The sequence below is a fragment of the Rhizobium sp. YS-1r genome, assembly GCF_000757525.1.
Lineage (GTDB): Bacteria > Pseudomonadota > Alphaproteobacteria > Rhizobiales > Rhizobiaceae > Neorhizobium > Neorhizobium petrolearium.
Genome location: NZ_JPYQ01000055.1, coordinates 524,803 through 571,590, shown reverse-complemented (window position 1 = coordinate 571,590; position 46,788 = coordinate 524,803). Strand labels below are relative to the sequence as shown.

At 62.4% G+C, this 46,788-nt stretch carries 41 protein-coding genes and 1 pseudogene (1 of these 42 only partly in view); 20 read left to right on the top strand and 22 right to left on the bottom strand.

All coding sequences use genetic code 11. The features are described from left to right. Positions 1 to 403: 403 nt before the first annotated feature. Positions 404 to 2,344, top strand: a complete 1,941-nt coding sequence (locus tag JL39_RS25500) for a M23 family metallopeptidase (RefSeq protein ID WP_037157193.1) — start codon at positions 404 to 406, stop codon at positions 2,342 to 2,344. Between the two features lie 6 nt (positions 2,345 to 2,350). On the opposite strand, the gene JL39_RS25495 is transcribed toward JL39_RS25500, so the two are convergent. Together JL39_RS25495 and clpB are read right to left on the bottom strand one after the other, a co-directional pair. Next, positions 2,351 to 3,259, bottom strand: a complete 909-nt coding sequence (locus JL39_RS25495) for an LD-carboxypeptidase (RefSeq protein ID WP_037157190.1) — start codon at positions 3,257 to 3,259, stop codon at positions 2,351 to 2,353. Between the two features lie 61 nt (positions 3,260 to 3,320). Next, the gene (gene clpB / locus JL39_RS25490; protein ID WP_037157188.1) at positions 3,321 to 5,921 is read right to left on the bottom strand and encodes an ATP-dependent chaperone ClpB; all 2,601 of its coding nucleotides are present in this window, start codon (positions 5,919 to 5,921) and stop codon (positions 3,321 to 3,323) included. A gap of 274 nt (positions 5,922 to 6,195) precedes the next feature. Here clpB and JL39_RS32015 point away from each other — a divergent pair, with 274 nt between their 5' ends. Both JL39_RS32015 and JL39_RS25480 read left to right on the top strand, forming a co-directional pair. Beyond that, entirely contained in the window at positions 6,196 to 6,366 is a 171-nt protein-coding gene (locus JL39_RS32015; protein WP_161784801.1) for a hypothetical protein, read from the top strand. Positions 6,367 to 6,465: 99 nt separating this feature from the next. Beyond that, positions 6,466 to 6,924, top strand: a complete 459-nt coding sequence (locus tag JL39_RS25480) for a DUF1772 domain-containing protein (RefSeq protein ID WP_037157184.1) — start codon at positions 6,466 to 6,468, stop codon at positions 6,922 to 6,924. 150 nt (positions 6,925 to 7,074) lie between these two features. On the opposite strand, the gene JL39_RS31300 is transcribed toward JL39_RS25480, so the two are convergent. From JL39_RS31300 to JL39_RS25445, 7 genes are all read right to left on the bottom strand, one after another. Then, entirely contained in the window at positions 7,075 to 7,860 is a 786-nt protein-coding gene (locus JL39_RS31300) for a DUF4167 domain-containing protein (protein WP_081952984.1), read from the bottom strand. A 302-nt stretch (positions 7,861 to 8,162) separates the two neighbouring features. Then, entirely contained in the window at positions 8,163 to 9,026 is an 864-nt protein-coding gene (prmC, locus tag JL39_RS25470) for a peptide chain release factor N(5)-glutamine methyltransferase (RefSeq protein WP_037157180.1), read from the bottom strand. Beyond that, on the bottom strand, positions 9,023 to 10,105 hold the full coding sequence (gene prfA, locus JL39_RS25465) for a peptide chain release factor 1 (RefSeq protein ID WP_037157179.1): 1,083 nt from the start codon (positions 10,103 to 10,105) through the stop codon (positions 9,023 to 9,025). Before prfA ends, prmC begins: the two co-directional genes overlap by 4 nt. Positions 10,106 to 10,380: 275 nt before the next feature. After that, entirely contained in the window at positions 10,381 to 12,648 is a 2,268-nt protein-coding gene (ptsP, locus tag JL39_RS25460; protein WP_037157364.1) for a phosphoenolpyruvate--protein phosphotransferase, read from the bottom strand. A gap of 83 nt (positions 12,649 to 12,731) precedes the next feature. Further along, positions 12,732 to 14,006 (bottom strand): aspartate kinase, encoded by a 1,275-nt coding sequence (locus JL39_RS25455; protein WP_037157177.1) that lies wholly within the window; start codon positions 14,004 to 14,006, stop codon positions 12,732 to 12,734. Between the two features lie 228 nt (positions 14,007 to 14,234). Continuing rightward, complete coding sequence (locus tag JL39_RS25450; protein WP_052183104.1) at positions 14,235 to 15,026, bottom strand: SH3 domain-containing protein; 792 nt, start codon at positions 15,024 to 15,026, stop codon at positions 14,235 to 14,237. Between the two features lie 145 nt (positions 15,027 to 15,171). Beyond that, positions 15,172 to 16,224, bottom strand: coding sequence for a LacI family DNA-binding transcriptional regulator (locus JL39_RS25445; protein ID WP_037157175.1), 1,053 nt, complete (start codon positions 16,222 to 16,224; stop codon positions 15,172 to 15,174). A gap of 149 nt (positions 16,225 to 16,373) precedes the next feature. Between JL39_RS25445 and JL39_RS25440 the strand changes: the two genes are divergently transcribed. From JL39_RS25440 to JL39_RS25405, 8 genes are all read left to right on the top strand, one after another. Then, positions 16,374 to 17,474 (top strand): glycoside hydrolase family 88 protein, encoded by a 1,101-nt coding sequence (locus JL39_RS25440; protein ID WP_037157174.1) that lies wholly within the window; start codon positions 16,374 to 16,376, stop codon positions 17,472 to 17,474. Next, positions 17,471 to 18,307 carry a 5-dehydro-4-deoxy-D-glucuronate isomerase gene (kduI, locus tag JL39_RS25435; RefSeq protein ID WP_081952982.1) on the top strand — a complete coding sequence of 279 codons (837 nt, stop codon included), beginning with the start codon at positions 17,471 to 17,473 and terminating at the stop codon, positions 18,305 to 18,307. The genes JL39_RS25440 and kduI overlap by 4 nt, the downstream gene beginning before the upstream one ends. A gap of 13 nt (positions 18,308 to 18,320) precedes the next feature. Next, a complete protein-coding gene (locus JL39_RS25430) occupies positions 18,321 to 20,822 on the top strand; it encodes a hypothetical protein (RefSeq protein ID WP_037157172.1) in 2,502 nt (833 codons plus the stop codon). Between the two features lie 48 nt (positions 20,823 to 20,870). After that, positions 20,871 to 22,139 carry an ABC transporter substrate-binding protein gene (locus JL39_RS25425; RefSeq protein ID WP_037157359.1) on the top strand — a complete coding sequence of 423 codons (1,269 nt, stop codon included), beginning with the start codon at positions 20,871 to 20,873 and terminating at the stop codon, positions 22,137 to 22,139. A gap of 334 nt (positions 22,140 to 22,473) precedes the next feature. After that, positions 22,474 to 23,493 carry a sugar ABC transporter permease gene (locus JL39_RS25420; protein ID WP_037157170.1) on the top strand — a complete coding sequence of 340 codons (1,020 nt, stop codon included), beginning with the start codon at positions 22,474 to 22,476 and terminating at the stop codon, positions 23,491 to 23,493. Beyond that, on the top strand, positions 23,493 to 24,545 hold the full coding sequence (locus JL39_RS25415; protein WP_037157168.1) for a carbohydrate ABC transporter permease: 1,053 nt from the start codon (positions 23,493 to 23,495) through the stop codon (positions 24,543 to 24,545). The genes JL39_RS25420 and JL39_RS25415 overlap by 1 nt, the downstream gene beginning before the upstream one ends. A gap of 9 nt (positions 24,546 to 24,554) precedes the next feature. Further along, positions 24,555 to 25,652: a sn-glycerol-3-phosphate ABC transporter ATP-binding protein UgpC gene (gene ugpC, locus JL39_RS25410; RefSeq protein ID WP_037157166.1), complete on the top strand. Its 1,098-nt coding sequence runs from the start codon at positions 24,555 to 24,557 to the stop codon at positions 25,650 to 25,652. Between the two features lie 103 nt (positions 25,653 to 25,755). Then, entirely contained in the window at positions 25,756 to 26,001 is a 246-nt protein-coding gene (locus JL39_RS25405) for a DUF6719 family protein (RefSeq protein WP_037157165.1), read from the top strand. A 14-nt stretch (positions 26,002 to 26,015) separates the two neighbouring features. Here the strand turns inward: JL39_RS25405 and JL39_RS25400 are convergent, their stop codons facing one another. Next, entirely contained in the window at positions 26,016 to 26,909 is an 894-nt protein-coding gene (locus JL39_RS25400) for a dienelactone hydrolase family protein (RefSeq protein ID WP_037157163.1), read from the bottom strand. A gap of 645 nt (positions 26,910 to 27,554) precedes the next feature. Here JL39_RS25400 and JL39_RS25395 point away from each other — a divergent pair. The 4 genes from JL39_RS25395 (at position 27,555) to JL39_RS32670 (ending at position 29,362) form a co-directional block, all read left to right on the top strand. Then, positions 27,555 to 27,941 carry a hypothetical protein gene (locus JL39_RS25395; RefSeq protein ID WP_037157161.1) on the top strand — a complete coding sequence of 129 codons (387 nt, stop codon included), beginning with the start codon at positions 27,555 to 27,557 and terminating at the stop codon, positions 27,939 to 27,941. A gap of 52 nt (positions 27,942 to 27,993) precedes the next feature. Then, positions 27,994 to 28,740: a bifunctional 2-polyprenyl-6-hydroxyphenol methylase/3-demethylubiquinol 3-O-methyltransferase UbiG gene (gene ubiG / locus JL39_RS25390; RefSeq protein WP_037157357.1), complete on the top strand. Its 747-nt coding sequence runs from the start codon at positions 27,994 to 27,996 to the stop codon at positions 28,738 to 28,740. A 63-nt stretch (positions 28,741 to 28,803) separates the two neighbouring features. After that, complete coding sequence (locus JL39_RS25385) at positions 28,804 to 29,067, top strand: hypothetical protein (RefSeq protein WP_037157160.1); 264 nt, start codon at positions 28,804 to 28,806, stop codon at positions 29,065 to 29,067. A 127-nt stretch (positions 29,068 to 29,194) separates the two neighbouring features. Continuing rightward, complete coding sequence (locus JL39_RS32670; protein WP_244446962.1) at positions 29,195 to 29,362, top strand: type II toxin-antitoxin system RelE/ParE family toxin; 168 nt, start codon at positions 29,195 to 29,197, stop codon at positions 29,360 to 29,362. 141 nt (positions 29,363 to 29,503) lie between these two features. On the opposite strand, the gene JL39_RS25375 is transcribed toward JL39_RS32670, so the two are convergent. From JL39_RS25375 to JL39_RS25360, 4 genes and pseudogenes are all read right to left on the bottom strand, one after another. Continuing rightward, a complete protein-coding gene (locus JL39_RS25375) occupies positions 29,504 to 29,932 on the bottom strand; it encodes a DUF1178 family protein (protein ID WP_037157158.1) in 429 nt (142 codons plus the stop codon). Further along, the gene (locus JL39_RS25370; RefSeq protein ID WP_037157156.1) at positions 29,929 to 30,783 is read right to left on the bottom strand and encodes a carbon-nitrogen hydrolase family protein; all 855 of its coding nucleotides are present in this window, start codon (positions 30,781 to 30,783) and stop codon (positions 29,929 to 29,931) included. Before JL39_RS25370 ends, JL39_RS25375 begins: the two co-directional genes overlap by 4 nt. Positions 30,784 to 30,793: 10 nt before the next feature. Beyond that, positions 30,794 to 31,051: a glutaredoxin 3 gene (gene grxC, locus JL39_RS25365; protein ID WP_037157154.1), complete on the bottom strand. Its 258-nt coding sequence runs from the start codon at positions 31,049 to 31,051 to the stop codon at positions 30,794 to 30,796. 68 nt (positions 31,052 to 31,119) lie between these two features. Beyond that, a pseudogene (locus JL39_RS25360) lies at positions 31,120 to 31,894 on the bottom strand (ComF family protein). A 58-nt stretch (positions 31,895 to 31,952) separates the two neighbouring features. On the opposite strand from JL39_RS25360, the gene JL39_RS25355 reads away from it, so the two are divergent. After that, entirely contained in the window at positions 31,953 to 32,825 is an 873-nt protein-coding gene (locus JL39_RS25355) for a methyltransferase domain-containing protein (protein ID WP_037157356.1), read from the top strand. A gap of 6 nt (positions 32,826 to 32,831) precedes the next feature. On the opposite strand, the gene JL39_RS31295 is transcribed toward JL39_RS25355, so the two are convergent. The 6 genes from JL39_RS31295 to JL39_RS25330 all read right to left on the bottom strand — a co-directional run bounded on the left by JL39_RS31295 (position 32,832) and on the right by JL39_RS25330 (position 37,116). After that, positions 32,832 to 33,005, bottom strand: coding sequence for a Flp family type IVb pilin (locus JL39_RS31295; protein WP_081952981.1), 174 nt, complete (start codon positions 33,003 to 33,005; stop codon positions 32,832 to 32,834). Positions 33,006 to 33,062: 57 nt separating this feature from the next. Then, positions 33,063 to 33,383, bottom strand: a complete 321-nt coding sequence (locus tag JL39_RS25350) for a hypothetical protein (protein ID WP_037157152.1) — start codon at positions 33,381 to 33,383, stop codon at positions 33,063 to 33,065. 231 nt (positions 33,384 to 33,614) lie between these two features. Continuing rightward, positions 33,615 to 34,031, bottom strand: coding sequence for an 8-oxo-dGTP diphosphatase MutT (mutT, locus tag JL39_RS25345; RefSeq protein WP_037157150.1), 417 nt, complete (start codon positions 34,029 to 34,031; stop codon positions 33,615 to 33,617). Beyond that, the gene (locus JL39_RS25340) at positions 34,028 to 34,807 is read right to left on the bottom strand and encodes a GNAT family N-acetyltransferase (protein WP_037157148.1); all 780 of its coding nucleotides are present in this window, start codon (positions 34,805 to 34,807) and stop codon (positions 34,028 to 34,030) included. Before JL39_RS25340 ends, mutT begins: the two co-directional genes overlap by 4 nt. Positions 34,808 to 34,814: 7 nt before the next feature. Further along, complete coding sequence (argJ, locus tag JL39_RS25335; protein ID WP_037157146.1) at positions 34,815 to 36,056, bottom strand: bifunctional glutamate N-acetyltransferase/amino-acid acetyltransferase ArgJ; 1,242 nt, start codon at positions 36,054 to 36,056, stop codon at positions 34,815 to 34,817. Positions 36,057 to 36,240: 184 nt separating this feature from the next. After that, a complete protein-coding gene (locus JL39_RS25330; RefSeq protein ID WP_037157144.1) occupies positions 36,241 to 37,116 on the bottom strand; it encodes a peptidylprolyl isomerase in 876 nt (291 codons plus the stop codon). A 250-nt stretch (positions 37,117 to 37,366) separates the two neighbouring features. Between JL39_RS25330 and secA the strand changes: the two genes are divergently transcribed. Beyond that, positions 37,367 to 40,078 (top strand): preprotein translocase subunit SecA, encoded by a 2,712-nt coding sequence (gene secA / locus JL39_RS25325; RefSeq protein WP_037157142.1) that lies wholly within the window; start codon positions 37,367 to 37,369, stop codon positions 40,076 to 40,078. Positions 40,079 to 40,082: 4 nt separating this feature from the next. On the opposite strand, the gene JL39_RS25320 is transcribed toward secA, so the two are convergent. Further along, positions 40,083 to 41,000: a LysR family transcriptional regulator gene (locus tag JL39_RS25320; protein ID WP_037157140.1), complete on the bottom strand. Its 918-nt coding sequence runs from the start codon at positions 40,998 to 41,000 to the stop codon at positions 40,083 to 40,085. 143 nt (positions 41,001 to 41,143) lie between these two features. Here JL39_RS25320 and JL39_RS25315 point away from each other — a divergent pair, with 143 nt between their 5' ends. The 3 genes from JL39_RS25315 (at position 41,144) to JL39_RS25305 (ending at position 45,404) form a co-directional block, all read left to right on the top strand. Continuing rightward, the gene (locus tag JL39_RS25315) at positions 41,144 to 42,616 is read left to right on the top strand and encodes an MFS transporter (RefSeq protein WP_052183102.1); all 1,473 of its coding nucleotides are present in this window, start codon (positions 41,144 to 41,146) and stop codon (positions 42,614 to 42,616) included. Between the two features lie 95 nt (positions 42,617 to 42,711). Next, positions 42,712 to 44,124: a lipopolysaccharide biosynthesis protein gene (locus tag JL39_RS25310; protein ID WP_037157138.1), complete on the top strand. Its 1,413-nt coding sequence runs from the start codon at positions 42,712 to 42,714 to the stop codon at positions 44,122 to 44,124. Between the two features lie 2 nt (positions 44,125 to 44,126). Further along, on the top strand, positions 44,127 to 45,404 hold the full coding sequence (locus JL39_RS25305; RefSeq protein WP_037157352.1) for a GNAT family N-acetyltransferase: 1,278 nt from the start codon (positions 44,127 to 44,129) through the stop codon (positions 45,402 to 45,404). Between the two features lie 10 nt (positions 45,405 to 45,414). On the opposite strand, the gene JL39_RS25300 is transcribed toward JL39_RS25305, so the two are convergent. After that, positions 45,415 to 46,788 carry the 3' portion of an AMP-binding protein gene (locus tag JL39_RS25300; RefSeq protein WP_037157136.1) on the bottom strand. Its footprint extends 261 nt past the window's final position, so only the last 1,374 of its 1,635 coding nucleotides appear in the window; the start codon falls outside the window, past its right edge; it ends in the stop codon at positions 45,415 to 45,417.

Sequence of the window (46,788 nt, the reverse complement as noted above, 5' to 3'; positions counted from 1 at the left end):
GCCGCCCTCGTCAGTGACACGGCTTATAGAAGCTCACCCAAGATGAAGTCAACACATCAATTCTGGAATTTCCAAGAAAAACGACATGCATTTGATTTACAACGATAATTTCCGCATTTCCTCGGAAAGCCAGCTTCCCTGGCGACCTCGGGACCCGTTTCGAGGCCGGAAAACACCGGGCTTCGGCACCGTGCCCCAAAACTGCCCCGACAAATTCACAATCTCATGGTTAGCAAAGCTTAGATGGGGATTCGAAGGGCGAATTCAAGGTTGCACGCGTTTGCAACCAGGCCGATTTGACTCTCCAGGCTGAAACGGGCACATGTTTGGCCCAAGGTTCCACGGGCAGATTGAACCCTGTCCGCGGTTACAACGAGTATCAGGGGAACTGGCTTAGACTGGCATGATGACGGCCCGCAGCACGATCCGCTCGCTCGGCAACGAACCGCCGATCCTCGCCGACGGCCGTCGCGCTCCCGATCGCCGTGAGATTTCCCTCCGTTGGCTTTCCGGCACCTTTCTGACCGGCATCACGTCCTCGATCCTGATGGGTGTCGCGCTGTTTGCGGCGTTGGATGGACGCCAGCAGCTCGCCATTCCGGCCGAAGCTTCCGCCTCCGTCCCGAACGATGATTCCGACACCGCGTCGCGCGGCAAGCGCCTGCTCGGCGGCAACATCGTCGCCATGCCGACGGACCGGAAGATCATGGAGGTTTCCACCGTCGTCAATGAAGGCAGCAAGGAAGTCGTCCGCCGCAGGCCTTTTGCGTATGTGAAGATGAACCTTGCCGCAAATCACGTGGCGCAGGAGGATTATCCGGCCTTCGACCCGCTGACGATTTTTTCGTCCAGCGAGGCGCTGCCGCCGCCGGCCGCACGTGCCGGCACCATCTACGGTTCCAACGTGGAGTCGGAAGTCAGCCTGCAGACGATCCCTTTCCCTAGCAGCGGCAGCACCTATGCCTACGCGCCGGCGATGACGCTGGAGGAAGTGGAGGAGAACGTCCGTTCCAACGGTTCGGTACTGACAGACGGCGATAGCCAGCTTTCGGCTCTCTACTACGTCGATCCTCAGCGCTTCTCATCCAAGGACGACAACAGCGACCTCGACATCACCGCCGGTCTCTCGGCGCGCATCGTCGAAGAGAATATCTCGGTTTCGGCGCCGGAGCCGATCACCTCGCACACGCGCGAATATGCCGATGACATCATCCCGATCCGCAAGGCGGAGACCGTCGCCCAGGCCATGATGGAAGTCGGCTATCCGGAGGGCAAGGCGCGGGAGATTTCCGGTTACCTTCAGTCACAGACCGGAGAAGCAGATCTTGGCCCTGGCGATGTGCTGCGCATCGGCGTGATCCAGGAAGGCGACATGGTTCTGGTCGTCCGCGCGAGCGTTTACCGTCGCAGTAAGCATCAGGTTACGGTTGCCATCGACGATCATGGCCGTTTCGTCGCCGGCGAGGAGCCGCCGATGCTGGATGCCGTCGCCTCCGCCTTCAGCGAACAGCCGCCACAGATCGCCACCAGCCGCGAACTGCCGCGCGTCTATGACGGTATCTATCGTGCCGCTCTCTCTTACGGCATGAGCAAGGAAATGACGGGGCTGCTTGTGAAACTGCTCGCAAGCAATGCCGACCTCCAGGCCCAGTTGAAGCCGTCGGACAACATCGAAGCGTTCTTCTCCGTCACAGATGAAAAGGGCCAGGCGGACAAGAATTCCGAATTGCTCTATGTGAGCGCTCACTTCGGCGACACGACGACCCGCTTCTATCGTTTTCAGAATGCCGACGACGGCTCGATCGACTATTTTGACGAAAACGGCAAGAGCATCCGGCAGTTCCTGCTGCGCAACCCGGTCCCGAACGGCCGCATGACGTCGGGCTTCGGCATGCGCGGCCACCCGATCCTTGGGCGAGCCCTTATGCATACCGGCACCGACTGGGCCGCGCCGCGCGGCACCCCGATCATCGCGACCGGCAACGGCGTCGTCGAAAAGGCCGGCTGGGATTCCGGCGGATACGGCAACCAGACGATCATCCGCCATGCCAACGGTTACGAATCCTCCTACAATCACCAGAGCGCGATCGCTTCGGGAGTTCGCGAAGGCGCAAAGATAACGCAGGGCCAGGTGATCGGTTATGTCGGCTCGACCGGCCAGTCCACCGGTTCCCACCTTCACTATGAGCTGATCGTCAACGGCACGAAGGTCGACCCGATGAAGGTGCGGCTACCGGGCGGCAGTTCGCTTAAGGACAAGGCACTCGCCCGTTTCGAGGAAGAGCGCAAGCGCATCGACGCATTGCTCGACATCCAGCCATCCGATGAACTCGCCAGCCGGTGAGTTCGCTCAATAATCGACAGTAAGCGTGCGGGCATCAGCGTCCAGGACCGCCATGCCGCCGATAGGAGTGGTCAGCGCTCCTTTACCGTGACCGAACGGAAGCCCCCCTAATACGGGAATGCCGAGCGCGCGGATATGTTCGTCGATGATGGCGATGATCGCCTCGCCCTTCTCGCGGTTCGACAGCGTGAATTGCCCGGCGGCTATGCCCGCGATTCCGTCCAGGGCTCCCGATTTCATCAGCAGGGTCAACATACGATCCGTAAGCCCGGGCATGCAATCCACGGCTTCGATCAGCAGGATCGCGCCGTCGAACGAAGGAAGTCCCCAGCCGATCATCGTCGCCAATGTCTCGAGATTGCCACCGATCAACCGACCCTGCGCCCGGCCTGACGTCGTCGTCTTCGCGCTGACTTCATCGTCGCGGGCCGTGAAAACGATCGTGCCTGCCTCCATCAGGAAGCGCATCAGGATATCGGTATTGGAGGGACCCTGCCCGCCGTCATCGCCATAAAGCGTGCCATGCAGACCGATGAGACCGCAGCGCCGCATCAGCATCATGTGGATGGCCGTGATATCGCTGAACCCCAGAAGGGGTTTCGGGTCGCGCCGGACCGCATCGAAATCGAGACTGCCTGCTATTCTGTATGAGCCACGGCCGCCACGTGTCGCAAAAACCGCCCTTACCTGCGGATCGGACAGGGCCTGATTGAGGTCGGATAGACGCTGCTCATGCGTGCCGGCATAAAGACCGTGCTCGGCAAAGGCATAGGTGCCGAAATCGACATCGAAGCCCATGCCCCTCAGGCGCTCTGCCCGCTTCAGGATGAGGTCGCGATCCGGCGTACTTGCCGGCGATACGAACCTGATCTTGTCGCCCGGTTTGATTTTCGATGGAAAAAGCGGCTCGGACATGTCGCATCCCCCTATCCCCAAATGAAAAAGGCCGCCCCGAAGAGCGGCCTTGGGAAAGCGGTTACGCCGCCTCGCTGACTTCCCGCTTGACGCGGAAGAGCAGCCGGTCGGATCCGGAGCTGACCGCGACGGTCGAGCCGTCCGGGACTGAGCCGCCCAGGATCTGCTCGGCGAGCGGATCCTGCACGTATTTCTGGATCACCCGCTTCAGCGGCCGGGCGCCATACACAGGATCATAACCCTTGTCGGCCAGCCATTCGCGGGCATCCTCGCCGAGCTCGATCGTGATCTTGCGTTCCGCCAGAAGCGCGACAAGCCGCTTCATCTGGATGTCGACGATCGCCCCCATCTCGCTGCGGGCCAGGCGATGGAACAGGATGATCTCGTCGACGCGGTTCAGGAATTCCGGACGGAACGAGGCCTTGACCACATCCATCACCTGGTCGCGGACGCTGTCCACATCCTCGCCCTCGCGCAGATTGGTAAGGTATTCCGCGCCGAGGTTCGAGGTCATGATGATGATCGTGTTCTTGAAGTCGACCGTGCGGCCCTGCCCGTCCGTCAGACGCCCGTCGTCAAGCACCTGCAGGAGGACGTTGAACACGTCCGGATGCGCCTTCTCGATCTCGTCGAACAGCACCACCTGATAGGGTTTGCGGCGGACAGCCTCCGTCAGCGCGCCCCCTTCGTCATAGCCGACATAACCGGGAGGCGCACCGATCAGCCGGGCGACCGAGTGCTTCTCCATGTATTCCGACATGTCCATGCGGATCATCGCCGTCTCGTCGTCGAACAGGAAGCGGGCGAGTGACTTCGTCAGCTCTGTCTTACCGACACCGGTTGGGCCCAGGAAGATGAACGAGCCGATCGGCCGGTTCGGGTCCTGCAGGCCGGCGCGCGAACGGCGAACCGCACGCGAGACCGCCTGCACGGCATCGCCCTGGCCGACGACGGACTTCGCCAGTTCGTCTTCCATCCTGAGCAGCTTCTCGCGCTCGCCTTCCAGCATCTTGTCGACCGGAATGCCCGTCCAGCGGGAAACCACATGGGCGATTGCATCCGGGGTGACGACTTCCTGCACCATGGCATTGGTCGAGCCGTCCTTGGCTTCGGCGTCCACGAGACGCTTTTCCAGATCGGGGATCACGCCATAGGTCAGCTCGCCCGCGCGCTGGTATTCACCCTTGCGCTGGGCAGTCGCCAGTTCGTTGCGGGCCTCGTCGAGCTGCTTCTTGAGGTCGGCAGCAAGACCGAGCTTCTGCTTTTCCGCCTGCCAGCGGGCCGTCAGCGCATCCGCCTGCTCCTCGAGCGAGGTGACTTCGCTTTCGAGACGCGACAACCGGTCGGCCGAAGCGCTGTCGGTTTCCTTCTTCAGAGCCTCGCGCTCGATCTTCAGCTGCATGATGCGCCGATCGAGTTCGTCGAGCTCTTCGGGCTTCGAATCCACCTGCATGCGAAGTCGCGAAGCGGCTTCGTCCATCAGGTCGATCGCCTTGTCCGGCAGGAATCTGTCGGTAATGTAGCGGTTGGAAAGCGTCGCAGCCGCCACCAGGGCCGAATCCGAGATGCGGACCTTGTGATGCTGTTCGTATTTCTCCTTGAGACCACGCAGGATCGAGATCGTGTCCTCGACCGTCGGCTCGTCGACCATGACCGGCTGGAAGCGGCGGGCAAGTGCGGCGTCCTTTTCCACATGCTTGCGGTATTCGTCGAGCGTGGTCGCCCCGACGCAATGCAGCTCACCGCGGGCAAGTGCCGGCTTCAAAAGGTTGGAGGCATCCATCGCGCCTTCGGACTTGCCGGCGCCGACCAGCGTGTGCATCTCGTCGATGAACAGGATGATCTCGCCGTTTTCCGATTGGACTTCGTTCAGCACGCTCTTCAGGCGTTCCTCGAATTCGCCGCGATATTTCGCGCCGGCGATGAGCGCGCCCATGTCGAGCGCCATCAGCTTCTTGTCCTTGAGGCTCTCGGGAACGTCGCCGTTGACGATCCTGAGCGCAAGGCCTTCCGCGATCGCCGTCTTGCCGACGCCGGGCTCGCCGATCAGCACAGGATTATTCTTGGTGCGGCGGGAAAGGACCTGGATCGTGCGGCGGATCTCGTCGTCGCGGCCGATCACCGGATCGAGCTTGCCGTCGCGGGCCTCCGCGGTGAGATCGCGCGCATATTTCTTCAGCGCCTCGAAGCCCTGTTCCGCATTGGCGCTATCGGCTGTGCGGCCCTTGCGGATATCATTGATGACCTGGTTGAGACCCTGCGCGGTAACGCCTGCCTTCTTCAAGGTCGCGGACGTCGAAGCCGAGCTCTCGATGGCAAGCGCGAGCAGCAGGCGTTCGACGGTGACGAAACTGTCGCCGGCTTTCTTGGCGGCGTCTTCGGCCGTTGCAAAAACCTTGGCAAGGGGCTGGGAAAGATAGATTTCACCGCCGCCGCCGGAAACTTTCGGAAGCTTTGCAAGCGCGGCATCATTGGCGATGCGGGCTTCCTTGGCGCTGCCGCCGGCGCGCTCGATGAGCGAAGACGCCATGCCCTGGTCATCGTCGAGCAGGACCTTCAGCACGTGCTCGGGCGCGAACTGCTGATTACCGGCAGCAAGCGCCTGCGTCTGCGCCGACTGCAGGAAGCCGCGGACTCGCTCGGAATATTTTTCGATGTTCATTCTCTGACCTCCAGTGATCGACCTGCCCTACTTTAAGGCACAAGCCGATGATTGAGATTGAGCTCCCTCAAAGGCGAGCCCGGCCGGCGGCAACCGGCTTCGGATTGAGATATGGTAAGCGATTTTGCGGATTTAAAGGACCTGCCGGGAGCTTTTGATCCAGCCTGAAGGCACGCCTGGAATGGCCGGCGGCAGGTCCGGGCCGAAATGGAAAGCCACCTCGGAACGATCCGGCATTCCTGCCATTGATCCAGAGCAGCAGAAGGAGGCATTGATGGCGAGCAAGCTCGTGTGGGGAATACTTGGCGGTACGGTGCTCGGAGCGGCGTTCGGTCAAATCGGCGGAAACACCGGCATTGGAATCGCAATATGCATCGCGGTCGGCGCTGTTGCAGCCGGAGTTTGGCACTATCTTGAGACACGGCAAGGGCATCGCAACCTTTAGCCCGTTTCTCGGGTGGAAGTTTCCCTTCGCAGTCTCACCCCTGTGGGAACGGACCGCCCCTGAATAGCGTGGACTTCTGGCCAGAAGGAGGGAAGATCGATGGCGATCAGGATCGTCCAGTTTCTCGCGATTATCATTTCCGCACTGGCACTTATTCCGTCGGGCGCGCATTTGGCCGCCTTGCCGAACAAGATCGCGCTGGCTCAAGCCGAATATTTTTCCATCCAGGGCATCTACTACGGGTGGGCGTTTCTCGGAACGCTTTGGCCGGCTGCCATGATTGCAAATGGAGTGCTGGCCTTCATGGTCCGCTCGCAGCAGCGGCCATTCTGGTTTGCGCTACTTGCCGCACTTTGTTTCGTGGCCATGCTGGCAATTTTCCTTCTTTGGACATTGCCGGCCAATCAGGCGACCGAGAACTGGACAACAGCGCCGGAAAATTGGCAGGTGCTGAGGCAGCAGTGGGAGTATTCCCATGCGGTCAATGCGTTGATCGTGTTCGTAGCCCTCTGCCTCTCGTCCCTCTCGGTGGTTTCGTGGCGGCCGGGCGCTTCATAGGACGTACGATAGCCACTTCGGCCGGCGGTGAACCTGGCCGCTGAACATGGCAAGCACTCCGTCCCCTCGCCTGACTGAGCCCTCCAAAACGCAAAAAACTCCGGCTTGCGGCCGGAGTTTTTCGATAATGCGCAATTCTGCAGCCGAAGCTTACTCGCCGGCAGCTTCTGCAAGTGCCGGCTGGGTGTCGTCGTTGGCGGTTTCACCATCCTCGGCGCTCTTGCGCGGCTGGCGACGCGGACGGCTCGCTGCCCGGCGGCGCGGAGCCCGTTCCGCCGGGGCTGCGGCATCTACCTGTTCGGCCTGTTCGACCACGACTTCCGCTGGAGTGCCTTCGATGACGGGTTGCGGACCGGAACCGTCAACGACGGTCGGCTGCTGCTCGGCCACGGCGGGCTGCTGCTCCCGGCGTTCCTGCCGATCCTGCCGGCGATCGCGGCGCTGGTCGCGGTCGCGCCGGTTCTCGCGCGGCTGCTGGTCCTGGGCCTGGTCGCGCTGTTCGCGGCGCGGCTGCTGTTGCTGCGGTGCCGGAGCTTCGTCGACGACCGGCTGCTGGCCGAAACCGAGTTCATCCGTATCGCCGGCTTCCAGATCATCCTGATCCAGCATGCTGCCGTCACGGTCCTGATCGCCGCGATCGTCGCGATGAAAGCGATCCTGCATCTGCGCCTGAGCGGCGGCTATGATGCGGTTATAATGTTCTGCGTGCTGCAGGTAGTTCTCGGCCATGACCCGGTCGCCGGCGCTCTGCGCATCGCGGGCAAGCGCTGAATATTTCTCAGCGATATGCTGGGCGGTGCCGCGGATTTTCACGTCCGGGCCGGAACTGTCATAGCTCCTGCTGAGAGGATTGCCGCCCTTGTTACGGTTGAAGTTGCCGCCGCCATTGTTACTGCCGCGCCCTCGACCGCGTTTGTTCTGCTGTCCTGGCCTCATCTATCGTTCACCAATTCTCTGTCTTCGCTGATAAGGGGCCACGCGGCCATACCGGACCATGCCGGAACAAGACTTCGCGTGCCGCGCACAGGGCGAACAAAGCGTCCTGCCGCTTGTGAAAGTTAAATTAACTGAATCACGCACCGGGAATTGCTCAACCTTCGCAACTCTTCGAAAAGAGCAGGATCAAGGGTTGACCTATAACCCGAACGAATCGCTGTTCATTCCCAGCCGTCCCAGTGCGTAGCTCGCAAGCTATCCCGCTTCCTTCGGAAATCCAAGCCTTTTCTTCACTATGCAAATCAGGCCTCTTTCACGGTGAATACGAGAACACGATCATTGTCACCGTAGTCACATTTTGCCTGCGCCAGCTTGAAGCCGGCCGAGCGAAAAATCGCGGCCACAGTTTCCTTCTGATCGAACCCGATTTCGACGCCGATAACGCCGTCCTTTTCGAGAAAATTCCCAGCATCCGTGGCGATCGCGCGATAGGCAGCGAGCCCGTCCGGCCCTCCGTCCAACGCCGCCGAAGGATCGAAATCCCTTACTTCCGGTTCCAGTACGGGGATAACATCACTCCGTATATAGGGCGGATTTGACACGATTATGTCGAAACGCCCGGAAATGTTCTCGAACCAGTCGCTTCGGATTGCCTCAAATCTCTCCGACAATCCCAGTCGCGCTGCGTTTTCAGCCGCTGTTTTCAACGCATCTTCCGAAATATCGCTGCCGATTCCTTGCGTCTCCGGACTTTCCTTCAACAACGCCAGAATGATCGCGCCTGTGCCGGTGCCGAGATCCAGGAGGCGTGCCGCGCCCTTGGCTGCGACAATCTGCCTCAGATAGGGAAGCACCGAATCCACCAGGATTTCGGTGTCCGGGCGTGGCTCCAGCGTTTCTTTCGAAATCAGCAGATCCACCCCGTGGAATTCCCGTGAACCTAATATGCGATGCACGGGCTCCCGTTTCAAGCGCCGTTCGACAGCATTTGATATCCGGGCGAGTTCATCCTCCGTCAGCACCCGGTCGCCGCCGGTGAAGACTTCTGTGCTCGTGAGCTTGAGCAGGCCGCCGATGAGAAGCCTTGCCTCGATCGCCGCATCCGGCAGGCCGGCTTCCGAAAACCGGTTTCTCGCCTCCGTGACCGCCGCGGACAGCGTCGTCATCCCTGTTGTTCCCCGATCTGTGCGAGCTGGCCGGCCTGGTAATCGGCGATCAGCGCATCGACCACCTCGTCGATCTCGCCCTCCATCATCCGGTCGAGCTTGTAGAGCGTCAGGTTGATGCGGTGGTCCGTCACCCGGCCCTGCGGAAAATTATAGGTGCGGATACGCTCCGAACGGTCGCCGGACCCCACCTGGCTCTTGCGGTCGGCGGAGCGTTCGCTGTCGGCCTTTTGCCGCTCCATGTCATAAAGCCGGGAACGCAGTACCTGCATCGCCTTGGCGCGGTTCTGGTGCTGCGATTTTTCCGAGCTGGTGACGACGATGCCCGTCGGCAGATGCGTAATGCGCACCGCCGAATCCGTTGTGTTGACGTGCTGGCCGCCGGCGCCCGAAGAGCGCATCGTGTCGATACGGATATCTTCCGGACGGATTTCGACATCGATATCCTCCGCCTCCGGCAGAACCGCCACCGTCGCCGCGGACGTGTGGATGCGGCCGCTTGCCTCGGTGTCGGGCACACGCTGCACCCGGTGCACGCCGGATTCGAACTTCAGCTTGGAAAACACGCCGCGGCCGGTGATCGTCGCGATGATTTCCTTGTAGCCGCCGGCCTCGCCTTCACTTGCCGAAAGCACCTCCACCTTCCAGCCATGCGTACTGGCATAGCGCTCGTACATGCGGAAGAGGTCGCCGGCGAAAAGCGCCGCCTCGTTGCCGCCGGTGCCGGCACGGATTTCCAGAATGGCGCTCTTCTCGTCCGCCGCATCCTTTGGCAGGAGCAGGATCTGCATGTCCTTTTCAAGCGCCTCGATCCGCTCTTCGGCCTCCGGCAGCTCCGCTTCCGCCAGCTCGCGCATCTCCCGGTCCGTCGCCTTGTCGGCCAGCATGGTTCGAAGATCGGCAACTTCCGCGACCGTCTTTTCATATTCGCGGATCTTGCGCACGACCGGCTGCAGTTCGGAATATTCCGACGCCAGCTTCACATAGACATCGGCAGCCGGACCTTCCGACATGCGCGCCTCGATCTCGCCGAAACGGCGCTCCAGTTCGCGCATCTTTTCAACAGGAAGCTTCGCCACCCTTTGAACTCCATTTTTTCATTCTGCTTGCTAGAGCATCAACACCAAAAGTGAAAGCCGGTTTCCATGTCGTTTCCCCTCACTTGCGATTTCTAACACTTAGCTAAAGCTAAGATGTTGAAATCGCTTTCTCTCCCATGAGGGGAGAGATACCGATGCCGCAAACTCGGCGCCCTACCTCTCCCTTGGTGGGAGAGGTAGAAAAATCAGCATCTTAGCTGAAAGCTAAGTGCTGGATTTTTCAGGTGACGGGGAAGGCCGCCCATGAAACCATTTCAAACCGGAATATTGTGAGCCTCGGCGAACCGGACAAGCAGTTCGCGGATAGGCTCCGACGATCTGGTGTCATCGAGCGCAGCGTTCAGCTCGGCCGCCAACTGATCTGCGTCGAGTGCCAGAAGCATGGCCTTGACAGGACCGATCGAGGTCGCCGCCATCGAGACAGAACGGTAACCGAGCCCGACCAGTGCCATGGCCGAAAGCGGCTTGCCCGCCATTTCGCCACACAGCGTCACAGACGTCTGGTTGCGCTCACCGGCCCGCGCAATATCGCGAAGGATGCGCAAGAACGGCTTTCCAAGCAGATCGAACCGATCGGAAACCCTTGCATTGCCGCGGTCGGCCGCCATCGCGAACTGAAAGAGGTCGTTCGATCCGACCGAAACGAAATCCACTTCCGCCATCAGTTCGTCGAGCTGCCACATCAGCGCCGGCACTTCGAGCATGGCGCCGAACTGCAGCTTTCGCGGCAGGCTATAGCCGAATTTCGAAAGGTGCTGCACTTCCTTCTGCAGCAGGTCGCGCACCGCATGAAGCTCCGAGACTTCGGTCACCATCGGCACCATCATCCTGAGCTCGCCGCCGGTGGAAGCCCTGAGGAGCGCACGAAGCTGGGTGCGCAAAAGCCCGGGCCGGTCCAGGGCAAGGCGGATCGCCCGCCAGCCGAGCGCCGGGTTTTCCTCTTCATGGCTGCGAAAATAGGAAACGACCTTGTCGCCGCCGATATCGAGCGTGCGGAAGGTAACGGGACGCCCGCCAGCCTGCCGCATCACGTTGCGATAGAAGTTTTCCTGCTCTTCCAGCTTCGGCATGGTGGAAGCGATCATGAACTGCAGCTCGGTGCGGAAGAGGCCGATGCCGTCCGCCCCCGATTCCGCCAGCTGCGGCAGATCGACCATCAGGCCGGCATTCATCTGCAGACTGATGCGCTTGCCGTCCTTTGTGAACGGTTCGACCGACCGCAGCGCCCGGAACTGCTCCTGCCGGCGGGCTCTCAGCCGTACCTTTTCCTCGTACGCCTTCTGCAGGTCCGACATCGGCCTGAGATGAATCTGGCCGTCGTCACCGTCGATGATGATCGGATCACCGTTTTCGGCAAGCGCCACGACGCCCGCCGCCTGCCCCACGACCGGAATGCCCATGGCGCGCGCCACGATCACCACATGGCTTGTGACCGCCCCGTCTTCGAGCACGAGGCCGCGCATCCGCTCGCGCGGGTAGTCCAGAAGCTCCGCCGCCCCCATGGCCCGCGCCAGGATGATCGCGTCGACCGGAAAGCCTTCTTCGGTGAGACGACCGGAAAAGCCAGTCAGTTGCCTGAGCAACCGGTTGGCGAGATCGTCGAAATCGTGCATCCGCTCGCGCAGATAGGGATCGGTGAGGCGCATCATCCGCGCCTTGGTATCGCTCTGCACCTTCTCGACGGCCGCTTCCGCCGTCAGTCCGTTGTGGATCGCCTCTTCCATGCGGCGGACCCAGCCCTGGTCATGGGCGAACATGCGATAGGTTTCGAGCACCTCGCGATGCTCGCCCTCCTGCGACACTTCACGGCGCGACAGCATGTCGTCGATCGAGATGCGCAGCGAACCGAGCGCCTCGGCCAAGCGCTGGATTTCCTTGTCCGCGTCCTCGTTCAAGAGGTTGGTCACGACGATGCGCGGCTCATGCAGCACCACGTGGCCAAGCCCGATGCCTTCGTTGTAGCCGTCGGCTTCGATCGTCACGGCGCGGGTGAGGTCGAGTTCGAGCCCCGGTCGGGTGATCTTTTTCAGTTCTCCCGTCGCGATCATCTCGGCAATCACCATGGCGGTGGTTTCCATCGCTTCGACTTCGTCTTCGCGATAGTTTCGGCTTGCCTTGTTCTGGACGACGAGAACGCCCAAAGTGCGACCGGCGCGCAGGATCGGCACGCCGAGGAAGGAATGGTAGATCTCCTCGCCCGTTTCCGGCAGATATCGGAAGGCGGGATGCGACTGGGCATCGGAGAGGTTGAGCGGTTGGGCGGAGGCGGCGATGGTGCCGACCAGGCCCTGGCCCATCTTCAATTGCGAAAGGTGGACGGCCTCCTTCTTCAGGCCTTCGGTCGCGTAGAGTTCGAGCACGCCGTCGGAGCGGAGCACATAGACCGAGCAGACCTCGGCGACCATGTTGCTGGCGATCTGCCGGACGATGCGGTCAAGGCGCTCCTGTGGATCGAGCGGCTCCGCCATCAATTCGCGCAGCCGCTTCAGAAGAACGCGCGGACCCGCCGACAGGTCTCTCATCGGCATCAGTGCTCCCGAACCCAGTCATTAAATCCGGAAGACGGCGCGCCGAACTCTGGCCGGCGCGCCGAACCGGCTCACCATCAACTCTTATCGAGACCGTAGGCGGAATGCAAAGTCCGAACTGCGAGTTCGGAATAAGCACCGTCGATCAGGATGGAAATCTTGATTTCGGAGGTCGTAATGGCCTTGATGTTGATGCCTTTTTCGGCAAGTGCCTTGAAAGCGAGCGCGGCCACGCCCGCATGACTGCGCATGCCGATGCCGATGACCGACACCTTGGCGAGACCTGATTCGCTCTGGGCGACGTCGAAGCCGATCGTTGCCTTGTTTTCATCGAGCACCTTCAGCGCCTTCTGCACGTCTCCGGAAGGTACCGTGAAGGTCATGTCCGTCTTGGAACCGTCTTCCGACGTGTTCTGCACGATCATGTCGACATTGATATGCGCTTCGGCGAGCGGACCGAAGATCGCGGCCGAGACACCCGGCCGGTCGGCGAGCCGCCGGAGCGAAATCTGCGCTTCATCCTTGGCATAGGCGATGCCGGTGACGACTTCCTGTTCCACGATTTCTTCCTCGTCGCAAATCAAAGTGCCGGGCGGGTTCAGAAGGTCGCCCATGCCCGGCGCATCGGGATCCTCGAAACTGGAGCGCACGAAGGTGCGGACCTTGAACACCATGGCGAGCTCGACCGAACGCACCTGCAGGACCTTCGAGCCGAGGGAGGCCATTTCCAGCATTTCCTCGAAGGAGACCTTCTTCATGCGGCGCGCCTTCGGCTCGATGCGCGGGTCCGTCGTGTAGACGCCGTCAACATCCGTATAGATGTCGCAGCGGTCGGCCTTGACGGCGGCCGCGATCGCAACCGCGCTCGTGTCGGAACCGCCGCGGCCGAGCGTGGCGATCCGGTTGTCAGGCCCGAGTCCCTGGAAACCGGCGACGACGGCGACCTGCCCCTCGCCCATCCGCTTGATGATCTCGGAACCGTCGATCTCCAGGATGCGCGCCGCGCCATGGGCATTGTCGGTGCGGATCGGGATCTGCCAGCCCTGCCAGGAGCGGGCGTTGATGCCCATGGACTGCAGCGCGATCGCCAGCAGTCCGGACGTCACCTGCTCGCCGGAGGCGACAACCGCGTCATATTCGCGGGCGTCGTAGAAGGGCGAGTTGGCGCCGGTCACTTTCGGCGCGTCCTGCACCCAGCCGACCAGCTCGTTTGTCTTGCCGGACATGGCCGAGACGACGACCGCCACCTCGTGGCCGGCCTCGACCTCCCGTTTCACATGGCGCGCGACGTTGTGAATGCGTTCGAGATTGGCGACGGAGGTGCCGCCGAACTTCATGACGATGCGAGCCATACGACCAAAACCACTGTCTCACCCGGGCCTTCGAGCGCCAGGGCGTCTGCTTTCGAACCACGTTAAATCCCGCCTTCCATGACAGGATTGTCAAGTTGGGCGGTCTATTATCGAAAAGGGGGGAAAGGCGCAATGGGCAGGATATATATGGCCGTCAGTCGGAACGGCCGCCCGCAAATGAAAACCGCGCGGCCATCGGTCACGCGGTTTTGATAGAATGACGGATCGTCAAGGCCTCAATTGGCAGCCGATACCGGATTGGTCGCACTTGCTGTTGGAACGCTCTCGTCTGTCACGATCGCGGCTGGAGTCGCGCTCAAAGCGTTGTCTGTCGCCATCACGCGAAACACGCTCGCTCTCTCTTTCCCGCACTCGCTCGACCTGCTCGCGGTTTCGTTCCTGCTCGCGTTCAATACGGGCCCGTTCTCTATCGCGATCGCGGTCCCTATCGCGCCACTCTTCGCGCGCTCTGTCGCGATCCCAACTGGGCGGACGGATATCGCTCCTTTCCCGCTCCCAGCGGGGCGGCCTTGGCGGCGAAGGCGGATCCCAACGGTCGCGGTCGCGTTCCCAACGCGGCGGCGGGGGCGGAGGCGGATTGCGGCTCGGCTCCCACGTATAGCGACGCCAGCGGTCGCGGTCGCGGTAGAAGTCGCGGTCGCGATAATAGCGGCCCCAATAGGTGTTGATGTCGAAGGTGATGATCGGAATGCCGAGCGGGCGATAATATTGCGGCCCGACATAGACCCGGTCGGATCGGTAGCTGGCCTGCACATAATTGCCCGACACCCAGCCGCGTCCGCCATAGAACGAGACGTCGCACCAGTTGACGCTGTTCATGCAGCCGTTGATGGTGACGGGCGTGCCGACCGGGATGACGGTAACAGCGGGATAGCCGGTGCTCGGCCCCGACCGCATATTGACATTGGCCGTCGCGAAACCACGCACGGCCGCTTCCGCCAGCGACGGCGCCACGAACAGAGCGCAAAAGGCCGCAACGGACATCAGAATCTTCTTCACGGGGGCTTCCTCCTGAGAAACCGTAGTTGTCCGAACTGACATTATCGATCTGCCGTGCGATTGCTTTGCGGCTTATCAATGTTCGAGACGCGCCCATTGTTCCAGTACACCTCTGAACGGCGCATGAATGTCCCGTTGGCTGGCGTTAAGGCTTCCTCGCGGGTCCTGTAGATTGCCGTTCGGCAATATGGCAGGCGAGTTCTATCCGCCGCGTCGGCGTGGCGAAGCCGGACATGGCGTCGCGGAGCAGGTCGAGCGCCACCGCGCCGAGCTCGCGCATCGGGATATGCATCGTCGTCAGCGGCGGATTGAGGAAGGCCGCCTGCGGCAGGTCGTCCATGCCCATGACGGAGACATCTCCCGGAACGGTGTGGCCCATCTGCTGCACGCCCATCATCGCGCCGACGGCTAGACTGTCACCTGCTGCCAGTACCGCCGTGAAATCGAGACCCTTCCTGCGCAACCTCTCGCCGATCGCCTGGGCCGCCAGCTCCGGCAGCCAGTCGTCCACCGGCAGGACCAGATCGGCCGGACACGGCAGGCCATGGTGGAGAAACGCGTCCTGCCATCCTTCGCGCCGCCGGTCGATGGTGCTTCGCCCGGGACGCATGAGGAAGAGGATGCGCTGATGGCCGAGCCGGATCAGATAATCCGCCGCAAGCCGCGCCGCCGAGCGATTGCAGGGCGTCACGCTCGAAAGCCGCATGTAGGGATCGTCGCCGTTGATGAGGACAACCGGCTTGCCAAAACCGCGGGTGGCGGCCAGCATGCCTTCGTCGTCGACGGTCAGGAACAAAAGCCCTGCCACATCCGGGTCGGCGCGCGCCTCTTCCAGCACGAGCTTCTCTTCCGCCTCGTCGGCGACGGCGCGCGTGACGATTTCGAGCCCGAGCGCCTGCGCCCGGTCCCTCAAGCCTTCGAGCACGTAGAGCGTGAACTGGTTGCGCACGTAGTCGATCATGGCGGCACTCGAAGCGGCGAGCACCACCTTCTTGCCGGCAACGGGTGTCGGCACGGTGTAGTTGATGTCCTTCGCCGCCTCCAGGATGCGCTGGCGGATATCGGCGCGCACCCCCTTCTCGCCGGCGAGCGCCCGCGAGACGGTGCTCAGCGAAACACCGACCTTTTCCGCGATGTCTTCCAGCCGAACCCGACGGCTCTTCTTGCCGCGTTTGCCCGGAGTGATTGAGGTTGCCATGCCATCCTCCCCGTAAATTGGACACCAGACTGCAAAAAATTTTCATATTGCGCAATCAATTTTCAGATGTTTTCATGAGGCTACCGTTCGGGAGAGACGGATCGACAATGCTGCGCCCACATGGCTGCAGCGAAGGGAGGAGTTGCATAATGGGCCTTTCAGCCCGGGATATCCGTGAAAAGCTTGACCGCCTGGTGGCCGGTATGACCGGCCTTCGCCACGATGGCCGCTTCCACGAACCCAATCTCGACGGCACCGCCGGCGACTATATCTCCTTCGATAGCTGGGAATGGCCGCAGGGCGTCGGCCTCTATGGCCTGATCCGCCTCTGGCTGTTCACCGGCCGCGACGATTTGAAGGCCCTCATCGAAAATTGGTATGCGGCCCGCATAGAAGCCGGCCTCCCCTCGCTCAACGTCAACACCACCGCTCCTATGCTGGGCTTGTCCGTGCTCTGGCGGGAGACGCGTGATCCGCGCTGGCAGCCGGTTCTCGATGCCTGGGCGACCCACGTCATGGCCGGAATGGGCCGCACCGAGGAAGGCGCCTTCGAGCACCACGTTTCCGACAAGGTCAACGACGGCGAACTCTGGGACGACACGCTTTATATGGTCGCCCTCTTCCTCGCCTCCTACGGCCAGGCGAGCGGCCGCACCGAACTGGTCGACGAAGCCGCGAGGCAGTTCCTCGTCCACACCCGCTATCTCGCCGACAAGAAGACCGGGCTCTGGTTCCACGGCTGGACGTTCCGGGGCCGGCACAATTTCGCCGAGGCCCGCTGGGCCCGCGGCAATGCCTGGATCACCGCCGGCATGCTGGATCTCTTCGACCTCGCGGAAATGCCGAACCCGGTGAAGGACTACCTCCTTGGCGTGCTGGTGGCACAGGTGAACGCGCTGCTGCCGCTGCAGACCGCCTCTGGCGCCTGGCGCACCCTCATCGACGATCCCTCCTCCTACGAGGAGATCTCCGCCACCGCCGGCTTCGGTTACGGCCTGCTGAAGGGTTATCGCCTCGGCCTCGGCACGCACGAATGGCGCGCCGCCGGCCTCAAGGCCGTCGAGGCAGTGCTCGCCAATATCGATGACACCGGCACCGTGCTGAATGTCTCCTACGGCACGCGCATGGGCCACGACCTGCAATTCTATCGGGACATTCCGATCCAGCCGACCGGCTACGGACAGGCGCTTTCCATTCTCTGCCTGTCCGAAGCGCTTCGGCACGTGGACGCGGGAGAAAAAACGGCATGACGATGAAAGTGCTTTACGGGGCAGGCCCCGACGACATCAAGACCTATGACACGGCCAGGCTGCGCGCCGAGTTCCTGATGGAAGACCTGTTCCAGGCCGACAGGGTGAGCTTCACCTATACCCATGTCGATCGCCTGATCCTCGGCGGAGCCGTCCCGGTTTCCACCACGCTGACTTTCGGCTCGGGCGAGGAGATCGGCACCCCCTTCCTGCTTTCCGCCCGCGAGATGGGCATCGCCAACCTCGGCGGCGCCGGAACCATCACCGTCGACGGTAAGAGCTTTACGCTGGAAAACCGCGACGTGCTTTATGTCGGCCGCGGCGCGCAGGAAATCTCGGCCGCCAGCGCATCTGCTGAAAAGCCCGCCCGCTTCTACATGAATTCCGTGCCGGCCGGCGCCGATATCCCGCATCGCCTCATCAAGCGGGCGGAATCGAAGCCGCTCACGTTCGGCGAGGCCAGGCGTGCCAACCTGCGGAATCTTCGGATGTACATCCATCCGGAAGTGGCGCCATCCTGCCTGCTTCTGCTTGGCATCACCGATCTCGCCGAAGGCAGCATCTGGAACACCATGCCGCCGCACCTGCATGAGCGCCGCATGGAAGCCTATTGCTATTTCGACCTGCCCGACGAAGAGCGGGTCATCCACTTGATGGGCCGCCCGGAAGAGACGCGCCATCTCGTCGTGAAGAACCTCGACGCCGTGCTCTCGCCAGCCTGGTCGATCCATATGGGCGCTGGCACGGCGCAATACGCCTTCGTCTGGGGCATGACCGGCGAAAACCAGGAATATAACGACGTGGCCCCCGTGGCCCTCAGCGAACTGAAATAAGTGCGGACCTGACATGAACCCTGAAGCAAACTGGATGCGGAAGACCTTGAAGCCGGGCGAAGCGGTCCGGTACTGGCAGCTCGGCCGCACGGCGCAGGAACGGTTCGACGTGCCGGACGCGCCGATGAAAGGCGAAATGGACCCGTTCTTCTTCCTGACCAAGGTGAAGAACTTCATCCCGCACGAATATCCCTGCCGCACCATCTTTGCCGAGACCTATCGGGGAAAAAGGCCCGACGTGCGCGGCGAGTTCGAGGCCGCCCGCTGGTGGCTGCCCTTCGGTTCGCCGCGTCTCGATCTTTCCGGCTTCTGGTTCCGCCCGACGCGGCTCGCCACCTTTACCCGCACCTATATCGAAGCCGAGGCCGCCGGCACTGCAAAAATCCGCCTCGGCACCTGCGGCGGCGCAGTCCTCTGGCTGAATGGCACCGAGATCGGCTGGATGGCGCCCTATAGCCGTAACCTCGAAGCCAAGCAGGAATTCGACCTTCCGCTGACCGCGGGCCTCAATGAAATCGTCCTCTTCTTCGACGATCTCGCCGAGCGCGATGCGCGCTATTTCTACCAGTTCGACTATCTCTCCGGACCGACCGTCAATGTCGCCATCCCCGTCCCGGTCGCGGGCCACGTCGCCGAAAGCCTCGAAACGGCGCTCGACGGCATGCATCTCGACCGCCAGCATTATTTCGGCGGCGATATCACCGTTCTCTTCGCCGAGCCGCTGCCGATCGAGGTCGAAGTCAACGTCGCGATCGAAGGCGACTTCATGTCGCGCGAGCGCTTCGATTTCGATTTCACGCTGCCGGCCGGTGCCAAAAGCCTCAACATCGGCGCATCCGAGAAGGCGCCTGCCGATTTCCGCCACCTGCGTGTGACGTTGAATGCCGGCGGCTTCATCGCTTCCCGCTCGGTCGGCGTCGAAATCTGCCATGCCGCCCGCCAGGGTGAGGCCCCCGCCTCCCTGTCTGATCGCATCGCCGAAACGCTGGATGAAGTCTCCGAATATTCCGAGCGCGATACCGTCCGCGCCTTCGCCCGTCTCGCCAGCGGCCGCGCCGGCGCCGACACGGATGCGATGATCGAGGAAATCCTGCCGACGATCGAGGACTGCCACGACTGCGCGGATTTCTCGCTCGTGCCGCTCATCTGGTCGCGCACCGTATGGGGCAAGGATATCAACCAAAAGACCCGTGCCCGCATCGATGACGCCATCCTCAGTTATCGCTACTGGATGGACGAGCCGGGAAATGACGTTCAATGGTATTTCTCGGAAAATCACGCCCTTCTCTTCCATACGTCGGCCTATCTCGCCGGCCACCTCCTCCCGGAAGCCACCTTCGCCCGTTCCGGCCGTAAAGGTTCGGAGCAGGCGAAGGTTGGCGCGGAGCGCGTCCGGGCCTGGCTCGACCATTTCGAGAAGTGGGAAATGGCGGAGTTCAACTCCGCCCCCTATTTTCCGATCGACCTCAAGGGCCTCACTGCGCTCGCCGCCCTTTCGCCGGACAGGGATATCGCCGACCGGGCCAAGGCCGGTATCGTCCGTCTGTGCGAAATCATCGCCCGCTCCGCCCATCATGGCATGGTGACCGCAGCCCAGGGCCGCTCCTACGAGCACACGCTCTGCGCCGGCCGCTCGCTGGAGCTTTCCGCCGTCGCCCGTCTTCTCTGGGGCAAGGGTTTTTACGGCCGCCGCGTCCATTGCCTGCCGCAGATGGCCGTCTGCCTGCGCGACCACGGCCTCGAAATCCCCGCCTCCTTTGCGGCAATCGCCGATCATCGCGACGCAAGACATCAGGAATGGCGCTTCGCCCAGGGCGAGAACTCCTTCGCCGCGCTTTATCATTATAAGGGCGAACATTTCGCCATGGGTTCGACGGTCCATTACCGTTGGGACGAATGGGGTTACCAGGAAACCGTCCTGCATCTGCGCCTCGGCGACAAGCCGGAAGCGGCGATCTGGATCAACCATCCGGGCGAGACCATCCAGTTCGGCTATGGCCGGCCCTCCTATTGGGGCGGCTGCGGCACCATTCCGCGTGCGCAGCAATACCGCGGCCTCGCGATCCTCGAATTCACCACCTACGAGGAACAGCCGGATTTCACCCATGCCTGGTTCCCGAAGGCGGAATTCGACGAAACCCGCGTGTCCGGCAGCCTCGCGCTCGCCCGCTCGGGCGATGGCGCCGTTCTCTTGCGCGCCGGCTCCGACCTCATTCCCATCACTGAAGGTCCGTCGGCCGGCGCGGAACTGCGCCAATATGGCCAGAAGACCCGCTGGATCGTCCGCGTCTGCGAGGCCGACGATCTGGCCTCTGTCGAGAGCCGCTTCGGCGGCCTTGCAGCAAGGCAGGAAGCCGGCGGCGCATTCCTTGTTGAAGACCCGGAATATGGTACCGTCCGCTTCAAGGCCGACGGCACGATAGAAGCGGAAGGCCGCGTGATCACACGCGCCGATTATACCGTGAAGGGCGAGGCGAAAATGCTGGTCCCGCCTGATCGGCGCATGCAGGTTTAAAAAGCAAGGACGGGAGGAGGCCCCGTCCATAAAGAGGAGGAAATGAACATGAAAATGAAATCCATCCTGGCAGGCGCAGCGCTTGCCCTCATGAGCACGACGGCGGCCTTCGCCGGCGACGTGCGCATCATGTGGTATTCGGACGGCGTCGAAGGCGAGGTCATGAAGGACCTCGTCGGCCGCTTCATGAAGGAAAATCCGGGCATCAACGTCATCCTCGATAACGTCGCCTACAGCGTCATCAAGGAACAGCTCCCCGTCCAGCTCGAAGCCGGCAACGGCCCGGATATCGCCCGCGTCACCGCGATCAAGGACAACGCCAAGCACTGGCTCGACCTGCGTCCGCTGGTCAAGGATGCCAAGTATTGGGACGACAATTTCGGCGCCCAGGCGGACTGGATGCGTCCTGACGGCTCCAACCAGATCTCCGGCTTCATGACGCAGATTACCCTGACCGGCGGCTTCGCCAACAAGACGCTGTTCGAACAGGCCGGCGTCGAAATTCCGGGGCCGAAAGCCACTTGGGATGACTGGGCCGCTGCGGCCAAGAAAGTCAAGGAGAGCCAGCAGATCCCGTTCGCCATGGCGATCGACCGCTCCGGCCACCGCATCACCGCCCCGATGCTCTCCTACGGCGCGAACTACATCGGCACGGACGGCAAGCCCGCCCCGCTGGATCAGGGCGCCAGGGATTTCCTCACCAAGTTCGTCAACTGGACAGGCGAAGGCACGTTCGCCAAGGACGTCTGGGTCTCGGCCGCCGGCTCCACCTATCGCGCTGCTGCCGACGATTTCATCAACGGTCAGCTCGCCTTCTATTATTCCGGTTCCTGGCAGGTAGCGAATCTCGCGACCAAGATCGGCAACAATTTCGATTGGGTCGCGGTCGGCAGCCCCTGCGGTTCGGCAGCCTGCACCGGCATGCCCGGCGGCGCGGCCCTCGTCGCGGTCAAATACACCAAGAACCCGAAAGACGTCGCCACCGTCATGGACTGGTTTGCCCGGGAAGACATCGTCAAGGAATTCTCCGAACGCACCCTCTTCCTGCCCGGCCACAAGGGCGTAGTGGACAAGGGCGGTCTCGACTTCAAGACCGACAATGCCCAGGCCAAGGCTGCCTTGACCACGTTTGTCGAAGCGACCAAGACGACGTCGGAAACCGCTCTGAAACTGCCCGGCTGGCGCTGGTCCGACACGGTTTATGCCGCCGTCGTCACCCGCATCGGCCAGACGCTCGCCGGCGAACTGAAGCTCGACGACGCCTTCACGCGCATCGACGCCGATATCGCTCAGAAGGTCAAGGACGCCGGCCAGTGATGACAGGCCGGCCAAATTGCCCCGCCCGCACCGCGGGGCATCTCGGCCTTCTCTTCATGGGAAGGACGGTTGTGGTTGAAGGTACGAAGCGGCCCGGCAAGCTCCCTCTGATCTCCCCCCTTGAGGGGGAGATGTCATCGAAGATGACAGAGGGGGGTGGCTCCCGCGCAGCAGAATCGACGGTAAGCGAAGTGTCGAAACGATACCTCCCTCTGCCCTGCCCGGCATCTCCCCCTCGAGGGGGGAGATCGGCCGGCCGCGCCGTCCTTTTTTCACACATACCGATCCTGTCAGGTAGAAACTGGAATCAAGCCCCGGGAAGGAGTTCGATCCAATGAGCACAGCTTCTTCACCTTCCCGCCTCGGCGCTCTCCTCATGACGCCCGTCAACTTCGTCATGCGCCTCATCGACGTACCTTTGCGCGGTCTGCAGAAATCGACCGGCATCAGCGGCATGGCGGCCTTCTTCCTGGCGCCGAACATGCTGATCTTCGGCATCTTCGTGCTCCTGCCGCTCGTCATCAACTTCGTCTATTCGATGACCGGCGGCACTGCCTTCTTCCTCGCCGAGCGCAATTTCGTCGGCGCCGATCAGTACGCGCGCCTCTTCACCTGCGCCGACTATCTCGACCCGATGTCCTGTCAGGAGGATGCCTTCTGGACGGCCGTCGGCAACACGTTCTGGTTCGTGATCCTGCAGGTCGCTCTGATGATCCTGACGGCGCTCATCACGGCGCTGATCCTCAATCGCGATCTTGCTGCCCGCTCCTTCTGGCGTGCCGTCTTCTTCTTCCCCGTCCTGTTATCGCCCGTCGTCGTCGGGCTGATCTGGAAATGGATCCTGCAGCGCCAGGGCCTGTTGAACTTCATCCTCTTCCAGTTCGGCGACACCGAGCCCTATACTTGGCTCACCGACCGCACCTGGACCTTCGCCGCCACGATCGGCGTGTCGATCTGGGCGCATATGGGCTTCTATGCGCTGATCCTGCTCGCCGGCCTGCAGGCGATCCCCAAGGATCTCTATGAAGCGGCCGAGATGGATGGCACAAAGCCTGCGCGTGTCTTCTGGCGCATCACCCTGCCGCTGCTCGCCCCCAATCTCCTGGTCGTGGTGGTGCTGGCGCTGATCCGCGCAGTCCAGATCTTCGACGAGGTCTATGTGCTGACCGGCGGCGGTCCGGGCACCAGCACGCTCTATCTTACGCAGTATATCTATGAAACGGGCTTTGCCTCGGCGCTCCGCAATCCTGGCCTCGCGGCCGCCGCCTCGATCCTGATGGGGGGCGTACTCGTGGTCCTCACGTTGATCCAGCTCGGCATCGGCCGGAAGAACGAGAACAAGGGGAAACGCTGATGGGTGCGGCTGCGCGTTTCATTCTGCGTCGCAAGGGCGGCAAGGGCTGGCACTGGACGGACATCGTCACCTGGGTCTGGCTGATCGGCGGGCTGATCATCATGTTCGGCCCGGCCGTCTGGCTTGCCTTTTCCTCTTTCAAGACCCCGGCGGCACTTGCCGAATTCCCGCCGTCGATCCTGCCCTATGTCACCAGCCAGGCGACGGTCGAGGGCTACGACAAGCCGCTGCAGCTCTTTAATGCGAAGATGCCGGACGGCTCGACCCGCGTGCTGGCGGAAGTGCGTCGCATCGGCATCATGTCCCAGATGGTCGATCCGAAGACGCCGGGCGAGATCATCCGCGTCAACATCAACGACCGCCAGCCGGTGCGTACCCTCTCCTTCGCGACGTCGAACTATACGGAACCTTTCGTGCATTTCGACTTCCTGCGCTACCTCTGGAATTCCGTCTTCGTGACGGTCACCGCGACGCTGATCACCCTCATCGTCAATTCCATGGCCGCCTTCGCCCTGTCGAAATACGAGTTCCGCGGCCGCTCCGCCGCCATGCTGATCATCCTTGCGACGCTCATGGTGCCGCTTTCGGTCATCATGGTGCCGCTCTATTCGATCATTTCGTCGCTCGGACTGTTCAACAGCCTCTGGGGCGTCATCCTGCCGACTGTCGCCACCCCCACCGGCGTCTTCATCCTGCGCCAGTACATGCTGACCATCCCCGACGAGCTGATCGACGCGGCGCGCATGGACAAGGCGTCCGAATGGCAGATCTACTGGCGCATCGTGCTGCCGCTGACGGCGCCGGCGCTCGCCGTGCTCGCGATCTTTTCGGTCGTCTGGCGCTGGAACGACTTCCTCTGGCCGCTGATCGTCTTGTCGCGCCGCGAGCTCTATACCCTGCAGGTGGGGCTCAGCATCTATTCCGGCGAACTGAACGTCCAGTGGCACTTCATCCTGGCCATGACCGTCGTGACGATGATCCCGGTCGTGCTGGTCTTCATCTTTCTGCAGCGTTTCATCACCACCGGCATTGCCGGCACCGGACTTAAATAAGGAACACCGATGGGCGAGATCAAACTCACCGATGTCAAGAAATCCTACGGCGCCGTCGACGTCCTGAAAGACATCAACCTGCATATCAACGATGGTGAGTTCGTCGTCTTCGTCGGCCCCTCCGGCTGCGGCAAGTCCACGCTGCTGCGCACCATCGCCGGCCTTGAGAAGGTCACCGGCGGAGAGATCGAGATCGACGGCAAGCGGGTGAACGAGGTGACCGCCGCCGACCGCGGGCTTGCCATGGTCTTCCAGTCCTATGCACTCTATCCGCATATGAGCGTGCGCCAGAACCTCGCCTTCGGGCTGGAAAACTCCAACATGCCGAAGCCGGAGATCGCCGAGCGCATCCAGGAAGCCGCCCGCATGCTGGAGATCGAGCCCTATCTCGAGCGCCGTCCCGGCCAGCTTTCCGGCGGCCAGCGCCAGCGCGTCGCGATCGGCCGCGCCATCGTCCGCCGTCCGACGGCCTTCCTGCTCGACGAGCCATTGTCGAACCTCGATGCGGAATTGCGCGTCTCGACCCGCGCTGAACTTGCCGCCCTGCACGCCCGCATCGGCTCGACGATGATCTACGTCACCCACGACCAGGTGGAGGCGATGACGCTCGCCCACCGCATCGTCGTCATGCGCGCCGGCAGGATCGAACAGGTCGGCACGCCGCTCGAACTCTACAACACGCCCGCCAACCGCTTCGTCGCCGGCTTCATCGGCGCGCCGCACATGAACTTCCTCTCGGGCGAAGTCCAGGAGGTGGAAACCGGTTCGGTCACGCTTGTCATCGGTGGCGGTCATCGCCTCACCGTGCCGCTTGCCGACCATAAGCTTCGTGGCCACAAGCTGAAGACCGGCGAAAAACTGACGGTCGGCATCCGCCCGCAGCACATCACGCTGGCGAACAATCCGGGCAGCCTGCCGGTCAAGGTGCGGTTGGTGGAGGCCCTCGGCTCGGAAACCGTCATCCATGCGGATCTGAACGGCGAAAAGCTGCTCGCGGTCGTCCAGGGCCAGAAGCATATCGCCCCGGGCGACGAGGTGCATTTCTCCGTCGCCGGCGCGCCATTGCATCTGTTCGATCAGAATGGATTGCGGGTCAAAGGGGCGTAAGTCCCACCCCTGCCCTTTTGGCCTCCCCTACTCCGGATGGACAGCTGGCCGCCCCGCCGGCCCGTCTATAGACTCGCCGGAAGCGAGCGGAAGGGAGGCCCGAATGTATCGCATGTCCATGATTGCCTTGTCTGTCGCGGTTCTGCTGGAGCCGGTCGCAGCCACTTCGGCTTATGCCCAGAGCAGGACAGTGACCACCCAGCCGACACTTCAGACCTTGCCGCCGGGACGAGCCGTTCTTTTCGACAACAAGAAATGTCCTGCAGGACAGATCGCGCGTTACGCCAGGTCGAAAATGAGGGATCAGATATCCATCAAATGCGTTCACATCACCGGCCTTGGCAAATAGCGTGATCTCAAGCCTCACAAATACCCCTTGAAGAACGCCAGCACCGCCCGGCGCATGGCGGGCGTTTCCTGATGCCCGACGCCGGCTTCCGGCAGGAACACCAGCGCCCCAAGCGCCTCCGCTTCAAGATAGGCCGCTTCCGTCTCGGCAAAGGCCTTCTCCACCGCCTCCGGCGGCGTCAGCGGATCATCCCAGCCGACACAGATGAGCTGCGCCCGCGGCGCCACCAGCCCGGCGATCTCGCCGATCGAGGTTTCCTTCAAAAGACCCGGCACCGTCAGATAATGCCCATGGCGGTCATGCGCGCCCGTCTGCACGAGGGTGGCGAAATCGGCGTAGCAGCAGAGATGGGCGGTCGCCTTCACCCGGTCATCGACCGCCGCAAGAAAATAGGCGAGCGTCGCCCCCATCGAAAGTCCGGTGACCCCGATCCGCTCCAGATCGACGTCCGGCCGCGCCGCCAGCCAGGAAAGCGCCGCCGCCTGTTCCGAGACCATCTGCCCGAACAGCGTCTTCCCGTGCCAGAGCGCCGCCTTTGCAGCCGCATCCTCGGTGACGCCCGCCCGCTCACCGAAGGTCGACATGTCGATGCACAGCGTTACATACCCTTCCCGCGCCAGCACGGGGCCCGGCGCATCGAGAAGCGCCGCGCGGCCCTCGGTCAGCTCCAAAGCGCCGATATCGTATCGGCCGCCATGCGCATGGGCATAAAGGATCGCCGGTCCGGGACTGGCGGAGGCTTCGCCCGGCCGGGTCAGAAAGCCGCGGACTTCCGTTCCGTCTGAGAGCTGGAACCGCAGCCGCTCCAGAACATATCCGTCGTGGATTTCGACGGCGCTATCGATCAGCGTCAGCGACACGTCTTCGAACGCCAGCAATTCCTTGAGCCGCGCCACGGTGATCGCCATATTCCCCTCCCTGTGAGCCGCTTCGTCCGAGGACGGCGTTATGCATGGCACAACCCTATCTCCCTCCTTGCGGGGGAGATAGGCTGAACGCACCTGCTTCCCCAACAACTGCGGAGCAGTTTGGTGAGTCATTGCTTTGTGGGAAGGCCATGCCGCTTGTGATCTCCCCACCCGTGGGGGAGATGCCCGGCAGGGCAGAGGGGGGTATGGCGAGCCAAATCAAAACCTTGCGAGAAATCGACAGGAAAAACTGCCTCCGTTTATCCCCGCCCTCGCGCCTTGTGCCTACAATCTTCGCGTTCCGTTTCGGCTACACCGGTTCAAGCATCGCCGGCGAGATGGGACCGGTGCCCTTTCGGCCTGCCGTTGATGCAGGCGGGTTGTCAGGGGCTGCGCAGAAAATGGTTCCCCCCGTGCCTTGTTGCGCGGCGTGCGTGTGTCGCACCCAACCCGCTATGGCATCCGCAAGGACGTAAGACCATATCGCCGTAGAGGAACCGGAGTTGCGCGGAAAAACACACCGAACGGGACACGTCGCGTGTCACCTATAAAAATTACATTCGAGGCACCCGACGTGTCCCGGCCGAAACAAAACCACCGAGATCGCCAAGGAGTGAATCTGTCTTGCCGCAAAGGAGGAAGAGCATGGATGAGCCGGACTTCAGCAACTACGAAAAGCGCCGGGCCGAACAGCACGAGGAACTCTGCCGCGCGGCTGCGACATTGTTTTGCATCTCGGATCGCATCTGCCATTTACGGGTTTGCCGTCGTTATCGCATCTGCGTCGGGCCGATGCTGCCCTCGCCGCACCAGGCATGGGCTGTCCGCGCCCAGCGGGAAATCGGCCTTAGCGGCAAGGCTTGTGCCGAGCTTCCCCTCTGCATTGCAAACCAGGAGCCGTGGGCATTCGATATCTACAAGAAATTTATGAACGTCCTTCAGCAGGTAAGGCTCGACAGCCCGAAAATGGATTTGATCTTGGCTTGCGCCGAGAATGCGGCAATGCGGCGCTTGCCCAAGAAGCGCTCTTGACTTCCAATCCCTATCATCCGACTTCAACCAGTGAAACGAAGGGATGAAGATCATGACAGAAGCCGCCCGCAGCACCATCGATCAGAGCGAAGTCGACCGGTTCTCCGCCATGGCGGCCGAATGGTGGGACCCGACGGGAAAATTCAGGCCGCTCCACAAATTCAATCCCGTCCGGCTCACCTATCTGCGAGACCGCATCTGCGAAAATTTCGGCCGTGACCCGAAAAGCCACCTGCCGCTTTCCGGCCTCCGCATCCTGGATATCGGCTGCGGTGGCGGCCTGCTGTCGGAACCGGTCGCCCGCATGGGCGCCACCGTCGTCGGCGCCGACCCGTCGGAAAAGAACATCGGCATCGCCTCCACCCATGCGGCGGAGACCGGCACGTCGGTCGATTATCGCGCCGTCACCGCCGAACAGCTTGCCGAAGCGGGCGAAACCTTCGACGTCGTCTTGAACATGGAAGTGGTGGAGCATGTGGCGGACGTGGATTTCTTCATCACCACCTGCGCGAAAATGGTCCGCCCCGGCGGGCTGATGTTCGTCGCCACCATCAACCGCACCTTCAAGGCCGGGGCATTGGCGATCTTTGCGGCGGAAAACGTCCTGCGCTGGCTGCCGAGGGGCACCCACCAATACGAAAAACTGGTGCGTCCGGAAGAGCTCGAAAAGCCGCTCCACGCCGCCGGCATGGAGATCATCCACCGCACCGGCGTCTTCTTCAACCCGCTGCAGGACCGCTGGAACCTCTCAGCGGACATGGACGTCAACTACATGCTGCTGGCGAAAAGGGCAGCGTGATCCGCTTCCACGGCCCGTCGGTTCTGTGGTAATCTTCACATCGTTCCGTTTTGGGAGAGACCGATGGCTGAAGCCGTGAAAGTCACAGTAACGCTGGAGCCGGACATCGAGGATTTTGTCCGCGACCAGACTGAACGCGGCTCCTTTGCGTCGTCCAGCGACTATATCGAAACCGTACTTCGCGAACGCTTTGAGCGCGCGCGTGAGCAGCTGGATGCCGAACTTCAGAAAGGCATCGACGATATCGAGGCCGGTCGGTTCATGTCGATCGAGGAGGCTTTCGATAGTGTCTACGAGGAACTCGGCCTGAAGCGTCTGGCACGATGAAAGTCATCTTCTCTCGCCAAGCGCGTGGAGACCTCAGGGATATCGGTCGATACCTGCTGAACCAGAATCCTGGCCCGCCATCCCTTATATGGAAGACCTGCGCACTGCATGCTTGGAGCTCGCGCGCATGCCCCATGCTTTCGAGAACCTGGAACTGTCAAATCATCCAGGAGTTCGCCGGCGTGTCTTCGCTCCCTATGTGATCTTCTATCGAGCAGAAAACCCGGACGTGAGAATCCTCCGCGTCGTCCACGGTGCGAGGGATTATCTGCGTATCCTCAACGAGGAAATTTGAGAGCGTTTTCTCGCCGTAGGGATCATCCCCGCCCCTCATTCCCCTGCTACACTTCATCCCGACGAATACACGAAAGACCGGACGGATTTCACTCCATCCAGCCCTTCGGGTTCTTTGAAATGAAGTCTTGCGGAAACGAGGTCAGTTCGTGTCCTCGGGGAGCACCGGCATCGGCGCCACCTCGATGCCCTCTTCGAGAAGATCGCGCACCTCGCTAAGGCTCGCCTGGCCGATGATGCCGCGCGCATCCGCCTCGCCGTAATGGATCTTGCGGGCCTCCTCGGGGAATTTCTCGCCCACGTCCTCCGCATTGGCCTTGATCTCGGCGACCGCCTGCTTGAGCTTTGCCATCGCCTCCTGGCGGGCAAGGTCCATGACCATCGCCTGTTTCTCTTCCTTTTTGCGCGCCGTCGAAACGGCGGGCGCCATCAGCGTTTTGGAGATCGAGGGGGAATTGCAGACGGGACAGGTGAGAAAGCCGCTTTCGACCTGGCGATCGAAATCGGCACTTTCGGAGAACCAGCCCTCGAACGTATGAGCATTTTCACAGGTCAGCGTATACTTGATCAAGCGGCAACCCCTCCCGCCACATCGGACACAGTGTCCAGCGCGAATTCGCGGGCATTCCTGAGATTGGGGATTTTGACGCGTGCGGCCTTTACCGCATCGATGTCGATCTCCGCAAGCACCACCGCCTCGCCGGTGCCGCCGGCGGATGCCAGCACCTTACCCCAGGGATCGACGATCATCGAATGGCCGAAGGTCTCGCGGCCGTCTTCATGAACCCCTGCCTGGGCGGCGGCGATCACGAAGGCGCCGTTTTCGATGGCGCGGGCGCGCAGCAGGATCTCCCAATGGGCCTCGCCCGTCTGGCGGGTGAAGGCGGCGGGCACGGTCAGGATCTCGGCGCCGACGAGCGCCTCGGCGCGGAAAAGCTGCGGGAAACGCACGTCGTAGCAGATCGCGAAGCCGAGCCTGCCGAACGGCAGGTCGGCGACCCGCGCGGCGACGCCCGGCTCGTAGGCCGAGCTTTCGCGCCAGCTCTCGCCGTTGTCGAGATCGACGTCGAACATGTGGATCTTGTCATAGGTTGAGATCAGCCGGCCTCCGGGAGCGAAGAGGAAGGCCCGGTTGGCAATCTTGCCGTCCTCCCTTGCGATCGCCGTCGAGCCGACATGCAGATGAATGCCGAGTTCGCCGGCGAGGTTGCGGGCGGTCGAAACGATGATGTCATTCGTCTCGTCGCGCAGGATGTCGCGCATCGCCTTGCGGTCCCGCTGCAGAGCGCCGGTCATTTCCGGTGTCTGGATATAGGTCGCCCCATGCGCCGCCGCCTCGCGCACCAGCCGGACCATGTCGGCGGCGTTCTTGTGCGGATCAACGCCGGAGCACATCTGGATCGCTGCTGCCTTGAACGTCATCGCCCTGTCCTCACGCTGCCAGCATCGGGTCCAGCTTGCCGGCCCGGTCAAGCGCATGAAGGTCGTCGCAGCCGCCGACATGCGTTCCGTTGATGAAGATCTGCGGGAAGGTCGAACGGCCGTTGGCCTTCTGGATCATTTCCTCGCGCAGTTCCCTGGAATAGGTTGCATCATGCTCGGTATACTTGATGCCCTTGGACTCGAGCAAAGCCTTCGCACGGGCGCAATAGCCGCAATATTCGCGGGTATAGATGGTCACATCTGCCATGAACGTCTCCGGACGCAGCCAAGTGGGAAGGAAACCGGGAAAAGGCCGCGTACAACTGTCATCTTCTGTCATATAGGCCCGGAAATGGCCATTGCAAAGGTCAAAACCGTGACCTCCGCAGCGCCTGCCCTCTTCAGCGCCCGGGTGGCGGAAGAAACGGTCGCCCCGGTCGTGTAGACGTCGTCGATGAGGATCAGGCGCCTGCCGAAAACATCCGCCTCATGGCCGGGCGCGACCTGGAAGGCGGCCCGCACATTGTCCTCACGGGCGCGGGCCGAAAGCCCCACCTGCCGGCTGGTGCGCTTGACGCGGACAAGCGTCGACGGCAGGAACGGCCGGCCGGACTTCTGCGAAAGATGCCGCCCGAGTTCCGCCGCTTGGTTGAACTTCCTGGATGCGAAGCGCGAGCGGTGGAGCGGAACCGGCAGGATACCGTCCGATTTTGCCACATGGTCTTCGGCGGCGCGCAGCATCAGGCCGGCCATCATCGGGGCAAGGTCGGTGCGGTCCCGGTATTTCAGCGAATGCACGAGGTCGCGCGCCGGCCCCTCGAAGATCGCGGCGGACCGCAGCCGGTCGAAGACGGGCGGATTGGCGATCGCCTCGGCCGACAGCATGCCCTCTCCCGGATCGTAGGAGAACGGCAGGCCGAGCACCTCGCAATAGGGCCGTTCGATGAAGCGGATCCTGCCAGCAGGCGGGGCAGAACCCGCCATGCGCCCCGGTGCTGACCCCGCAGCCGGGACAGACCGGCGGATAGACGAGATCGGCAAGCCATCTCGTCCACCCTGCGGCAAACGATGCTACAAATCGAAGGGCATTGGCGCTCGGCTCGGCGGACATGGGTTGACTTTAGCGCATGAAGAGAGCCTTTGCGACGGCAGGATACGGGTTTGATACGATGGAAATTCTTTTCGATGAACGGCTGATCGAGGCAAGGCGCGAACGCGCCTTCGCCGGTGGGGATCACAAGGCCGCCTTCCTCCTGGAGATCGCCGGCCGCGAGCTCGCGGATCGCCTCGCCGTCGTCGAGCGCCGGTTCGAAACCGCCGTCGAGCTGCATGGCGGCACCGGCATCGCCGCCCGTGATGCGCTGGCGACCGGCAAGATCGGTGTCATGCGCCGTATCGAAACCAGTGAGGCCTTCGCCGGAGATGGCGAGACGGTGACGGCCGCTCCCTGGGAGGACGTGCCGCTGGAACCGGAATCCGTCAACCTGGTGCTGTCGCCGCTGGCGCTGCACCTTGTCAACGATACGCCCGGTACGCTGATCCGCTTCCGCCGTGCGCTGAAGCCGGACGGGCTTTTTCTGGCCGCCATCCCCGGCGTGGGGACCCTTTCCGAACTGCGTGACGTCCTGTTGTCGGCCGAAGCGGAATTGCTGGGCGGTGCAAGCCCGCGCGTCATCCCCTTCGCCGATGTCCGGGATGTCGGGGGCCTTCTGCAGCGCGCCGGCTTCACGCTGCCGGTGGTCGATATCGAGACCTATACGGTGCGCTACGACTCGCTCTTTCCGCTGATGCGGGATCTGCGTGCCATGGGCATGACGAACCCGCTCGCCGGCCGCAGCCGCGTGCCGGTGACAAGGCGCTTCTTCGTGAGGGCGGCGGAGATCTATGCCGAGCGCTATTCCGATCCGGACGGCCGCATCCGCGCGACTTTCTCGATCATCTACGCCTCAGGCTGGTCGCCGCACGAAAGCCAGCAGCAGCCCCTGAAACCGGGGTCCGCCAGGATGCGGCTGGCAGACGCCCTGCGCGGAGGGACGGAGTAGCTCGCTCTAAGGCGTAGCGTCCTCGTAGGCATCGGCAATCCCGCCGAACATATTGTTCATCAACTCGTAGTAATCGCCCAATGCGACAAACAGGGTCAGTGCCAGGATCGAAATGAGCAGGCCGTATTCCACGGCCGTCGCGCCGCTGTTATCCTTAAAGAGAGAGCTGAAAAGGCGCATCAATTATCCTTCGGGCCTGGAATGGACGAATCCAGGCGCCTGAAAACGGCTCCGGCTTCAGCAGTCGCTACCGGCTCCGTAGCCCTCGACGATGCAGACCGTGCCCGGTGTCTCCTGCAGGACACTACGGCGAATTGTATAATGTTTCGTGCTCTTTTCGGCCGGTTTGATGGAGCCCGTGGTGATCAGGTCGAAGTCATCCTGAATCTGCCCCAGCTGACGCTCGTGATTGCGGCCCGCCAGCATCGGCGTGATGATCAGGGAAAGAGCGATGGCAGCCGTGCCGAACAGGAGTGCGATGTTGAGCGCGCCGGTCCTGCCGAAACTGTGCCGCGCCTGTTGCCGGCCTCGCACGGTTTTCCAGAATTCCTCGTCCATGCCTTCATAGCCTCGTCAACGCGGTTACCAGATGATGAGGCCTGAAAATATCACACGCGGCTAAACGATCTCTTAACAACGAGTGAATTCGGTCATTCTAATTTGAACGATTGAGCCGCGGCAACGACCTACAGCATCAGCCCGAAGGTCGGAATCGATTTTCGGAAAGCACGATGCGTAGATTCAATAATTTAAAGCGTCCTTTGTGCGTCCGAATGGACGCACGGCGCTCTATAGCAGGTCCTGAAGAATGGGTATCAGCGGCTCGTCGGCCGGCGGCATGGGGTAGTCGCGTAGCGCGTTCGGCCTGACCCATTTGATCGCCTGGCCTTCCCGACCGGTCGGGATGCCCTCGAAACGCCGGCAGATATAAAGCGGCATCAGAAGATGGAAGGTCTCATAGGTGTGGCTGGCGAAGGTGAGCGGCGCAAGGCAGGGGATTTTGGTGGTGATGCCGAGCTCTTCCTCGAGCTCGCGTACCAGCGTTTCCTCCGGCGTTTCGCCCGGCTCGACCTTGCCGCCGGGAAACTCCCAGAGACCGGCGAGCGTCTTGCCCTCCGGGCGCTGCGCCAGCAGGATGCGCCCGTCGGCATCGATCAGCGCGCAGGCCGCGACCAGCACCAGCTTGCGGGGTGTTTCGCTGCTCATCCTCGTCCTTCCCGCCACCAGTAACGGTATTCGTAGGCCTTGCGAAAGCCGAATTTCCGGTAGAGCGCCAGCGCCGTCGCGTTGGTGGAGACGACCTGTAGCCAGGCCTGCCGCGCACCGCTGATGCGGGCCCAGCGCAAGGCCGAAGACAGGATCTGCGTGCCTATGCCTTCCCGCCGGTGGGCTTCCGCAACGGCAAAGGACATGATGCCGGCCAGATCGTTATCTTGCACGCAGAGCGCCACGGCGACCGCGCCGTTTGCCGGATCTTCTTTCATGAAGAAGCCCGACGGCGGCTTGATCGCCGAGAGGATTTCGGCAAGCGCCGGCTTTAGCGCGATGCTTTCGCCTTCAACAGCAAGGCTGGCGTCGATGAACCGGCCGATGTCGTGACTCGGCAGGTAGTCGAGCGTGTCGGGCAGTGCGAGTTCCGTCAGATCGACGGTCAGCACGTCGACCGTCTCGAACATCCGCCATCCGTCCGCCTTGAGATGGTCGATGAGGACGGGAGGAGCGAGCGGCGTCTCGCGGACGATGAGCGGCCGGCCATAGCTCTCGAACCGCTTGCGTGCCCTTTCGAGCCGCTGCTCCATATCGCGATGATCGGAAGGATCGAGCGGGACGATGCAATTCAGCCGTTTGGATGGATGGCCGCCGGTGAGCCGTACCTGCCAGCTCCCGTCATAGACGACGGAAGCCGCCGGCCAGGCCCGGAAGCCCACGGCCTCCAGCCGGCGAACCAGAGGCAGATTGCTCTGCGGAGATGATGCCTGCATCAAATGATCAGCTCCGGTAGTCGCCGTTGATAGCGACATATTCCTTGGTGAGGTCGCAGGTCCAGACAGTCGCCGTGCCGTTGCCGAGGCCGAGATCGACTTTCACAGGAATGTCCTGTTGCCTCATGACGGCGGTGGCGGCAGCTTCGGAATAGCTGGGATCGCGCTCGCCCTCGACGGCGACCCGCACGTCGCCGAACCAGATCGCCAGCCGGTCGCGGTCGGCCATCTCACCGGATTTGCCGACGGCCATCACGACGCGGCCCCAGTTGGCGTCCTCGCCGGCGATCGCCGTCTTGACCAGCGGCGAGTTGGCGATCGACAGCGCGATCACTTTCGCGGCCGCATCGCTCTCGGCGCCGGTCACGGTGATCTCGACCATCTTGCGGGCGCCTTCGCCATCCCGCACGACCTGCAGCGCCAGATCCTTGAGCAGATCGTCGAGCGCGGCGCGGAAGCTTTGAAGACGCGGATCGTCCGCGCTCTCGACGCGGACCTGACCGTCATCGGCGGCAGCACCCGTCGCAAACAGCATCAGAGTATCGGAAGTCGAAGTATCGCTGTCCACCGTGACGGAGTTGAAGCTCGGGCCGACGCCCGCGGCAAGCAGGGTCTGCAAGGCCGGCGAGGCGATGTCCGCATCGGTCACCACGAAGGAGAGCATCGTCGCCATGTCCGGCGCGATCATCCCGGCCCCCTTGGCGATGCCGTTGATCGTCACCTTCACGCCGCCGATCTCCGCGGTGCGGGTCGCGACCTTCGGGTAGGTGTCGGTGGTCATGATCGCCTTGGCCGCTTCCTGCCAGAAGTCGCCGGCGGCGGTCCTGTTCATGTCGCCGAGCACGCCGGCGAATTTCGTCGCATCCAGCGGTTCGCCGATAACGCCGGTCGAAGCGAGGTAGACCTCGTTCTCGCCGCAGCCGACGGCTTGCGACGCGGATTTCGCGGTCAGTGCCGTCGCGGCCTTGCCCTTGATGCCGGTGAATGCATTGGCATTGCCGGAATTGACGACGACCGCGCGAGCGATCCCGTGCGGCAGGTTGGCGCGACAGAAATCCACCGGCGCGGAAGGGCACTTGGACCGCGTGAAGACGCCCGCCACCGCGGCCGGCCGGTCGAAAACCATCAGCAGCACATCGGTGCGGTTCTTGTACTTGATCCCGGCGGCGGCAGTCGCCATGCGCACGCCGCGCAATGCCGGCATGTCGGGATAGGATTTCGGGGCGAGCGGCGAAACGGAAGCGGACATGGCTAGACCTTGGTTCAATTGAAAGTCGAAGCTGGACTACCTGCTCGACGTCATCCTCGGGCTTGTCCCCGAGGATCTGCTGCTCTTCATGATAGTGGATAGATCCTCGGGACAAGCCCGAGGATGACGGATAAATGCGGAGGTCTCCACCTCGAGGGTAAGATGGACTCCTTATCCTTAATCCTTACGGCTTCGGAGCCGGGGCGTCGCTTGCACCCTGCATCTTGTTGACTTCGTCATAGCCCTTCTTGAGGGCCTCATCGACGATCTCGACCTTCTGCTCGCTCTTGGCCTTCTCGATCAGCGCCACATACTTGTCGCGCATCACGAGCTGCTTGACCTGGTCCTCGACCTGTTCGAGGGCCGGCGGGGGAGCGTCGCGCTTGTCTTCGACCTTGATGACATGGAAGCCGAACTGCGTCTTGACGGGGGTCTTCGTGTAGGCGCCCTTTTCGAGGGCGAAAGCGGCTTCCTCGAATTCCGGAACCATGCGGCCGGGGCCGAACCAGCCAAGATCACCGCCTTCATCCTTATTGGAATCCTGCGACTTTTCCTTGGCGATCTCGGCAAAATCCTTGCCGGCGTCGAGATCAGCGATGACCGCCTTCGCCTCGTCTTCCGTCTTCACCAGGATGTGACGGGCATGCACCTCTTCCTGCTTCGGGATAGAGGCGATTTCCTTGTCGTAACGGGCCTTCACCTCTTCCGGGGTGACGGCATCGATGACATGCTTGCGGAAATAGGCGTTATGAAGTTCACGGTCGCCGATATAGGCCATCCGCTTCTTGAAATCGTCCGTATCCTTGATGCCTTCGGCGATCGCACCCGATGCGAGAAGCTTGACGTCGATGGCGCCGGAAAGGGCGGCGACTTTCTTCTGCTCGTCCGGAAGCTGGGCAAGCTGCGGGTCGAGGTTCTGGACGGCCAGGTCGAGTTCCGACTGGCGGATTTCCAGGCTGCCGACCTTCGCCACGACCGGATCTTCCGCCGCAAACACCGGAGCCTGGGAGAAGATTGCAGCAGCGAGCGCGGCCGTTACGAGAAATTTGTGGCGCAACATCAATTCACCTTTCAATAGGGCACCGGTTTCAGAATGCCTGATTCCGGCCGGAAAACCTTCACAAACACCGGAATGTGGCCATTCTGTATCGGCCGCCACCGTTGACATCATTCGACCCCCCTCTTATCTGTCACGCAACTTTGCGTCCAGAAGAGTTTCCGGGCGTGGCGGGTCATTTTTTCGTCATCGGATGATGATGGGCCGCCCGGCCCGCGATCCCGAGAGAACTGATTCAGAAAGGACCATTCGTATGGTCAGCCTTGGCGGCATCGCCCGCAAATTGTTCGGTTCGGCAAACGATCGCCGCCTGCGCGGCTACACGCCGAGGATCGACGCGATCAACGCGATCGAGGAGAAGACCAAGGCTCTCTCCGATGAGCAGCTCGCCGCCCAGACGACGGAATTCAGGAAGCTGCTGGCCGAAGGCAAGACGCTGGACGACATCCTGATCCCCGCCTTTGCCGTGGTGCGTGAAGCCTCGCGCCGGGTGCTCGGCATGCGGCCCTTCGATGTGCAGTTGATGGGCGGCATGATCCTTCATGATGGCGCGATCGCCGAGATGAAGACCGGCGAAGGCAAGACGCTGGTGGCGACGCTGCCCGTCTATCTGAACGCGCTCGCCGGCAAGGGCGTCCACGTCGTGACCGTCAACGATTACCTCGCCCGTCGCGACGCAACGACGATGGGCCGGCTTTACGGCTTCCTCGGCCTGACGACCGGCGTCATCGTCCACGGTCTCGACGACGAGGAACGCCGCGCGGCCTATGCCTGCGACATCACCTACGCCACCAACAACGAACTCGGCTTCGATTATCTGCGCGACAACATGAAATACGAGCGCGCGCAGATGGTCCAGCGCGGCCACAACTATGCGATCGTCGACGAAGTGGACTCGATCCTGGTCGACGAGGCCCGCACGCCGCTGATCATCTCCGGCCCGCTCGACGACCGTTCCGACCTTTACAACACGATCGACGCCTTCATTCCGCAACTCACGCCGGAAGACTATGAGATCGACGAGAAGCAGCGTTCCGCCAACTTCTCGGAAGTCGGCACGGAAAAGCTGGAAAACCTGCTGCGCCAGGCCGGGCTCTTGAAGGGCGAAGCCCTCTACGACGTCGAAAATGTCGCGATCGTCCATCACATCAACAACGCTCTGAAGGCCCACAAGCTCTTCACCCGCGACAAGGATTACATCGTCCGCAACGGCGAGATCGTCATCATCGACGAGTTCACGGGCCGCATGATGCCGGGCCGCCGCTATTCGGAAGGCCAGCATCAGGCGCTCGAAGCCAAGGAAAAGGTGCAGATCCAGCCGGAGAACCAGACGCTCTCCTCGATCACCTTCCAGAACTATTTCCGCATGTATTCAAAGCTCGCCGGGATGACCGGTACGGCTTCGACGGAAGCGGAAGAGTTCGGCAACATCTATAAGCTCGAAGTGGTCGAAGTCCCGACCAATCTTCCGATCGCCCGCATCGACGAGGACGACGAGGTCTACCGGACCTTCGAGGAGAAGTTCAAGGCGATCATCGAAGAAATCAAGGCCGCCCACGAGCGCGGCCAGCCGGTGCTCGTCGGTACGACCTCGATCGAGAAGTCCGAACTGCTCGCCAACCTGCTGCGTCAGTCGGGTTTCGATAAGTTCCAGGTGCTGAACGCCCGCTATCACGAGCAGGAAGCCTATATCGTGTCGCAGGCCGGCGTGCCGGGCGCGGTCACGATCGCCACCAACATGGCCGGCCGCGGCACCGACATCCAGCTCGGCGGCAATGTCGAGATGCGCCTCGAGCGCGAGCTTGAAGGCATAGAGGATGAGGCCGAGCGCCGGGCGAAGGAAGCGGCGATCCGCGAGGAGGTGAAGAGCCTCAAGGAAAAAGCATTGGCCGCCGGCGGTCTCTACGTCATCGCCACCGAACGCCATGAAAGCCGCCGTATCGACAATCAGTTGCGCGGCCGTTCCGGCCGCCAGGGTGACCCGGGCCGCTCGAAATTCTACCTGTCCCTCCAGGACGACCTGATGCGCATCTTCGGCTCCGACCGTATGGACGGCATGCTGCAGAAGCTCGGTCTGAAGGAAGGCGAAGCGATTGTCCATCCCTGGATCAACAAGGCGCTCGAGCGCGCCCAGAAGAAGGTCGAAGCCCGCAACTTCGACATCCGCAAGAACCTTCTGAAATACGACGACGTCACCAATGACCAGCGCAAGGTGATCTTCGAACAGCGCATCGAGATGATGGATTCGGAAGACGTGTCCGAGATCGTCGAGGATATGCGCAACGAAGTGATCGAGGTCATCGTTGCCAAGCACATCCCCGAAAGGGCCTATGCCGAACAGTGGAATGCGGCAGGCCTGCGCGAGGATGCCGGACGCCTCCTGAACCTCGACCTGCCGATCGAAGACTGGGTCAAGGAAGAGGGCATCGGCGAGGACGATATCCGCGAACGCATCACGCAAGCGGCCGACCAGACCGCCGCTGATCGCCGCGAACGCTTCGGTGCGGATATCATGAACTATGTCGAGCGCTCCGTGCTGCTGCAGACGCTGGACCATCTCTGGCGCGAGCACATCGTCAACCTCGACCACCTGCGCTCGGTGATCGGCTTCCGCGGCTATGCCCAGCGCGACCCGCTGCAGGAATACAAGGCGGAAGCCTTCGAGCTTTTCCAGGCGCTGCTTGCCAACCTCCGCGAGGCAGTGACGGCACAGATGATGCGCGTCGAACTGGTGCAGAACCCGCAGCCGCCGGAACCGCCGCCGGTTTTCGAAGCGCATCATCTCGATGCCACGACCGGTATGGACGAGGTGAGCGGCCTCGACGGCGAGAACTTCCTCGCGGCGCCGCAGGACCGCCGGCCGGAAGACCCCTCCACCTGGGGCAAGATCGGCCGCAACGAGCCCTGCCCCTGCGGATCAGGCAAGAAATACAAGCACTGCCACGGCGCGTTCGAGCAGGTGTGAGGCTTTAAGCTTCGGCGCGGCCTTGCCCCGCCGAAGCGGCGCAGACGTCCCTCACACAGCCACGCAGCCAGCGATGCGCCGGATCGGCATCCATCCTCGGATGCCAGAAGAGCGATATCGTGATCTCCGGCACCGGTACCGGAAGGGCAAAGCTGAACATATCCGCCCGCAGGTCACGCGTATGGCGTTCGGGAACCGTGGCGACCAGATCTGATGCCCGAGCAAGGGCCAGCGCCGCGGCAAAGCCGCCGACCATCGTCCCGATCTCTCGCCTGATCCCCTGAATTTCAAGGATTTCGTCCAGATAGCCCTTCTCGGAACCGCGCCGAGAGACGAGCACGTGTCTGGCCGCGGCATAGCGGGACGGCGTTATTTGACCGGCACTCAACGGATGGTCTGCACGAACGACGCCGACGAAGCGGTCGCTGAACAATGCCTGCACCCGAACCTCGGGACCGGTAGCCTTGCCGATTACGCCGGTCTCCATGTCGATGCTGCCGTCGCGCAAGGGACCGCTGTCCTTGTCCTGCTTCGGCACGAAGCGGAGCCGCACGCCGGGCGCTTCCCGGTTCACGCGGGCAATGAGATCCGGACCGAAATTCTCTACGAAACCGTCGCTTGCGCGAAGCGTGAACGTCCGGGTCAGCTTTGAAAGATCGAGTGCCTCAGCCGGCCGCAGCACCGCCTCGACCTCTTCGAGAAGCAGGCCGACGCGCTCGCTGAGTTCGAGCGCCCTTGGCGTCGGAACGAGACCGCGTCCTGCCCTCACCAGCAGCGGATCGCCCGTCGCCTCCCGCAATCGCGCCAGCGCCCGGCTCATGGCCGAAGGGCTGAGTCCGAGCCGCCTGGCGGCATGGGCCACGCTGCCTTCCGCAAGCAGCGCATCAAGGGTGACAAGCAGGTTGAGGTCCGGATGCGACATACGCCGGACAATAGCACGGACCTCGCCGAATGATATGGCGTCAGATGCACGAATAAAATGCAAATGATGCGCGTTCCGCCACGATATGCCTGAGGCTAGATTTGCCGCGCCGACCATGCAGGCGGCAGAACGGAGCCTTGGAGATGTCACCGACCACCACACCGAACGCCGCAACACCGAACCCCGCGACGGGCACGGCAGAAAATATTCCTACGAGCCGGAAGGCGCTTGCCGCTCTGTCTCTCTCGATCTTGTTGTCGTCGCTCGGCACGAGCAGCGCGAATGTCGCCCTGCCGACGCTCGCGCAGGCGTTCTCTGCCTCCTTCCAGGACGTGCAATGGGTGCTGCTGGCCTATCTCCTCTCCATCACGACGCTAATCGTCGGCGCCGGCAGGCTGGGCGACATGATTGGCAGACGCCGGCTTCTTCTCTCCGGAATCGCGCTGTTCACCATCGCCTCGATCCTCTGCGGCACCGCTCCCACACTCGTCATTCTGATCGCCGCTCGTGCGGCGCAGGGCGCTGGCGCCGCCATCATGATGGCGCTTGCCATGGCGTCTGTCGCGGATATCGTGCCGAAAGCCAAAACCGGCAGCGCGATGGGATTGCTCGGAACCATGTCGGCCGTCGGAACGGCTCTCGGGCCTTCTCTCGGCGGCATCCTCATCTCGACGGCAGGCTGGCCGGCGATCTTCCTTCTCAATGTGCCCGTCGGCGTCACAGCCATTCTTCTCATTCGTCGGCATCTGCCCGATGACCACAAGGAAAGATCCGAGCCGCACCCGGGCTTCGACGGCACGGGAACGCTTCTGCTTGCCGCAACACTCGCGGCCTACGCCCTGGCGATGACCATGGGCAAAGGTCGCTTCGGCTCCCTCAATCTCGGGCTGCTCGTGGCAGCGTTCGCCGGGCTTGGCCTCTTCGTTCTCGCCGAAGCGAAAACCCGGTCACCGCTGCTGCGCTTGTCGATGCTGCGCAATGCCGCTCTGAGCTCTGGCCTGGCGATGAGCGCGATTATTTCGGCGGTCATCATGACGACGCTGGTGGTCGGTCCTTTCTACCTGTCGCACGCACTTGGCCTCGATGCGGCCGGGGTGGGGCTCGTACTTTCGGCCGGGCCGGTCGTTTCGGCGCTGACGGGCATCCCGGCCGGCCGCATCACCGATCGTTTCGGCGCACGCTCGGCGACCATCATCGGGCTGACCGGCATGGCTGCCGGGGTCTGCCTGCTCGCAACCCTGCCGGCAACGTACCGCATCCCAGGCTATCTTCTCCCGGTCATCGTCACGACGATGGGCTATGCACTCTTCCAGGCGGCCAACAACACGGCCGTTATGGCCGATATCCACTCCGGGGAGAGGGGCGTGATTTCGGGCATGCTCAACCTGTCCCGCAATCTCGGCCTCACGACCGGCGCTTCGGTCATGGGGGCGGTATTTGCCGCCACCACCGGCGCAGATATTGGCACCGCCTCTCCCGGGGCCGTAGCCACGGGCATGCGATCGGCCTTTGCCATCGCCACCGGGCTCGTTGTCGCCGCGCTGGCGCTTGCATTGATCGGCTACAGCCCTGCGGCCGGCCGGGTCGAAAGCCGCGACCCGAGCGGAAGATCGTGAATACTTTGACGGCCCGGCGAACCCTTTCTTAACCCTGCTGTGGCAACACTTTCCGCCATTGTTCCCGTCGTCGTTACGAGTATTGCGTGCCCATCATGGCGGTTATCGAAACAGCGGAGAGATTGCTTCCGCCTGGCTTGCGTGCCCGGCTCGCCCCGCTGACACGCAAGCTCGACGCGATCATCACGGATGACAACGAAACGAGCCGCGCCCAGCGGCAGGCACTCACCGCCTTCGTCATCCGTGTCGCCAGTGCCGCCATCGCCTTCGTCTCGCAGATCGTTCTTGCCCGCCTGATGGGCGAATTCGAATACGGCATCTTCGCTTTCGTCTGGGTTCTGGTCGTGCTCGCCGGCAACCTGTCCTGCCTCGGCTTCCACACCTCCGTCATCCGCTTCCTGCACCAGCACAAAGCGCGGGGCGAGATGGCGACGGTGCGCGGCCTCAACCTCGCTGTCCGCCTCGTGGCGCTTGCCTCGGCGAGCACGGTCGCGGGCCTCGGCTTTCTTTTCCTGTATATATTCGGCGACAGGATCGAACCCTATTACCTCATTCCGGTCGCGCTCTCATTTTTCACCATACCGATGATTGCGCTGGGAGACGTGCTGGACGGAACCGCGCGCTCGAACGGTTGGACAGCGACGGCGCTGAGCCCCACCTATCTGATCCGGCCCACGCTGATTCTTGCCTTCATGCTTCTCGCTCTCTGGCTCGGCGCGCCGCACACGGCTGTCACTGCCATGCAGGCGGCACTTGCCGCAACCTATGTCACGACGCTTTCGCAGCTCCTGCGCCTGACATTGCGGCTGCGCCGGGAATACGGCACCGGCCCGGGGAAGTTCGAGACGGCTGCCTGGTTCCGCTATTCGCTGCCGCTTTTCCTGGTCGACGGCATCGGCTTCCTGCTGACCAATGCCGATGTCGTGGTTGTCGGCCTTTACCTGCCGCCGGATCAGGTCGGCATCTATTATGCCGCCGCCAAGACCATCGTGCTGGTCCAGTTCGTCTATTTCTCGATCAAGGCCGCCGCCGGCCCCCGCTTTTCCGCGATCATGGCTGAGGAGGACATGACCGCACTCGCCGCCTTTGCCGGCCAGACCACCCGCTGGAGCTTCTGGCCGTCGCTTGCGATCGGCCTTTGCGCCCTTGCAGCCGGCGAAATGCTGCTCTCGCTCTTCGGCCCCGGCTTCACGGCCGGATACCCGCTGATGGCGATCCTGTTCGCCGGTATTCTCGCCAAATCGATGGTCGGTCCCGGCGAAGTGCTGCTCAGCATGGCCGGTCGCCAGAACCTCTGCGTGTTGCTCTACGCCGCAACCCTTGCGGTGAGCATCGGCCTCAACATAGTGCTGATCCCGCTGCTCGGCCTCACCGGGGCCGCCATGGCGACAGCCGCCGCGATGATGGTCGAGGCCATCCTGCTGCATGTTGCCGTCCGCCGGACGCTCGGCATCGTGCTCTTCGCCTTCGCCGGCCCCATGACCTCCGTTCCTTCAAAGGCATCATGATCATGGCCCAACCTCCGATCAGCGGCGAATTCGAAGGCAATGGCAGCGGTGGGCTTTCCGCAATCCGGACTTTCCGTACCGAACGTCCCGATGCCGATACCCGCCTGCGTGTCGGCCGCCCGGGGCGCGAGCTCTGCCTCTATCCCGCAGCGCTCGGCTACGATCTGCAGGAAGAGCTCGAATTCCTGTCGAACCGCGCCATGGAACCGAACATCTTCTTCTCGGCCCGGCTGCTGGCCCCCGCGATGCCGCGCGTCGATGACAAGCAGGTGCACCTGGCGCTGATCCGCGACGAGAGCAACAACCGCAGCCGGCTCCGGCTGCTGATGCCCTTTACGATCGAAAGACCCGGATTCTCGATCGGCGCGTCGATCATCCGCACCTGGGCAAACCCGTTCGGCCCGCTCGGCACCCCGCTCGTCGATGCCGAAGATGCGGCCGAGACGATCGACAACCTTCTGGAAGCTCTGGCCCTGCGGGAGGCGCGGCTTCCTTCCGTGCTCGTGCTGCCGGACGTGCGGCTCAACGGCCGCTTCGCGCAGCTTGCCAAGGCGGTCGCCATCAGCCGGAACCTGCCGGTCACCGTGACCGATCCGTTCCAGAGACCGATGCTGGAGAGCTTGGCTGACGGCGAGACCTACCTGAAGCACGCGATCTCCCCGCATCACGTGCGTGAGATGCGCCGCCTCTGGCGCAAACTGGAAACCAAGGGGAAGCTCGCCTATTCCGTCGCGCGCCAGCCGGAAGAGGTCCGGTTGCGCATGGAAGAGTTCCTTCTGCTCGAAGCCAAGGGCTGGAAGGGTCGGCGCCGCTCGGCGCTCATCAACGACCGATACCGTTCGGCCTTCGCCCGCGAGGCGATCACCAACCTTGCCGAGGTCGACGCGGTGCGTATCCATACCGTCGATTTCGACGGCCGCGCCATTGCCTCGCTCATCGTCTTCGTCATGGCCGGCGAGGCCTATACCTGGAAGACGGCCTATGACGAGGATTTTGCCTCCTACTCGCCAGGCAAGCTCCTGATGATCAAGCTCACCGAATGGCATCTGGAAGATGCCAACATCATGCGTACCGATAGCTGCGCCGTGCCGGATCATCCCATCATGAGCCGGTTCTGGGAAGAGCGCGAGGAAATGGGCACGCTGGTCATCGGGCTCAACCAGAACGGCGACCGCGACGTGCGTCAGGTGGCCGCCCAGCTTCACCGCTATCGCAACACCCGCAACATGGCCCGTATCCTGAGAGAGAAGATCCTGTCGATCGCCGGCCGCGGAGACTGAGATCTGAGATCTATTCCGCGGCCGCCTTCTCGCGCAGCAGCCGGCGGATGACCTTGCCGGTAGTCGTCAGCGGGATGTCGTCGACGAAGGCGATCTCGCGCGGATATTCGTGCATGGAGAGGCGCGTCTTCACCCATTCGCGGATTTCCGCCGCAAGCGCGTCGCTTGGGCTGTACCCTGGCGCTAAGACGACATAAGCCTTGATGATTTCGGTGCGGACCGGATCGGGCTTCCCGACGGCGGCCGCAAGCCTCACCGCCGGATGGCCGGTCAGACAGTCCTCGATCTCGCTCGGACCGATGCGGTAACCGGATGAAGTGATGACGTCGTCGTCACGGCCGACGAATTCCACGTAGCCATCTTCATCCTGCCGGCCGAGATCGCCGGTCATCAGCCAGTCTCCGACGAACTTGGCCTTCGTTGCGGCTTCGTCGTTCCAGTAGCCGAGGAACATCACCGGATCGGGTCGGCGGATGGCGATCTGGCCCATTTTGCCGACCGGCACCTCGATACCCTTCCCATCGACGATAGCCACATGGTGGCCGGGCACGGCGCGCCCGATCGCACCACCGCGCGAGACGCCGAGATTGGCCGCCGATCCCAGAACGAAATTGCATTCCGTCTGGCCGAACAATTCGTTGACCGTCAATCCCAGCGCCGATTTCGCCCAGTCATAGGTCTCGCGCCCGAGCGACTCTCCGGCCGAGGCGATCGTCCGAAGTTTCAGATCGTATTTTTCGAGCGGCTTCTCCACCGATTTCATCAGCCGCAACGCCGTCGGCGGAATAAAGGCATTGCGCACCCCCATCTCCGCCATGATGCGGAAGGCCATGTCGGCGTCGAATTTCTGCGCCGGCGACGAGACGACGGGTATTCCGAGCATCAGCGCCGGCATCAGCACGTTGAGCAGTCCGCCGGCCCAGGCCCAGTCGGACGGCGTCCAGATCCTGTCGCCTTCCTGCGGCGCGAATTCATGGCCGAGCTGGAAGCCGGGAATATGGCCGGCGAGCACCCGGTGACCGTGCAGCGCCGCTTTCGGCGGACCGGTCGTGCCGGACGTGAAGATCATCAGCGCGGGATCGTTGGGACCGGTCTCGACTACATCGAAAAGCGGCGGATGAGCGGAAATCAGCGTGTCGAACGAGACCAGGCCTTCCCCAGCCGGCACATCCTCGGTGACGATCACATGCCTGAGATCCGGCAGCTTGTTCCGGATATCGGCAAGCCGCGCGAGACCGAAGACATTGGTGACGATGGCCGCAGCACCCGATGCCTTCAACCGGTATTCCAGCGCCTCGGCACCGAAAAGCAATGCGAGCGGCAGCGCGATACCGCCCATCTTGTAGATTGCCACATGGGAAATGACCGTCTCGAAGCTCTGCGG

Coding starts and splice junctions, on each gene's coding strand:
- argJ (WP_037157146.1), bottom strand. CDS start 36,056: ATGTCCGCTTCCGTTTCGCCGCTCGCCCCGAAATCCTATCCCGACATG.
- JL39_RS25430 (WP_037157172.1), top strand. CDS start 18,321: ATGAACCCTGAAGCAAACTGGATGCGGAAGACCTTGAAGCCGGGCGAA.
- JL39_RS25500 (WP_037157193.1), top strand. CDS start 404: ATGATGACGGCCCGCAGCACGATCCGCTCGCTCGGCAACGAACCGCCG.
- secA (WP_037157142.1), top strand. CDS start 37,367: ATGGTCAGCCTTGGCGGCATCGCCCGCAAATTGTTCGGTTCGGCAAAC.
- JL39_RS25370 (WP_037157156.1), bottom strand. CDS start 30,783: ATGACGTTCAAGGCAGCAGCGATCCAGATGTGCTCCGGCGTTGATCCG.
- JL39_RS25395 (WP_037157161.1), top strand. CDS start 27,555: ATGGATGAGCCGGACTTCAGCAACTACGAAAAGCGCCGGGCCGAACAG.
- JL39_RS25355 (WP_037157356.1), top strand. CDS start 31,953: ATGGAAATTCTTTTCGATGAACGGCTGATCGAGGCAAGGCGCGAACGC.
- grxC (WP_037157154.1), bottom strand. CDS start 31,051: ATGGCAGATGTGACCATCTATACCCGCGAATATTGCGGCTATTGCGCC.
- JL39_RS25385 (WP_037157160.1), top strand. CDS start 28,804: ATGGCTGAAGCCGTGAAAGTCACAGTAACGCTGGAGCCGGACATCGAG.
- JL39_RS25310 (WP_037157138.1), top strand. CDS start 42,712: ATGGCGGTTATCGAAACAGCGGAGAGATTGCTTCCGCCTGGCTTGCGT.
- ptsP (WP_037157364.1), bottom strand. CDS start 12,648: ATGAGAGACCTGTCGGCGGGTCCGCGCGTTCTTCTGAAGCGGCTGCGC.
- JL39_RS25315 (WP_052183102.1), top strand. CDS start 41,144: ATGTCACCGACCACCACACCGAACGCCGCAACACCGAACCCCGCGACG.
- ugpC (WP_037157166.1), top strand. CDS start 24,555: ATGGGCGAGATCAAACTCACCGATGTCAAGAAATCCTACGGCGCCGTC.
- JL39_RS25405 (WP_037157165.1), top strand. CDS start 25,756: ATGTATCGCATGTCCATGATTGCCTTGTCTGTCGCGGTTCTGCTGGAG.
- JL39_RS25480 (WP_037157184.1), top strand. CDS start 6,466: ATGGCGATCAGGATCGTCCAGTTTCTCGCGATTATCATTTCCGCACTG.
- JL39_RS25320 (WP_037157140.1), bottom strand. CDS start 41,000: ATGTCGCATCCGGACCTCAACCTGCTTGTCACCCTTGATGCGCTGCTT.
- JL39_RS32015 (WP_161784801.1), top strand. CDS start 6,196: ATGGCGAGCAAGCTCGTGTGGGGAATACTTGGCGGTACGGTGCTCGGA.
- JL39_RS25455 (WP_037157177.1), bottom strand. CDS start 14,006: ATGGCTCGCATCGTCATGAAGTTCGGCGGCACCTCCGTCGCCAATCTC.
- JL39_RS32670 (WP_244446962.1), top strand. CDS start 29,195: ATGCCCCATGCTTTCGAGAACCTGGAACTGTCAAATCATCCAGGAGTT.
- kduI (WP_081952982.1), top strand. CDS start 17,471: ATGACGATGAAAGTGCTTTACGGGGCAGGCCCCGACGACATCAAGACC.
- JL39_RS31300 (WP_081952984.1), bottom strand. CDS start 7,860: ATGAGGCCAGGACAGCAGAACAAACGCGGTCGAGGGCGCGGCAGTAAC.
- JL39_RS25425 (WP_037157359.1), top strand. CDS start 20,871: ATGAAAATGAAATCCATCCTGGCAGGCGCAGCGCTTGCCCTCATGAGC.
- JL39_RS25495 (WP_037157190.1), bottom strand. CDS start 3,259: ATGTCCGAGCCGCTTTTTCCATCGAAAATCAAACCGGGCGACAAGATC.
- JL39_RS25340 (WP_037157148.1), bottom strand. CDS start 34,807: ATGCAGGCATCATCTCCGCAGAGCAATCTGCCTCTGGTTCGCCGGCTG.
- JL39_RS25305 (WP_037157352.1), top strand. CDS start 44,127: ATGGCCCAACCTCCGATCAGCGGCGAATTCGAAGGCAATGGCAGCGGT.
- JL39_RS25350 (WP_037157152.1), bottom strand. CDS start 33,383: ATGGACGAGGAATTCTGGAAAACCGTGCGAGGCCGGCAACAGGCGCGG.
- prmC (WP_037157180.1), bottom strand. CDS start 9,026: ATGACGACGCTGTCCGCGGCGGTCACGGAGGCGAGAAACCGGTTTTCG.
- JL39_RS25415 (WP_037157168.1), top strand. CDS start 23,493: ATGGGTGCGGCTGCGCGTTTCATTCTGCGTCGCAAGGGCGGCAAGGGC.
- JL39_RS25420 (WP_037157170.1), top strand. CDS start 22,474: ATGAGCACAGCTTCTTCACCTTCCCGCCTCGGCGCTCTCCTCATGACG.
- JL39_RS25445 (WP_037157175.1), bottom strand. CDS start 16,224: ATGGCAACCTCAATCACTCCGGGCAAACGCGGCAAGAAGAGCCGTCGG.
- ubiG (WP_037157357.1), top strand. CDS start 27,994: ATGACAGAAGCCGCCCGCAGCACCATCGATCAGAGCGAAGTCGACCGG.
- clpB (WP_037157188.1), bottom strand. CDS start 5,921: ATGAACATCGAAAAATATTCCGAGCGAGTCCGCGGCTTCCTGCAGTCG.
- JL39_RS31295 (WP_081952981.1), bottom strand. CDS start 33,005: ATGCGCCTTTTCAGCTCTCTCTTTAAGGATAACAGCGGCGCGACGGCC.
- JL39_RS25330 (WP_037157144.1), bottom strand. CDS start 37,116: ATGTTGCGCCACAAATTTCTCGTAACGGCCGCGCTCGCTGCTGCAATC.
- JL39_RS25440 (WP_037157174.1), top strand. CDS start 16,374: ATGGGCCTTTCAGCCCGGGATATCCGTGAAAAGCTTGACCGCCTGGTG.
- JL39_RS25400 (WP_037157163.1), bottom strand. CDS start 26,909: ATGGCGATCACCGTGGCGCGGCTCAAGGAATTGCTGGCGTTCGAAGAC.
- mutT (WP_037157150.1), bottom strand. CDS start 34,031: ATGAGCAGCGAAACACCCCGCAAGCTGGTGCTGGTCGCGGCCTGCGCG.